This is a genomic window from Pedobacter sp. BS3 (assembly GCF_008274585.1).
Classification (GTDB): domain Bacteria; phylum Bacteroidota; class Bacteroidia; order Sphingobacteriales; family Sphingobacteriaceae; genus Hufsiella_A.
This window is the reverse complement of the sequence record NZ_VTRT01000005.1, coordinates 346,029-403,699: the sequence shown is the minus strand read 5'-3', so window position 1 is coordinate 403,699 and position 57,671 is coordinate 346,029. Positions and strand designations below refer to the sequence as shown.

36 protein-coding genes (2 of these 36 cut by a window edge) are annotated in these 57,671 nt (G+C 45.2%); 5 read left to right on the top strand and 31 right to left on the bottom strand.

The window, feature by feature from the left end; genetic code table 11:
* The 7 genes from FW774_RS15145 to FW774_RS15115 all read right to left on the bottom strand — a co-directional run.
* Positions 1–500 carry the 5' end (the start) of a FecR family protein gene (locus tag FW774_RS15145; RefSeq protein ID WP_149349040.1) on the bottom strand. It extends 664 nt beyond the left edge of the window, so the window shows 500 of its 1,164 coding nt (coding positions 1–500); its start codon is at positions 498–500; its stop codon lies off the left edge, out of view.
* 353 nt (positions 501–853) lie between these two features.
* On the bottom strand, positions 854–1,435 hold the full coding sequence (locus FW774_RS15140; RefSeq protein WP_149349039.1) for an RNA polymerase sigma factor: 582 nt from the start codon (positions 1,433–1,435) through the stop codon (positions 854–856).
* A gap of 228 nt (positions 1,436–1,663) precedes the next feature.
* On the bottom strand, positions 1,664–2,818 hold the full coding sequence (locus FW774_RS15135; RefSeq protein ID WP_149349038.1) for a metallophosphoesterase: 1,155 nt from the start codon (positions 2,816–2,818) through the stop codon (positions 1,664–1,666).
* 158 nt (positions 2,819–2,976) lie between these two features.
* Positions 2,977–6,021 (bottom strand): glycosyl hydrolase, encoded by a 3,045-nt coding sequence (locus FW774_RS15130; RefSeq protein ID WP_149349037.1) that lies wholly within the window; start codon positions 6,019–6,021, stop codon positions 2,977–2,979.
* 91 nt (positions 6,022–6,112) lie between these two features.
* Complete coding sequence (locus tag FW774_RS15125) at positions 6,113–7,591, bottom strand: glycosyl hydrolase family 39 (protein ID WP_149349036.1); 1,479 nt, start codon at positions 7,589–7,591, stop codon at positions 6,113–6,115.
* Between the two features lie 92 nt (positions 7,592–7,683).
* Complete coding sequence (rhaM, locus tag FW774_RS15120; RefSeq protein ID WP_149349035.1) at positions 7,684–7,998, bottom strand: L-rhamnose mutarotase; 315 nt, start codon at positions 7,996–7,998, stop codon at positions 7,684–7,686.
* Between the two features lie 108 nt (positions 7,999–8,106).
* On the bottom strand, positions 8,107–10,827 hold the full coding sequence (locus tag FW774_RS15115; protein WP_149349034.1) for a glycoside hydrolase family 78 protein: 2,721 nt from the start codon (positions 10,825–10,827) through the stop codon (positions 8,107–8,109).
* Between the two features lie 330 nt (positions 10,828–11,157).
* Between FW774_RS15115 and FW774_RS15110 the strand changes: the two genes are divergently transcribed.
* Both FW774_RS15110 and FW774_RS15105 read left to right on the top strand, forming a co-directional pair.
* Positions 11,158–11,367 (top strand): hypothetical protein, encoded by a 210-nt coding sequence (locus FW774_RS15110; protein WP_149349033.1) that lies wholly within the window; start codon positions 11,158–11,160, stop codon positions 11,365–11,367.
* Positions 11,368–11,622, top strand: coding sequence for a type II toxin-antitoxin system RelE family toxin (locus FW774_RS15105; RefSeq protein ID WP_149349032.1), 255 nt, complete (start codon positions 11,368–11,370; stop codon positions 11,620–11,622).
* A gap of 92 nt (positions 11,623–11,714) precedes the next feature.
* Here FW774_RS15105 and FW774_RS15100 read toward each other — a convergent pair whose 3' ends face one another.
* The 18 genes from FW774_RS15100 to FW774_RS15015 all read right to left on the bottom strand — a co-directional run bounded on the left by FW774_RS15100 (position 11,715) and on the right by FW774_RS15015 (position 41,467).
* The gene (locus FW774_RS15100; RefSeq protein WP_187774913.1) at positions 11,715–15,215 is read right to left on the bottom strand and encodes a glycosyl hydrolase; all 3,501 of its coding nucleotides are present in this window, start codon (positions 15,213–15,215) and stop codon (positions 11,715–11,717) included.
* A gap of 151 nt (positions 15,216–15,366) precedes the next feature.
* Positions 15,367–18,846, bottom strand: a complete 3,480-nt coding sequence (locus tag FW774_RS15095; protein ID WP_149349030.1) for a glycosyl hydrolase — start codon at positions 18,844–18,846, stop codon at positions 15,367–15,369.
* Between the two features lie 31 nt (positions 18,847–18,877).
* Positions 18,878–19,747, bottom strand: a complete 870-nt coding sequence (locus FW774_RS15090; protein WP_149349029.1) for a glycerophosphodiester phosphodiesterase family protein — start codon at positions 19,745–19,747, stop codon at positions 18,878–18,880.
* Between the two features lie 276 nt (positions 19,748–20,023).
* Positions 20,024–23,401, bottom strand: a complete 3,378-nt coding sequence (locus tag FW774_RS15085; RefSeq protein WP_197739870.1) for a glycosyl hydrolase — start codon at positions 23,399–23,401, stop codon at positions 20,024–20,026.
* Positions 23,402–23,495: 94 nt separating this feature from the next.
* Positions 23,496–24,620: a DUF4998 domain-containing protein gene (locus FW774_RS15080; RefSeq protein WP_149349028.1), complete on the bottom strand. Its 1,125-nt coding sequence runs from the start codon at positions 24,618–24,620 to the stop codon at positions 23,496–23,498.
* Positions 24,621–24,647: 27 nt separating this feature from the next.
* A complete protein-coding gene (locus tag FW774_RS15075) occupies positions 24,648–25,835 on the bottom strand; it encodes a DUF5000 domain-containing lipoprotein (protein WP_149349027.1) in 1,188 nt (395 codons plus the stop codon).
* 18 nt (positions 25,836–25,853) lie between these two features.
* Positions 25,854–27,743 carry a RagB/SusD family nutrient uptake outer membrane protein gene (locus FW774_RS15070; protein ID WP_149349026.1) on the bottom strand — a complete coding sequence of 630 codons (1,890 nt, stop codon included), beginning with the start codon at positions 27,741–27,743 and terminating at the stop codon, positions 25,854–25,856.
* A gap of 13 nt (positions 27,744–27,756) precedes the next feature.
* Positions 27,757–30,999 carry a SusC/RagA family TonB-linked outer membrane protein gene (locus FW774_RS15065; RefSeq protein WP_149349025.1) on the bottom strand — a complete coding sequence of 1,081 codons (3,243 nt, stop codon included), beginning with the start codon at positions 30,997–30,999 and terminating at the stop codon, positions 27,757–27,759.
* A gap of 517 nt (positions 31,000–31,516) precedes the next feature.
* Positions 31,517–33,034: a RagB/SusD family nutrient uptake outer membrane protein gene (locus tag FW774_RS15060; protein ID WP_149349024.1), complete on the bottom strand. Its 1,518-nt coding sequence runs from the start codon at positions 33,032–33,034 to the stop codon at positions 31,517–31,519.
* A gap of 29 nt (positions 33,035–33,063) precedes the next feature.
* Complete coding sequence (locus FW774_RS15055; protein ID WP_149349023.1) at positions 33,064–36,177, bottom strand: SusC/RagA family TonB-linked outer membrane protein; 3,114 nt, start codon at positions 36,175–36,177, stop codon at positions 33,064–33,066.
* 776 nt (positions 36,178–36,953) lie between these two features.
* Positions 36,954–38,243 carry an NAD(P)/FAD-dependent oxidoreductase gene (locus FW774_RS15050; protein WP_149349022.1) on the bottom strand — a complete coding sequence of 430 codons (1,290 nt, stop codon included), beginning with the start codon at positions 38,241–38,243 and terminating at the stop codon, positions 36,954–36,956.
* Between the two features lie 103 nt (positions 38,244–38,346).
* Positions 38,347–38,670, bottom strand: coding sequence for a 2Fe-2S iron-sulfur cluster-binding protein (locus FW774_RS15045; protein WP_149349021.1), 324 nt, complete (start codon positions 38,668–38,670; stop codon positions 38,347–38,349).
* 1 nt (position 38,671) lies between these two features.
* Positions 38,672–39,682, bottom strand: coding sequence for an NAD(P)/FAD-dependent oxidoreductase (locus tag FW774_RS15040; protein ID WP_149349020.1), 1,011 nt, complete (start codon positions 39,680–39,682; stop codon positions 38,672–38,674).
* Positions 39,679–40,119 (bottom strand): MarR family winged helix-turn-helix transcriptional regulator, encoded by a 441-nt coding sequence (locus FW774_RS15035; protein WP_149349019.1) that lies wholly within the window; start codon positions 40,117–40,119, stop codon positions 39,679–39,681. The genes FW774_RS15040 and FW774_RS15035 overlap by 4 nt, the downstream gene beginning before the upstream one ends.
* 381 nt (positions 40,120–40,500) lie before the next feature.
* Positions 40,501–40,662 (bottom strand): type II toxin-antitoxin system YoeB family toxin, encoded by a 162-nt coding sequence (locus tag FW774_RS15030; protein ID WP_242457846.1) that lies wholly within the window; start codon positions 40,660–40,662, stop codon positions 40,501–40,503.
* Positions 40,659–40,883 carry a prevent-host-death protein gene (locus tag FW774_RS15025; protein WP_149349018.1) on the bottom strand — a complete coding sequence of 75 codons (225 nt, stop codon included), beginning with the start codon at positions 40,881–40,883 and terminating at the stop codon, positions 40,659–40,661. The genes FW774_RS15030 and FW774_RS15025 overlap by 4 nt, the downstream gene beginning before the upstream one ends.
* A gap of 93 nt (positions 40,884–40,976) precedes the next feature.
* On the bottom strand, positions 40,977–41,246 hold the full coding sequence (locus FW774_RS15020; RefSeq protein ID WP_149349017.1) for a Txe/YoeB family addiction module toxin: 270 nt from the start codon (positions 41,244–41,246) through the stop codon (positions 40,977–40,979).
* Positions 41,243–41,467: a hypothetical protein gene (locus tag FW774_RS15015; RefSeq protein ID WP_149349016.1), complete on the bottom strand. Its 225-nt coding sequence runs from the start codon at positions 41,465–41,467 to the stop codon at positions 41,243–41,245. Before FW774_RS15015 ends, FW774_RS15020 begins: the two co-directional genes overlap by 4 nt.
* A gap of 339 nt (positions 41,468–41,806) precedes the next feature.
* Here FW774_RS15015 and FW774_RS15010 point away from each other — a divergent pair, with 339 nt between their 5' ends.
* The 3 genes from FW774_RS15010 to FW774_RS20925 all read left to right on the top strand — a co-directional run bounded on the left by FW774_RS15010 (position 41,807) and on the right by FW774_RS20925 (position 46,559).
* Positions 41,807–45,940 (top strand): hybrid sensor histidine kinase/response regulator transcription factor, encoded by a 4,134-nt coding sequence (locus tag FW774_RS15010; protein ID WP_149349015.1) that lies wholly within the window; start codon positions 41,807–41,809, stop codon positions 45,938–45,940.
* 42 nt (positions 45,941–45,982) lie between these two features.
* Positions 45,983–46,216 carry a DUF433 domain-containing protein gene (locus FW774_RS15005; RefSeq protein ID WP_149349014.1) on the top strand — a complete coding sequence of 78 codons (234 nt, stop codon included), beginning with the start codon at positions 45,983–45,985 and terminating at the stop codon, positions 46,214–46,216.
* A gap of 73 nt (positions 46,217–46,289) precedes the next feature.
* A complete protein-coding gene (locus FW774_RS20925; RefSeq protein ID WP_410522742.1) occupies positions 46,290–46,559 on the top strand; it encodes a DUF5615 family PIN-like protein in 270 nt (89 codons plus the stop codon).
* Between the two features lie 206 nt (positions 46,560–46,765).
* Here the strand turns inward: FW774_RS20925 and FW774_RS15000 are convergent, their stop codons facing one another.
* The 6 genes from FW774_RS15000 to FW774_RS14975 all read right to left on the bottom strand — a co-directional run.
* A complete protein-coding gene (locus FW774_RS15000) occupies positions 46,766–48,514 on the bottom strand; it encodes a DUF4998 domain-containing protein (protein WP_187774912.1) in 1,749 nt (582 codons plus the stop codon).
* A gap of 13 nt (positions 48,515–48,527) precedes the next feature.
* On the bottom strand, positions 48,528–50,318 hold the full coding sequence (locus FW774_RS14995) for a DUF4998 domain-containing protein (protein WP_149349012.1): 1,791 nt from the start codon (positions 50,316–50,318) through the stop codon (positions 48,528–48,530).
* 13 nt (positions 50,319–50,331) lie between these two features.
* Positions 50,332–51,720, bottom strand: a complete 1,389-nt coding sequence (locus FW774_RS14990) for a hypothetical protein (RefSeq protein ID WP_149349011.1) — start codon at positions 51,718–51,720, stop codon at positions 50,332–50,334.
* Between the two features lie 140 nt (positions 51,721–51,860).
* A complete protein-coding gene (locus FW774_RS14985; protein ID WP_149349010.1) occupies positions 51,861–53,324 on the bottom strand; it encodes a hypothetical protein in 1,464 nt (487 codons plus the stop codon).
* A gap of 104 nt (positions 53,325–53,428) precedes the next feature.
* The gene (locus FW774_RS14980) at positions 53,429–55,180 is read right to left on the bottom strand and encodes a RagB/SusD family nutrient uptake outer membrane protein (protein ID WP_197739869.1); all 1,752 of its coding nucleotides are present in this window, start codon (positions 55,178–55,180) and stop codon (positions 53,429–53,431) included.
* A gap of 14 nt (positions 55,181–55,194) precedes the next feature.
* Positions 55,195–57,671 carry the 3' portion of a SusC/RagA family TonB-linked outer membrane protein gene (locus FW774_RS14975; protein WP_149349009.1) on the bottom strand. Its footprint extends 592 nt past the window's final position, so 2,477 of the gene's 3,069 nt are visible here — the last part of the coding sequence; the start codon falls outside the window, past its right edge; it ends in the stop codon at positions 55,195–55,197.

Genomic DNA, 57,671 nt, shown 5'->3' with positions numbered 1-57,671 from the left:
AAAACCAACTGCCCGTTTTGCTTTACTACTTTCAGGTGCTTATTTTCCCTGACCTGCCCATCTTTTACCTGATCTAAGATGATCACAGAGCCATCTGCCAGTTCCAGGCGAGCCTTGTTTCCGCCTGGTGCAACATCACCAGATTTTGCTTTTTTTACAACGGAAGCTAATTGCGAAGGCTTGGTCAGCTGATAGATATATGCACCCAAACCTATCGTGAGAAACAGGATCACGGCGGCGGCAATACGCAACCAGGATTTCCGGTGACGTTTTGTATACTGTGCCTTTCCAATGATATCCTGATAAATAACATCCGCCTTATTACCCGGAATATCTTTCAGGTCACTTTTATCCAGCTCATCCCATACGTTATCCAGCAATTTAGCAATGTCATGCTGGTATTCCGGTCGCTTTAGCAGTGACTGTAATTCCCGTAATTCTTCACCGGTACATTTATCATCTAAGTATTGTTGGTACAGATATTTTAATCTTTTGTTCATAATTGACCTGGGCGCTGGCAAAAGAAACTGCGCACATCACCCCCTTTTCTTATAGAGACCCGGGGGAAGTAACATCGGAGTAATGGAGGGTAAAAAAAATTAAAAATTAAGGTAGAAGGTTGGAAGGTAGCTCATGGCTTATGGTTCATGGCTTATAGTCCGGAAGTCGGAGAAAAGTTGAGCGCAGCGAAATCCCGATTATTCGGGGTCAGAAAAGACCGGAAGCGGAAAAAGGCAGAAGGCAGAGGGTTGGGGGTAAGGACGAACAACCAACCAACTAAACAACCAACCATCTAACAACTAACAACTAACAACAATATAACAATTAAACAATCTTTAACTTTTACTTAACCTTACCTGTTTTTCAGAAAAATCTGCAATAAAGTGATAAAGAGTACAACATCACTATGCTTTGTTACGTAGCTACGGAGAAACCGCAGCGCATGCTGCATGTGGGTTTTTACCGTGAGCGGAGAAAGGGATAAACGTTCTGCTGCCTGTGCATATTTCAGGCCTTCGATGCGGCACAATTTGTACACCTGCTTTTGTTGGGGTGGTAATAACTCAATAGCCTGGTTAAGAATAAAAGCGGAGTCATGAAGAAAAATAATGTCCTCGGTTTGATTATGGGATTCTTCCCAATGATAGGCTAATACATCATCTGCTTTCATTTCCAGGCGGTTCCGGCGCAGCACCTTTAATGTGGTATTCCGTACAACTACTCTTAACCAGGCCTCCAGGTTTTCAATTCCGGCAGGATTCTCATGTTGCCATAATTTCAAAAACACGTCATGTAAAATCTCTTCGGCCTGCTCGCCTGACTTAATAATTTTAAGGGCATAACTGTAAACTCTTGTGCGGTATTTATCAAAAATAACACGGAATGCATACTCATCTCCCAATGAGATATTGTTCAGAAGTATAGTCTCGTTCATTTAAAACACCATTGAGCGTACATTATCTCAAATTTTTATTCAAAAATGAGATTTCCGAATAAAGCGAATATTATGATTATATTAAGTGTGTTATTGGTTTAGACCAATGTAGGTACAAAAAATGGCTTAGCTATCCTGTGCTGTCCTGCTTAGGCTAAACGAATCAAAAAGGCCCTGATTTACTGTAGCATAAATCAAGGCCTTTTGTACTTTTGGCAAAAATCTTCATTACTTAAACAACGGCTCGGTAAACTGGCTGTCCCCGTCTTCTTCTTTTATGACCATGCCGTTGGCTCGCGGGATAAATGTGGTTACGCTTAAAGTTTGTTTGGTTTTATTGATCTTCATCAGCCGCATGGTTCCGTTACCACCGTTACGGTCTTTTTCGCCGCTGTAAGGCGGGTTTTGCCGCGACTGATAATCTGTTAAATAGGATTTTATCACATGCCCGTTGTAATCATCTCTTCTAAAGCCTTCGCCGGAAATATGACCTCCCAGCATCAGGAAAACATTATTGTGATATTTAGCCATATTATAGATCACCTTGCCTTGTGCCGTAAACTCGGAAGGAACACTGTTATCTCCTTCGCCCGGCTTAATATTGCTTGTTGAACCTTTAGGCCGCTTTAATAAACCATGCGTTACCAATATGGCTTTGCGACTGTCATATACCGTTAAGATACTATCGGCCCAGTGCATAACCTGCTTTTCATAAGTGGCATTGTAAGTATCTTTCTTTGCCGGATCATTGTATGCGAAATAAACGGCAATGTAGTTATCGCCATTGGCAGAGAACAGGTCAAAATGATTATCGCTGTTGTCGTTATTACCCATAGCCCCGCCATACCAGGGCTTATCTTTAAAATGGCTTTTGCCGAAATATTTTGTATAGCTGGTATTAGGGCTGCCGTTGGCAGGCTTGCTGTTAGGCGTTTCATCGTGATTGCCTACAGCTAAACCGTACGGGATATTATCTTTCTCCAGCTTATATAATACGCTACTGGCATTCACCCATTCCTGCGGTTTGGCCTCGCCGTGGTCAGAAATATCGCCCAAATGAATAACATAAGCTATATTTTGCGCTTTCCGGTTATCACGTATCCATTGTATCTGCTGCTCGAACATTTCCATGGTTCCGCCATGTTTGGTAGCGGTGTAGTACTGCGTGTCCGGCAATACCGCAATGGAAAAATATTCATCGCCGGGCGATACGCCATACGTTGAAGTGGTAGTGTACGATTTGGTTTTACAGCCAAAGGATATCAATAACAGGCAAACGGTTACTGTCCATTTACCCAGCATAACGGATTTGTTGAAGTTCATTAGTTTCTCCCTAAATCCCTCTACCAGGGAGAGGGTTTTTTTTAATATTAATAAGCTCATTTTCTTAAATACTTACAATTTATCAATATAACTGGGTACAACCCTTATTATTTTCATATAAAGATTTCACAGGCTTAATTAATGGACGGTGAAGACACCGTCCAGGGCTTCCTGCCGCTGCTGGTGTCCCCACCAACCCTTCAGTACAACTTAAATTTTCATTTTTTAACAGACTCTAAACCCTGTATAGTTACCGGCCCGAGCAAGCCCGAAGGTAGTAATTTATCTTCTTTTTTAAATACGATATTGGTATTGGTCAAGCGCTTTTCTTTAGGCAGAGCGGCATCGCCAATCAGGCGGTTAGGCCAGAGATTGATCACCTCAATTTTCAGCTGATTGCCTTTTTCTTTCACTACATCCGAAATGTCTACCCGCCAGGGGGCTGTCCACACAATCCCCAGGTCTTTACCGTTTAACCATACCTGGCAAATGTCTTTAACCACACCTAAATCCAGCAGTAACGATTCATCCTGCGTTTTTTTCCGGTTTAAATCAAACGTGTTGTGATAAACAGCCTTGCCGGAATAATATTTAACCCGTTTATCCGGATGTTTGCTCCAATCCTGTAAGGTATTGAAGGTAATTGCTTCGGGGCCGCCCCATGCCGGATCAAACTTTACATTCCATGAGCCATCTATTTGCTGCCTGGCTGCAAGCTTCGAGGTATCCTGCCAAAGCCAGGCTTTACCCGTTTGCGCAGCGGCAACCTTTGGAAACACGATAAATAGGGACTGAAATTCGTGAAATTCTAATAGAATGCTTGTCTTGCCCCCGGCTACACGGAATTCCGGGTGAGCTACCTGCCCGGAAACGGCATCCCATAGCTCAGGTTTACGGTCTTTTACCCGGAACAGGCATTCGGTTTTAACGTACTGCTTATTCCGGTTGGTCAGGAAATAGATCTCCGCTTCGTCGGTTGTACGATGGATGTAATCGATCCAAATATCTTCGCCGGTATATTCAAAATCGGGCGATATGCCATCGCTTAACAATACGTTGCGAATACTCTCGCCGTTAACAATACGTCCCTTACCATAACTGCGGCGGGTTACTTTTTTATCGGCAACATCCCCCCATATTTCGGTGGCAAGCGTTTTAATTTCTTTATCGCATTGCGGATAATTTTTCAATCCGGAATCTGTTTTTGGCGCCGGCCCGATAACCGTGGCGCCGCTTTTTGCCAGTTGCCCGATTTTACGAACCACAGCAAGCGGCATTCGCTCCGTATCCGGAAGCACCAGTACCCGGTAACTCATCCCGTCGGGTAAACTAATACGGCCATTCTTTACATTCAGCCGGGTTAGCAGCACTTCTTCATTACATACATCATAATCGTAACCTTTGCCCAACGCCGGATCGGCATGTTTTTGTGTCACCAGGTTAGGCGCTGTATCGCCATTATAGTATAATACATCAGCTACAAATTTGCCGGCCCGAAGCAGGTATTGGCAGCGTGCCACATAGGTGAAAAACGCACCCGATTTCTCCCACCAGGTAACATTCGGGTTGAAATGTGTGCCTGCTCCATACTCATAGCCCGGCTTACCGTCCTTTGGCCGGGTGGCGGTTGACGTATGGATAACAATGCGGTTTATCCCTTCGCAATAAGCCCTGTCTAAAGCCTGTTTTAAGGAGCCGGGATAATCCAGCCAATGCCTGTAGGTTGTAAACGCTTCCGCAGATGCTGTTTGACGGCCATAGATATGGGCTGCCGACGCGACCATTTTGGTGACTTTGTTCTGCCCGGCATCCAGCCGCGATACACCGTAAGGCTGGTCAGGGGTTAGCGTGGAAGGATCGTCATGTTTGGTTCCTAACCAGAACTCTCCCATCGGGAAATCGCTGCGCCCCAGGTTTTTCAATCCGTCCATGCACATGGTTCCTGAACGACTGGGGCCTGCTGCCTCGTTCTGTACCTGTATGCCGTGCCTGTGACATAAATCTGCAAAGTGCTTATAATGTTCATCGGCCATACAATCGGCCAGCGTTTTGCGATAATCGTTCAGGAAGCGATCTGAAATTTCGGCGCTGCCAATTATATATCCCGAAAGTACGGGCAGATACGGTTTAGCATCATATCCCCGGTATTTCCTGAATTTTTCCAGGATTCCGGCCGTCCAGTTCGGAAAACCATCTTCAAAGCTGTCATCACAGAAATACGCCGGCTTAGCGCCTGCTTTGGCTGCTTCGTCCAGCAAGAGTTTACCGAGATTATCAAATTGCAGGTCAACGCCCTTATGATCAAACCAGTCGACAGATAAGCCATCGGCTTCGGGCTGGGCAATCATTAACCGCGAACCCGTCATGCGGTGGCCGGTACGGATAATCGTCCAGTTACCCGGCGGAACCTGCCAGTTCAAATGCCCGTCTTTCGACATGCGGGAGGTCAGATCAATTACGTTTGATAAGGGCACCGGCTTATCGCCCGGAGTATTTTTCCACGGGAACAGCGTAGGGCCCATAATATCGGTAGCCCGGGCAAAGTTGCTGGCATCTTTGCGATTCGCCTTAGCGGCCAGCACGTATTGCCGCTCGCCATTGATTCGATTTCTGGGTTTATCGGGCGTTAAGATGGCAACCACTGCCGTATCGTGATAATCCAGCTCGGCCAAGGGCAGATCAAGGTAACTTTTGTAACCGGGAGGATTAAATACATGGTTGTAACCATCATGACTGCCGGGCAGCGGTAGCTTGCCCGAAAACTTTTGCGGCCCTTTTACTGTAAGCTCCGATTGCAAATACCAGCGACCGGAATTTTCGGGTTTGATCCAGGGCCCGCCCATGCACCAGCCTGAGCTTAAATTAATACCCACCTCAATATTTAACCGTTTTGCTTCCTTCATGGCATGACGGTACAGCTCTTTCCATTCATCCGAAAGAAATTTTGCGCCTTGCGGAAACGGAACTCCGCCCAGTCCGCCGGAGGAGTTAACAAGCAGTACACCGCCCATTCCTTTGGCCCGGAACTCTTCCATATCGCGGGTTATGCCTTCTTTATCTACCAGTCCGTTAAACCACCACCAGTAGCACGACGATTTGCTGGTATCCGGCGGAGATATAAAATGTTTCAACAACTCGTCCTGCGAAATTGCTGAAACAGGCTCATCGGCCGGATTAAATAGTGCAGCATGCCCTGCCGCCGACAATAATGCCAGGTTAGCCGCTGTTACGGAACTGATCTGTATAAATTTTCGTCGATCCATTATGCTGTTATGTGTTGTCGGTTACAGGTTATGAGCATGATGATGTATCCTCTCAGAACACACAACTCATAACACGTAACTACTAAATATCTTACTTAAATTTAACCACACTCACCGCAAAAGGCTTCAAGGTAATGGTATTTCCGTTTAAACGACTTTCTGCAGCAGGGTTTTCGCCGGTAGATACATCTACGGTTTGCACTACGGCCCCTTCAGAACCGGCAGGAAGCTGGAGCTGTATCTCTTTATTGCGTTTGTTGATCAGCAGCAGCTTCTTACCGGATTTGGTAACAAATGCCTGTGCTGATACTTCGGGTGCTGCCGAACGGGTATTGACCAGCTTATCGCCGGGGCCGAAATTATCTTTGATCACTTTCAGCACCCAGAAACGGGCATTGGGCTTACCGTTTTTCCAGTTCATCATACTTACATCCGGGAACTGGGTGGGATAGCCTACCAATTGCGATTCGCCAGCGACATCAATACCCAATTTATTCAGCTCCAGGTAAATGTAGGCATACATAGCGCCCGACAGGTTCCAGTACTCGTTGGGAATAATGCCCTTATGGTCGTGGTTGGTTAAAATATTGCCAATTTCATTGATCATGGTAAACGTATGCGGGGCCAAACGTTTACGGATATTTTCAATATACCGAACGCGGTCTAAAAAGCCATCTGCCTGATCAAAAAAACCGTACTGATAGTAATCCAGCGGTTGCTCGCTAAATGCCGGGTGTCCGTAAAAATGATAGGAAATACCTTCTAAAGGCACACCGGGCTTATGGTTGGCCGGGTTTAAGAAATATTCAAACCATTCGGGATTGGTTTCGTGAGCGACCGAGATACCTACAAATCTGGTTTGTGGCGAGATCTTTTTCAGCGCCGTAACAATCGCGTCATACAATTTGGTGTACAACTGTGGCGACATCCTGTGCTCCAGATCGGGTTCATTCAGCACTTCCCAATAGGGGAATTTATAATGATAATTGGATTTATGGAATTTGCCCAGCTCATCGGTAAAACCGCCTTTGGTGTACCAGCTGAATAAGCGCACAAAATAATCGGCCACTTCCTTGCCTGTCGGGTCGCGAAGCTCAGTTCCCTGATTATACTTCCAGAAAGGTTCGTTCGGATCATCCGGGTATACCACAGGCTTGCTTGTTTTAAACATCCACACAGGGATGGTGCTGAAATTCATTACCGGCTTATGATCGCCGGCCGCATTCATAAAATCTTCTACAAGCGGGTCGGCATAGCTGAAATCCCAAAAGGTTTGATCTTTGGTTGGCGGCTTCAACTCGGCCACGGCCATTTTTACATACGGAAACCAGGGCACAAAACGTACATATTTTGCCTGCAGCTCCTTAAGCGCCCCGAAACTACCTTTATGAATAGGCGAATTCCGCAGCAGCATGGGATTTACCACGACCTGCAAGGTAGGCGTAGTTTTTGAAACGATACTGGTCTCATCCCATTTAATGGTAACCGGTTTTTCCTGCGCCCGAAGATCAGGCTGTGCAAATAACACCGATAATCCGGTGATGATTGCGAATACGTTGCGATAATTCATAGTTGGATTGTTTTATGGGTTACGTGTTGTGTGTTACGGGTTATGAGTACTGGTTACGGGTAACACGTAACTCATAACAGGCAACTGTCTATTTATTCCAGATAAAAAATTTCTGTCAGCGGCACTTGTACGGGCGAATTATCCGGGTTGGTTTCCATAATATCTACCAGATGATCCCACCATTTCTGCATCAGCGGATGCGTGCTTAAGTTTTTCAGTTTCTGCTTGTCTGCCGCTTGCAAAACGGCAAATACGCAATCTGTAGCTGCATCGAAAAAAATAGAATAATTACTCACCCTGGCATCCTTTAACAAATCCCGCAGTTCGGGCCATAAAGCGTTATGCCGTTTCCGGTATTCTGCTTCGCAATTTTTAAATAATTGCATTTTAAACGCTATACGATACACTTTTTATAAGTTAAAAGTTAAAAGTCAAAAGTTAAAAGTCAAAAACCTACTAAGCTCCCTTGGCGCCATATTTAAAAGTCAAAAGATTTGCAAGACTCATCATCGATCCTATTTCCCTGATAAAGTATATTCAAAATGATACGTTCCTGAACCTGCTGTAAGCGCTAAATCATTACCGCTCTTAATTACATCTTTTACCGATTTTACTTTGCTGATTGCCACTGACGATTCGGTAACGGCAGCACTTGCAGCGCCGGGCAGTACAATCTTCGCCGTGGTGTTGGCCGGAACAGTAATGTCGAGCGTGATTTTGCTGCCTTCTGTTTTCCAGGCTGATGCAACCTTTCCGTACATTGTTTCCAGTCCGGCTGCTGCTGTTGTAAAATTACCTCCCAGCTGAGGGGCAATGCGTATGGTTTTATACCCTGGTTCTGCGGCATTAATACCGGTAATTACTTTGTACATCCAATCGCCAATTGCGCCATACGAATAATGATTAAAGGAATTCATACTTTCGGCCTCGAACGTTCCATCGGTTTTAATGCCATCCCAGCGTTCCCAAATGGTGGTTGCACCCATTTTTACGGGGTACAACCATGAAGGGTAAGTTTCCTGTAATAGCAATTTGTAAGCAACATCGGTATAGCCGAAACGTGTTAATACATGGCAGATGTAGGGTGTTCCAAGAAAACCGGTAGTTATATGATTTTTATATGTCTTGATGTTATCCACCAATCGTTGTGCCGCCTGCTGACGCAGATTTTCGGGTAACATATCAAAATTCAGCGCCAGCACGTACGCGGTCTGTGAACCGGACACTAACCTACCCGACGGCGTAACATATTCGCGGTTAAATGCATCTTTAATATTTTTTAATAAAGCGGTGTATGTTGCCACGTCATCATTTTTCCCCAACACACTGGCTGCGTTGATCAGGTTCTGTGTTGATGCGGCATAAAATGTTTGTGCAATAAGGTATTTATCGGTTATCGCGGCTTTTCCGTCACGATCATCAGCCATGGTATAAAACAACCAATCGCCGTAATGCCCACCGCTGTTCCACAGATTATTTTTACTTATGCTGCGCACATATTCAACCCAGGCCTTCATGCTGGAGTACTGATGTTCAAGCAGTTGCTTATCGCCATACACGGTGTAAAAATTCCAGGGAATAATGGTAGATACGTCGGCCCATCCGGCAGAACCGTCATTGCCCCGCTTTTGCGTAGCCGGAATTACGACAGGAACTCTTCCGTTGGCATATTGATCGGCTTTAACATCCTGTAACCATTTGGTAAAAAACGACGCCACATTCATATTATAAGCCGCCGTATTGAAAAATACCTGGGCATCGCCGGTCCAGCCTAAGCGCTCGTCGCGTTGCGGACAATCGGTTGGAATATCCACAAAATTGCCTTTCTGTCCCCACTGGATATTGTGCTGCAACTGGTTCACCAGGCTGTTTGAGCTGGTGAATGTACCGGTTGGCTGCATATCCGAGTAAATGGCCACCGCGGTAAAATTGTCCTTATCGGGTTCGCCGTGTAAACCGGTAATTTTAATAAACCTGAACCCGTGAAAGGTAAAGTGCGGTTCCAGGAACTGGTCTGTACCATCCAGGATATAGCTATCTTCCTGTTGCGCTGTGCGTAAATTCCCGGTATAGAAATTACCTTCCTTATCCAGCACTTCGGCATGTTTAATTTTCAGGGTATCGCCCGCACGGCCTTTTATTTTTACCTGCACCCAGCCCACCAGGTTTTGACCAAAATCGATAACGGTTTCGCCTTTCGGCGTTTTAATAACTTTTAACGCCTTGAACTGCTCATGCCGGACTACCGGTGGCCCCTGCTGTGCTACCAGGTTATCTAACGAAGTATGAACTACCCGTACGCCTTTCCAGTTTTTTGCTACCGCTGCCGTAACCGGCTTATCTAAACGGGAATCGAATGTTTCGCCCATGTAGATATCGGATGTTTTGATCGGGCCGTCAAAAGATGATTTCCAGCCTTCATCGGATACTATAACCTGCTTTTTTCCATCTGCAAAAGTGATTTCCAATTGATATAACAATCCTGCTTCTTTGCCATACCAGTTACGTTTCCTTTGCCATTCCAGGAATCCGCGGTACCAGCCATCGCCCAACGTTACCGCAGCGACATTTCCACCCGATTTTAAGAACGAGGTTACATCATAGGTTTGATATTGCAGTCGTTTGTGATAGCTTGTCCAGCCCGGGGCCAGTAAATGATTGCTGATATTTTTACCGTTCAGCTTCGCTTCGTAAAGCCCGTGTGCAGTGATATATAACCGTGCTGATTTTACAGGAGCGCTTACATTGAATGACCTGAAAAATACCGGTGCCGGGCTTACCGCACCATTCGTTATTTCTGCCGCTTCTATCCACTTTGCCGACCAATCGGATGGATTTAATAAGCCGGTTTCCCAATATTTTATCCCGCTCCAGGGTGATGCGTTGCCGTGATTATCCCAAACCCGTACCCGCCAGTAATACCGTTGCCGGGATTTCAATTCAGGTCCGTTGTATAATACGTGTACAGATTGACCGGAATTAACCCGGCCAGTGTTCCAGCTTAGGTTTTTGCCGCTGCTGATGTCCGGCATAGTAGCTGCCACCTGTAATTCATAAGCGGTTTGCAGGGTGTTCCGTTCGGATGAAGACAACTTCCAGGCGAAGGCTGGTTTAACATTTCCTGTACCAACAGGATTATTATTGTAATCTGTTGTCAGGGCCGATACCGTTAATTTTTGTGCGTGTACTAAAAGTACCTGTACCAGGAATAAAATCAATAGTGAAGCTTTTTTCATGTAATATTGGTTTATATAAACGCTGTAATGTCGCCAATTGCCGGCAACCAATACATTGGTTTGCCTAAAATAAACGTTAGGGTTTAACCATCTGTCATGGACTATCCTGCCTGCGGAAATAAGGCAACTATTACTCAGACCGATATTTTTCATTACTGATATTTTGAGCCATTTCGTCAGCGGTACGAGCTACAATCTCGCACCAGCGAAGGCAGACAAATCCGATAAGATGTCGCACCGCCCACAGAAATAACCGTTATTTTGAATACTATTTTTACATCATAATACTATCAACAATATACTTTATCTTTGTGATGAAGTGAATTAATTATGTTTACCATACAGCCTCAATATATTACTGATAACACAGGCAAAAAAATATCTGTGGTGCTTCCTATAAAGGATTTTAAGGCCATTATAGCAGAATTGGAAGAACTGGAAGATATTCGCCTATATGATGAAGCTAAAAAATCCAATGAGCCTTCAATTCCAATTGATGAAGCGTTCAAAATGATTGAAGCAGAACGTAAATCAAAATAGATGACCTACCAGATTACCTTAAACAAAAAGGTCGTTCAGTCTCTTGGTAAAATCAATGAACCGTACTATTCTAAAATCAAAAAGGCTATTTATGACCTCGGTAATAATCCCCGCCCTCAAGGTTATAGAAAATTGAAAGGCAGAGATGGTTATCGTATCCGCGTAGCACATTATCGTATTATTTACGATATCTATGATAAGATCCTTGTAGTTGATGTTATCAACTTGGGACATAGAAAAGATATTTATGAGTAGTCTGTCATTGACCGGAAAATTGAATTTCATCATTATGATATTCTTCTCTATTTTGTCATAATCCAGCTAAAACGTCGTAAATAGCAAATCCATTATTTTTCAGCAAACAAGATATTTACAGGCCCAATCAATCCCGAAGGTTCTAAAGGCGAATCTTTCTCCACATATTTCCAGGTACTGAACGTTACCCGGTCTTTGCTTGGGCGTTGTTCGCCGTTCCATACCCACTTCGGTATCTCTATTAAATGGTAGCCTTTGTAATCATTACCGGCATACAGTGTTTTCTTTCCCCATTTCAAATCTTCGGGCAGTTGTTCATCGCCTACCATACGGTTCCACCAGGTATTGGTTACCTTAACGGTAAGCGTATTTTTACCGGGTTTTAGCAACGATGTAATATCAGCTTTAAAGGGCGGTTTCCACAACACACCGGCCGAAACATTGTTTACCAGCACCTCAGCCAGGTTCCTGACTTTACCCAGGTCAAGTATAACGTTTGATTGCAATTGCTTTTTGGCAAGCGTTATATCGGTTTGGTAAGCAGCCGTTCCCGAAAAATATTTGATGCCCGGATCTGCGTTTTCAGTAAGCGAGCCAGCGGCCAACCGGGCGGTTGCCGGGGCACCGTAACCAGCCGGAAAGCTTACATTCCATATACCGTTTAATGCCATTTGCGATTTTACTTTTTGCTCAGCATTGTACACCGGCAACGTTGCAGTTGCTTCTGATGCCGGCTTAAATACTACAAATACAGAGCCCATTGGCGGGAACGTGATGGAAACCTTTGTACGCCCGCCTTCTTCCGCCCATGTTTCCGGTTTATAGCGCTTACCGGTTTCAGCGTCCCAGAGTTCCGGAACTTTACCCTGCACCCGGAATACCATTTCGCTCTGGTTAGGTGTTGCTACCTGGCTGGATACAAAATAAACTTCGTTATTACCTATGCGGCGATGTATCCAGGCAATGGCATCTTCGCCCTGACGTGTACCGCGGGTAGTTTCTTCAAAACCACCCCAGGCCATTGCTTTTCCTCCGGCTTTTACTACTTCCACATCCGGCAGGCTTGTTGTTCTGAGCAGCTTCAAAAAATCTGCCGACCATTGGCTGGTAAAGGCGGGACGACCGTAAAACGCCTTATTCTCGGCACGTGTGTCACGGAAATACTGGCTCTCCGGCTCATCTGTATCGGTATAAATGGTATTTATCCAAACCAGCTTCCCTTTTCCTACCCGGTTTTCAAAAACGGTTTTTCCATCGGCTTTTCCCCACAGGGCGGCTGCCGCATGTTGTACGTCCTCATCGCATTTAGGATAACCGGACAATCCCGGCGCTCGCAAAGGCTTATCCTGGCACACAATGATACCGCCTTTCTGAGCCAGAACGGTTAGTTTCCTGATCAGGGCGACATCCATCATGCCATTGGTTTTTGGCAGGAAAAGCACACGGTATCTTGCCCCGGACGGAAGCACAAAATACCCGTCTTTCCAATCCATATCGTTCAGCAGACTTTCTTCGGCGAGCAGGTCATAGTCATATTTTTTATGTAAACCGCCCGGCATGGCATTTTCCCAGTTTAAGGTTGGCATTACACCGGCAACATCGGCAACATGAAGCCCCTGGCTTAACAGGTACTGACACCGCGAAAGATAATCGACCCAGGCCTTACCGGGTTCCAGCCATGTCTGGCCGGGAGCGAACATGGTTCCCCAGAACATCATGGGCATGCCGGGTTTTACGTCTGTACCCCAGGGTTGCAGCGCTGTACCGTGCAAATACATTTTATTCACTCCCTGGCAGAAAGCCAGGTCACCAACCCGCTTTATCCCATAAGGATCCATTTTCCAGTTTCCATCGTTCCACCTGCCGGTGAACGATTCTGCCGCTACGGTTTTACGCCCATACGTGTGCGCCGAGCTGCTGGCCCATTTCAACGTATTCATACAGTCGCCACTGGCCCAAAACTCGCCGGTAGGCACTTGTACTCTTCCGGCCATGCGGATAGGATCAAACGGCGCCATATAAGGTTCTGTCATAAAATCCATACCGTTGGCCGCAGCTTTATCGGCCAGGTGAGTAAAGAAATTTGCCGCAAACAAATCGGTTTGGGTAAGGTACATATCGTTTAAAAACCGTTTGGTTAATTCTTCACTACCTACTACCTGTTCAGTTTTAAACGCTAAAAGCCAGGGAATGGGATCATATCCACGCCGTTTGATAAACTCCTGCCTGAATTTCCAGGTCCACTCCGGGTTACCTACTTCCCAGCTATCAGCTTCGAAGCCTTTAATGGTTTTGCCTGCCAATTGCGGCGAGTCTTTTAAATAGCGGCCCACCATGCTTGAGAACATGGCGTCAACGGCATCCCCATCAAGCTTATCACATTCCAGACCTTTGCCCCCAATGGGCGCCGGACGGTTAAACGCCTGGGCATTGCGCATGGCATAACGCCGTATTTTCCAGCTCCCCGGAGGAACGTTCCAGGTAAGTTTACCATTATTGACCTTAGAAGTTAGTTCTATTATTTCACCGGGCTGCACTACCGCTTTATCCGGAAAGGCAACCAGGGCAATATCTGTGGTATAATATTGTCCGCCCGGCTGATTCAACACATACGTATTGTTGGCCTGCCTGCTGGCTGTACCGTTATAATTGTCTGTTATCGACTTTAGCGAATAACCATAATTTTCAATAGAGGACGAAGCCGTTACTTCGGCATTTTTAGCGATATTTTTACCGTTATCCAGCACCTCGATCTCTTTTAGCGACAGCGGATATAAGATACGTCCATCGCGTTTAAGCAGGTAATTTTTAAGGGTAGTTAAACGGATATACTGCCCGTTTGCTTTGCCTTTAAGCACAACCGGTTCTGAATTGGGTTGCGGATAATCTCCCGCGGTTTTGTAAAATACTTTCTTATCTGAAAAATCGGGCTTATTGGCTACTTCTACTATAAATTGCTTGGGAAACCCAAAATCGACGAGGGTTCCATTTAAGAACGGATACAGGATGATCTTGTCTATGTTTGCAGGCTTATCAAGTTTTATCTGTACCCAATGCGGTTTATCTTCTGTTATGAGGTTGGAATGATAGGCTTTCCCCAGATCCAGGCCATCTTTACCCAAAATAAATGTACCGTTTTTCAGCGGCCCCTGTATCGTTTCTGTTTCTGTAAATTCCAGGTGCTGTACCGCCTGATCCGGTTTTACCCAGGGGCCACCGCTATGACACCAGCCGGGTCCCAATTGTGTCACCATGGTTAAACCGAGACGGGCGGATTCTCCGGCAGCAAATTTCCACATTTCAAAAAACTCCGGTGTTTGCGAAATTACCGGGTTTGGCATATTATGTTTCTGCCAAAAAGGATAATTACCGGTTTCGCTGCCCACAAGCATGATCAGCGTACCCCGAAGCCCGAATTTCTTAAAGTGCTCCAGGTCTGAAGTAATTCCCTTTTTGGTTACCAAGTCATCCATCCAGTCCCAGAAAATTCCGGGCCTGTATTCATCGTCAGGTTCGGCAAATTTGCGGAGATCCTGGCCGTAGCCGGATATAACTGAGCTAATGAGCAGTGGTAGTAGTAATCTAAGTTTCATTATATCTGTGCTGTTTTTAATTGGCTGATCGCATGTATTTAATAACAACATGCAACAGGAAAGCCGAAATTAGCGGATATCCCTTGCACTGTAGCTATGCATTCTGATAGATTACGTGTGTATTCTGATATTATCTTCTTGTGAAAAATAATTATTCAGTGAATACCAGTTTTACAGGGCCGATTAAACCGGAAGGCACAAGCGGCGAATCTTTCTTCACATATTTCCAGGTGGTAAAGGTGATCCTGTCTTTTGACGGCCGTTGTTCGCCGGTCCAGACCCATTTGGGAATTTCCTTTAACTGGCTTCCTCTTGCATTTGCGCTGTACCACTTTAAATCTTCGGGTAGCTGTTCATCGCCTACCATCCGGTTCCACCAGGTATTGGTCACTTTAACTGTCAGTGTATTTTTACCGGGCTTTAACAACGATGTGATCTCAGTTTTGAACGGTGGTTTCCATAACACTCCTGCCTGGATATTATTAACCAGTACTTCGGCTAGGTTGCGTACCATACCCAGATCTAAAACGATAGTTGATCTCAACTGCTTTTTGGTAACGGATACCGTAGTAGTGTAGCTTGCCGTACCGGAAAAATATTTGATACCCGGATCCGCATTTTCTGTCCACGAACCGGCCGTTAATGTCGCTGTGGCAGGAGCGTCATAACCTTCCGGGAAACTCACCTGCCAGTTACCGGTTACAGGAATTTCAGAGCTGATTTTTTGTACTGCATGATATACCGGCAGGCCGGCAGATGCAGCATGTACCGGCTTAAATACCACAAATACAGCGCCCATTGGTGTAAAGGGAATGGTTAGCTTTATCCTGTCGCCCTGCATGCTCCACTGCGCCGGCCGGTAAACTTTCCCGGTTTCTGCATCCCACAATTCGGGAGTTTTATCTTTCACCCTGAACAGCAGCTCGCTTTCATTATCGGTAGCAACCTGGCTGGATACAAAATAAATATCGGTATCCCCCGCCCTGCGATGCGTCCAGGCAATGGCTTCTTCGCCGTTCCGGCTGCCTGTTGTTGTTTCATCAAAACCTCCCCAAACCATCGCTTTGCCCCCGGCTTTCACTACTTCCACATCGGGCGTTGCAAAAGAATGTAATAGTTCCAGGAACTCCGGAGACCAGTGGTTGGTCAGGGCGCCACTGTAACCACCTCGTGTTTTTACCAGGTATGTATTTTCAATATCGGGAACATCTTCCCATATTTTGTTCATCCAGATCAACCTGCCTTTGCCCAGCTCATGCCTGAATACGGTTTTTCCGTCGCATGCACCCCACAATTCAGCGGCGAGCTGCTCTACTTCTTTATCGCATTCCGGATAATTGGTCAGGCCCGGTGCGGTCTTTGGCCTGTCCTGGCACACTACTGTACCGCCTTTTTTTACCAGCCCGGTCAGTTTCCGGATAATGTTTGCATCCATTGCACCGTTGGTTTCAGGCAGGAACAATACCCGGTACCTGGCTCCCGAAGGGAGTGTAAAGTATCCATCTTTCCAATCCATATCCCGCAGCAGCGTTTCTTCTGATACCAGGTCATAATTGTACTGCTTATGCAAGCCTTTGGGCATCACGTTCAGCCAATTCAGGGTAGGCATTAACCCAACTACATCGGCTACATTCACGCCCTGGCTCAGCATGTACTGGCACCGGGATAAATAATCGATCCAAACTTTTCCAGGCTCCATCCACGTCTGCCCGGGAGCGAACATGGTTCCCCAGAAAAACATCGGCATACCGGGCTTAACATCTGTTCCCCACGGCTGTAACGCGGTTCCGTGTAAGATCATTTTGTTGGTACCGTTACACAAAGCCAGATCGCCTTCACGCTTTAAACCATAGGGATCCATTTTCCAGTTCCCATCATCCCAGCGACCGGTAAAGGCTTCGGTTGCTACCCTGGTTTTTCCGTAGGTATGCGCAGAGCTGGCCGCCCACCTAACCGAATGCTGGTAATGCCCTGCTGCCCAGAACTCGCCTGTTGGCACCTGTACTCTTCCGCCCATCCTTATCGGATCAAAAGGCCCAAGATAGGGTTCGGTGTAAAAATCCATATTTAATGACGCGGCTTTATTGCTTAAATGTGAGAAAAAATTTTCTGCAAAAAGATCGGTCTGGGTGAGGTACATATCGTTCAGAAAACGGCGGGTAAGGGCTGCATCGCCTACCACCTGGGACGTATGATAAGTAATCAGCCAGGGCGTAGGGTCGTATCCACGGCGCTGAATAAATTCCTGTTTGAACTTTGCCGACCATTCGGGATTGCCTACTTCCCAGCTATCAGCCTCAAACGCCTTGATGGTTGTGCCAACCAGTTGCGGAGAATCTTTTAAATACCGGCCTACCATGCCTTCAAACATTGCATCCACCGCATCCTTATCTAATTTATCGCACTCCAAACCTTTACCACCAACGGGTGCCGGATGGTTAAAGGCCAGGGCATTGCGCATGGCATAACGCCGTATTTTCCAGGTTCCGGCAGGCACAGTCCAGTCTAACCGGCCATTCTTAAACAGGGAAGTAAGATCAATGATCTCCCCGGGTTTTATTACTGCTTTATCCGGGTAAGCCAGCACGGCAATATCAGCTGTAAAATACTGGTCGCCGGGCTGCTCTAAGGCGAAACTGTTATCTGCATCGGCAAAAATAGTTTTACTGCAATTATCGGTTAAGGCTTTGGCCGAATATTCATTTCGCTCAAGCGATGTGGAGGCTGTTACCTCTGCATTTGAAGCTATATTCCGGTAGCCTTCCATCACTTCTATTTCTGCCAGCGACAGCAGGTATTGCTTTGAACTGCTACGATAGTTTTTGAGCGTGGTAAGTCGGATATACCGGCCGTGTCCTTTCCCCTTTATAACCAGAGCCGTTGTCCGTGGAGCCGGAATGTCGGATGTAGTTTTGTAAAATGTACGACAATCGGAAAAATCAGCCTTATCGGCTGTTTCTATCATGAATTGTACCGGGAAGCCATAGCCCAGGATATCGCCATTATTAAACGGATGAAGAATAACCCGGTCAATACTGCTGTTTTCAGGCAGTGTTAGTTGTACCCATTGCGGTTTATCCTGCGAGCCGGGACTTGAATGATAGGCCATACCTAAATTAACCGGGCCTTCGGTGAGCAGAAGTTTAATACGCTTACCCGGACCGGTAATTACTTCGGTTTCGGTATAGGCAATATGCTGCACCGACTGCTCTGGTTTAACCCACGGCCCTGCACTGTGACACCAGCCCGGACCAAGCTGTGTACACATGCTTAAACCCAGACGACTGGCCTCCCCGGCAGCGAATTTCCACATGCTAAAAAATTCCGGTGTTTGTGAAACAACCGGATTGGGCATGTTGTGCTTCTCCCATAACAGGTAAGCGCCGCCTCCGTTTGAGAAACGTGATTCATCACCAATCAGCATGATCAGCGTTCCGCGGATGCCGTATCTTTTAAAATGTTCCAGGTCTGATGTAATTCCTTTTTTGGTTATCAGGTCGTTCATCCAATCCCAGAATATCCAGGGACGATACTCATCTGCGGGATTGGAAAACTTTTGCAACTCCTGGCTATAACCGGAAAAACGCAAACAGGTAAGAAAAAGCAGGGCAATTATATAGTTTGACTTCATGGCTAATGTTGTTTGTTATAAATCAAGGATACTACAATAGGTTGGGATAATCGGAAATGATACCGTCAACTCCGAGCTTTTTTAACTGGTCAATTTCCTCTTTGGTATTCACTGTCCAGGGAATTACTTTTATTTTCTTTTCATGACAGGCTTCCACCAATTGCCGATTGACAAGCTTATAGTATGGGCTATAGATCTCCGGTTTAAACGAAAGCCTTTTCAGGGCTGCTTCCAGGTTCTTACGCGAAGCGCCAACCAGGTACGAAATTTTTATCTTACCGGGATAATCGCGATGTACGGTTTCGAGCATCCCCAGATCAAACGCCTGGAACATCGACCGTTTTTCAATTTTCCTGGAAAGAATGATATCCATCATCCGTTTTACAAAATCTGTCCTAAAGGAATCGGAAATAGTATAAGCCGGGCCAGGCTGTATATTGTAACGGGCTTTAACATGCTTTGATTTTGCATAGGCCTCTACCGAATCTACCAGTTCTGAAAATAAGGGAATGACTGCCTTCATCTTTTTCTGTTCCGGAAATTCCGGATGCAGCTTCGTACCAATATCATATTTCCTGATCTGGCTATAGGTAAGATCTTTCAGCATCAGGCGCTTTTCATCGGCTTTTGTCAATATCTTTCCATTGGTATCCAGTCCGAAAACAGATGAGATGTTGGGCTCATGCGACACGACCAACTGGCTGTCTTTCGTTATGTAAAGATCCATTTCTAAGGTACAGCCCCAGTCGATGGCATTTTTCATGGCTGCTATGGTATTTTCCGGCATCAATCCGCGGCCTCCGCGATGCGCCTGTTTGTCAAATTTATGCTGTGCATGAGCAGCTACCGGAAGCAAAAGCACCCATAGCCGGAAAATTGTATGATATGTTATATACTTCATTTTTATCAGGGATATTATTGACTTTTTAAGCTTCGGGAAGATACATCCAGGTTAAGGTTCAAACAAAGGTTAAGAGTCTATTTACAGGTTTAATAAGAACATGCTTAAATTTTATAGGTTCTAAATGGACGGTGAAGACACCGGTCCATGGCTTCAGAGTTAAGAGTCTATTTATAGGTTATAAGATGCACTTATAAACTTATAAACCCTATAAACCTATAAACCTATAAACCTATAAACCTATAAACCTATAAACTTTAGCAACATATTCCTTCATTAATAACTAAGCTGCACTATATTAACCGGCCCCAATAAACCTGCCGGCAATAATGGCCTGCCTTTCATCTCTACCGGCGATTTAACCGTCCAGGTTATACGCTTATTTTCCGGCAATTCCGCATCTCCGGTTAAGCGGTTGGCCCAGGTATTGGTTACTTCTATTTTTATTTCATTCGTACCCGGTTTTAATGCTTTACTGATATTTACCCGGTAAGGAGCCGTCCAGGCAACGCCGCAGTTGATGCCATTCACATATACTTCGGCCAGGTTGGCCACTTTGCCAACGTCCAGCCATATATTATCAGATCCCTTGCTATTTTTCCAGTTAAATTGCTGCGTATACGTGGCTGTACCGGAATAATATTTCACCGCGGTGTCCGTACTGTTACGCCAGTCATCAAGCGTATTAAAGGTTTGCTGCTTTGACGGGCCACCGTATTCAGGATTAAACATCACCTTCCAGGGTTTATCTAATTTCATTACCGAAGTTATTTCAGGCCAGTTTGCACTTTTACCCGCAACACCGTTATCGCCATGCTTCATTACGATAAATATGGAACCGTTGGCTTCCAGCTTTAACGGCAGCACCGTTCTCCCTGCTTCCTGCTTCCAGCTCGAAGCATATCGTGTTTCCGCGGTCAGCGGATCCCATAACTGCGGCGCTCCGCCCGATGCCCGCGTAGAAACGGTCAGCATACGGGATCCGTTCCGTTGGTTAGCTATAAAATAGATATCGAAACCGGCACCTGCCCGGTGTGTCCATACCATATCCGGGGCTATATGACCATGCTCATCCGTACAAATAAAATCTCTTGGAATGTTCAGCCTGTCAAATGTGCTATCCCGGTATACTCCCGGATATACGTTCAGTCCAGACATGGCATTTAACTGCGAGAGTGCCTGGTTCAATTGCTCTGCATTATCATTCATACCGGCCAATTTTGCGGAAGGCTGATTGATGATAATGGAGGCTCCTGCCCTGGCCAGTTCAAGCAGCTTCCGGGCAACGTTTACAGACATCACGCCATCAGGCGATAGGGATTGTATGCCAGGTATTACCAGGGCGCCATAGCTCATGCCATTTGCAAATTCTACCCTGCCATTTTTTACTTTGGCTAACCGCAGCAACGCATCGGGATTGAACGAATCATACGCGTATCCCCGCAAGGGATCTATCCATTTTTCTGGATACGGCAGATTGGCTGACGCAGGTACGCCTTCGGTAACGATACGCATGGGAATTCCTTTATTTTCAAGACGCTGCTTTTCCTGGTTAACCCGTTCCTGCCCTACAACACCGGGAAGTATATCTACCAGCTTTTCCGGCAATACGGCCCGTCTTGGGATCTCCTCGCCGGTAAATACGGCAATATCAGCGACAGGTTTGCCTTGCTGCAACATATACTGGCAGCGCTTTATGTAGTCAATCCAGGCTCTTCCCGGCTTCCACCAGGTTTGATCCCGCTGGAAATACAGGCCAATGCCATCCAGCGTCATACCGGGCTTACGGTCTATCCAGGGATTATGGGCATTCACATGCAGCGCATACCGGTTAATACCGATGGCAAAGCTTCGGTCTGTTAATGTTTTCAGCATAGCGGGATGCTCATCCCACATCAGCCGAAGCTCAGTAAAGGCTTCAGACTGAATAATATTTTTCCCGTAAATGTGCCCGCCGGAAACGGCATCCAGAACATCGTTAGGCTTATCATGTGTGGGACTGCGATACCAGAATTCACCCATCGGGATATCTACCTTACTAAAATGCAGCATGCCATCGCCGGTCATGGTTGGGGCTGTCGCCTCGGCGCTGAAGCTGCAACCTTTTTCATGCGCCAGCTTGCTTAACGTACCAAAGAAATTGTCTGTTGTCAGTTCGGCTATGGTCTGGCGCAGATCATTCAATACCCGTTCTGATACGTCTGCACTCTGCACCGGCACTCCGGCAACGACCGGTAAATAATCCAGGATGTCATATCCCCGCCGTTTTTTGAACCCGGCAGCAAATACCGGCGACCAGTTCTGGCTGCCGCACTCCCAGCTATCTACATGGAACATGCTGATGATCTGCTTTACCTGGGCCAGGCTGTTTTGCTTTAAGGCTTCGGCAAACCAGCCGTTGAATTGTGCCCTGGCCGCTTCAGGATTAAATTTATCACATTCAAGCCCACGAGCTCCACCCGCCGCCGCATTCTGATGTCCGGTTGAGGTGTAGCCCATACGCAATATGTTCCATTTTCCGGGAGGAACTTTCCAGCGAAGACGCCCGTCGGCAGTTACATATTTTGAAATGTTGATTATACGGTTTAGCGGTATACAAACGCTATCGGGCAATTGCTGTGCTGTTGAACGCTTACTTACACGCCAGGTTGCGGCACTTTTCCCTTCGAACTGATGGATCTTCGGTTCGGCAGAAAAGACAATTTCCTGCACGCTTAGTTCCGGCGCCCATTTAGCGTAGTCAAGCTCTTCTGAACCCGGTTCTGAGCCCGTTGCATCATAAACCAGGCGAAAATAACGGGCCTTTACCTCACCAAGGCTATGGGTTACCGGCTCATCCATATCCTGCCACCCGTGACGCGGGGCCTCCAGCCTGCCTATTGATCTAAAGTTCTGACCATCATCGCTTACTTCCAGCATCAGCCGCATGGCCTGGTAATTCTTATTGGCCCTGATCACCAATGACCGGGCACAGAATGGCCGCTCAAATTCAAACCGGAGCCAGCAGTTATTTTTACTGGTAAAACTTTTTTTGTTTCCAGCCTTCGCCAGGTACTGCACATTCCCGCCTGTGCTGCTTGTAACTTTAGGGATTGCTGCGATTTCTTTTACCGGTACAGGATAGGCGTATACGGCAATATCCTGGTAATAGTTTTTGTATGCCCGGGGCCTGGACAGAACGGTATCTATTTCCCCCTGCCCGACCTTGGTTTTTGTCCATACCACGTGCTGCATAGATAACTCGGGAGTGATCCACGGCCCCCCGGCAAGCGCCCAGCCATCGCAGGGTGTCATGGCGATCTTAATGCCATTTCTACCGGCTTCGGCAAGAGCAAAGCGTACCATCTCCCACCATTCCGGCGAAAGCGGTACAACCGGCGGATCAATATAGGGCGGATCGTTTGTACCCCGCACTGTCATTAAATAGGCTCCGCCAATGCCTGCTTCTTTCATGGCTTCCAGATCTGCTGTAATGCCTGCACGGGTTACGGCAGAACGCATCCAATACCAGTATACCCAGGGCCTGGCCTCTTCCGGCGGATGCATGAATCCACCTTTCAAATCGGGGAAAGAGCTGGTTTGCGCATGAACAGGTAACAGGCTGGCCAAGCAGCTTACTAATAAGCTAAAAATTATTGCATGTAGTTTAATCATCTCTCCTGATTCCGGATTATGCTATTTAGCCGGCAACCTAATAAGGTTGACCGGCTAAATAGTTTTTTAAATTAACCGGAGGTTTTACCCACCATTATTCCTCATAGCCGTATACCGTAAACTCGGCTAAATTAGCATAAGCATTCGGCCCTTTGGTTGCATATATCCTGATATGCCGCATCAGGGGAATGTCTGAAAGCGTAAAGCTTTGAGTAGGATCTTTCTGAATTAAGGTAAACGAATTATAACCTGACCAATTGGTACCATCCATACTACCCTGTATGGTAAACTCTGTAAAGGTGTTGGTTACACCGGGCCTGCACGTTAGCTCTACCCGTGTTATCCGGTAGGTTTTGGCCAGATCTACTGCCAGCCAGTGAGGAAATCCGGGAACGGGGGCCGGTGTGTGATGGGTATGCCAGAACGTACTGATATCATCATCAAAGGCAAACTGAGGCGGGCCACCCTTGGGGAGCTGCGAAGTTTTAGCATACGAGTCTGTAGTAACAGCCAGGCCAGCCTTGGGTATCTTAAATGCCACATGCTCTGTCCTGTAGGCTGTATAGAACGTATCTAAACTAATGCCGGTGGGCACATATAACGTTCTGTGCTCATAGGTTGTACCGGGCTTATAATCATTGATGGCCGATAGCGTTTCGGTTGCCAGGATCCTTTTAACCTTAACCTGGCCGTCAGTAGCAGTATAACGCATCTCTGTGGCATACGCCCCGCCGCTGACATTGGCATTAGCCCACGTAATATTCAGTATGCCATCCTGATCTGTCTCGCTTCTTGACGGAGGCCGTGTAACCAGCAACGATTCATACTTCGTGCCGAAACTTTCTCCCAGAAGCTCAACAGGAACTGATGAATGGCCCTTATCATCGTAAGTAGTGGCAATAAATGAATAGCGTTTCTCATCCAGGTTATTGATAATGACGCTAATGGTATCGCCTGTAGCCGGTATGGATACGATAACAGAATCCTGGTTATTATTCCAGGTTATCTTTGCCCGGGTTACATTTGGATCTGTTCCTCTCAGCCAGGCGATCTTGATCCGGTTACGTCCGGCATATACAACCGGTGAGGTAACTTTACCAGTATAGGTTATCCCTCCGGGGATAACGAACTGCTTATAAGTGCTGTCCATTTTTTTACAGGAGATGGATCCGCCTGTTACTATAAGCAGCAATGACACATATATAATTACTCTTTTCATGCCTTTATTCTAATTATTCATCGAAATTTAATCCTGTATCTCACCAAATAAAGTAAGCTCACCAATCACCACCTGGCCGGTACTACTATAGGTTTCTAAGGTTTTAAACCGGATAAACCGATAAGCAGCGGGCTGGTCGGTAAATTCAAAATCCTCGCCCAGGAAATTGCCATAGTTTTTATCTTCTGCCGTGGTTTGTCCTAATGGTAAACCCGATGGCTTATACGATTCAAATGTTCCCAGAAGCACCCAATTATCAAAACTTCCGTCTGATGCGGGATTATTTGATCCCCACAGCTCAAAGCGCTTCACCGCCGAGCCGATATACAAATGCGAGGTAGGGGCCTGGTGCTCTTTAAAGCGGCTTATCTGGACTTTATGTCCCAGGTCAATGGTAAACCATTGAGGGATAGGCGAGCCATTAGGTGACGCAAAGCAGTTAGATCCAAGCACATCCCATTTTCCATCCCATAATTTTGTTTTGTAATAAGTGGTCAGGTTAGGGATATCGGTTTTCAGATTGGCATCTTTCCAATCATTCTTAGGAATTTCTATTTCAAACTTAGGCGTCAGATTTTTAATCAACGTGTCTGATTTATTATTCCACCGGTCGCGAACCAATACGGCAAACCGCTTTTCTACAGACTGCATTCCTCTTACCGAAAATTTTCCGTTTGGCGCTGCCGTATAATATGTGTTTAATGACGACCAGGTATTTTTACCGGTAGTATCAACCATTAATTCAACGGCGATATTCGCCCTGGTTGTATTGGTAAAAGACACCGTTACTCCGCCAAAGGCGGATATTATTTCCACTGTTTTAAATATCGATACCACGGGTGGCGTTAACGGCTTTACCGTAATACTAACCGGGTCTGAGGCTTTTTCATTTTTACCTACGCTGAATAATTTTACCTCATGTGTCAGCGTGTCTCCAAAGCCAACCAGCGCTAAGGTATCTGAATAAACAGATGACCGTGCCTCGCGGGTAACTCCCGGCTGGATATCATAAATTGCTTTTACATAAGCCAGGTTAGGATCTTTTGGAATTTTATAGGTTATTATAGCCCCTCCTTCAGTGCCTTTGGTCTGTATATCTGTAATTTGTGCCGGTGCCGGTGCATTTTCGTCAATATGATCTAACCGGCCTTCTTTTGAACAGCTATATCCCATGATCATAATGGCGAATAGCGTAACGATAAGATAGCTTTTCATGTTCGTTTATTTTTTAGGTTACCATCCCAGGTTTTGAACCAGGTTTCTGTTAACTTCAATATTTGAATCTTTAATTGGCCAGAAATAATCCTTTGTGCCAAAGGTTTGATTAAATATGGTAACCGGCCGGTAATAATCGGGAGCAGTTGTTTGCTGCAGATCCCAGCCGGTAATTGGATTATTTAATTCTTTTTCGGCTTCTTTCCAGCGACGCAGATCCCAGAAGCGCTGCGATTCGAAAGCTAATTCTATGAGCCGTTCCCGGTGGATAATTTCACGCATACCGTCCCGGGTGGTGTATTTTGCGGGGTTAGTAGAGAAATTGCTCCAGGACGATTCTACTGATTCAAGCCCTGCCCGTTCGCGTACCTTGTTAATATACTCATACACTTCGGTTCCCGGGCCTTCAGACTCATTTAAGGCCTCTGAATAAAGCAGGTACAGATCGGCCAGACGGATCAATGACCACGGATAATTGGTTATCGAGTAATTGGTTCCTGTTCCGATAACGTTTTGAAAATGCACGTATTTTTTAATGTAATATCCCGTAACCGTACCAAAATTTAGTTTTCCGTAGCCGTTACGCTCCTTATATTTCGCTTCCAGGTAAAACAGATCTTGCGAATCATCGTATCTGCCCTGCCCGTAATAGATTCCTTCATCAAAACCCAGATCGGCATAAAACCGGGGTTCACGGTCAAAATTCAGTACGGCAGAAAGGGAATCCTCTTTTATTAATAGTTTTTCTGCACTGGTAGACCGGCGCAGACCATATCGGCCATTATAATCGTATGTTTTGTCTTCAGTAATTGGAACACCATTTTTTGAATAAAACATCTCTACGATTTTCAATGGCGGAGAGAATTCACCTCTAACAACAGTTCCATCCAATAAGGTCGGATCCCACCAGGTAGCAGCGAGCTTTTGCAGATTCGTAGTGGCAGCAATGGTTTGCGTATTTGCCCAGATAATTTCACTGTTCCACTTTTCGGTAAAACTGTTACGAATGCTCAGCTGCGTGGTAATGGTTTGAGATAAATTATACTGCGAATAACTGGGATTATACTTGTATAATTTCATACCTACCTGGTGACACAAGTCGATGGCTTTTTTGCAGGCTGCAGCGGCCGAATCCCATTTTACTTTTGAATACGTTTGATTAAACAGCTGCGTTCCGTCAGGATTTTTAAGGGTCGACTGATCTGTATTTCCGTTAAATAACGGGCTGGCAGCCGTTACCAATACCTTCGCTTTAAATGCCAGTGCAATGGCTTGGGTGATCCTGCCGGATTCACTCCCCGGATCGGTAATTGTTGGAGGCAAATTAGGTGTAGCTTCATTAACCAGCTGAACGATATAATTGAAACAACTGTCTACCGGGTCACGAAACACCTTTACTTCTTCTTTATCAGCATCAACAGGCAGGTTCTCCCTGATCAGCGGGATCGGGCCGTACATTCTGACCAGATAGAAATGATAGTACGCTTTCAGAAACTTCACTTCAGCGATCCAGCGCTCTCTTTCTGCTGGATCCAGGTCGGGAACCCGGCCGATATTTTCTAGGAAGATATTGCAATCGCGTAGCGCCCGGTAGTATTTTGTCCAACGGTCTCCCAACGGAGAGATTTTATTTTGCGTACCTTTTGCAATGCCAAAATAGGCTCCCTTGGTGGCTACGTCCCAAATTTCATCGCCTCCTAAAATACCCGGATCATCCGACAGATCTGATTCTACAGGCATATAGGAATAGCAGGTGAATAAATATTTCTGGGCCTGCGAACGCATGGTAAATGCATTATCGATGGTGGCTACGTTATCCGGCACTACATCCAGAAATTTCTTACAGGCGCCCAGGGCCAATACTGTAACGAGTATGATGGCTAATCTGATTCGATATAGAGTTTTCATGTTTTGCACTGTTTTAGTTAAAGGTTACATTCAAACCAAGGTTAAATACTCGTTGCAGCGGGTAGCCGAGTCCGTTACCGCCCATCTCTACATCCCACAGCTTGAATTTGCTGAAATTCAACAGGTTAGAAGCATTGACGTACACCCTGAACACCGAAGTGCTGATACGTTTCTGTAATTTTTTAGGTAAGGTATAACCCAGCTCTACACTTTTTAAGCGAAGAAAAGATCCGTCACGCATAAACCAGGTGCTTACCTGTGTATTATTGGCATTGTTTTGCGGGCTGAGCCGTGGCCATAAGGCATATACATCGCGTGAGTCTTCAGACCAGTGACTATCGGCGTAAGCTTTTAATAATTGATTATTCAATGTTCTTCCGGCCAGTATACCATCTTCAATTTCGCTGTCACTACGGTAGGATACAAACGGCGCTGTAGCCTCAGCATCTATCCAAAACGACTCGTTAGCCAATCCCTGGAAAAATCCGCTGAAATCAAAGTTTTTATATCCTACAGAAAAACCAAATCCGTAAACTATCTCTGGCAAGGTTGGATTCCCAATGGGCACCATATCGGCCTGCGTAATCTGTCCATCTCCATTTACATCGGTATACTTAATATCACCGCCCCTAACCGGGAAATTTCCTCCAAAGTTTTGCAGGGGCGAATTTGCCGCTTCGGCATCATCAACAAACAGTCGCTCTGCAACATAGCCGTAGCGCTGGTTAATGGAATATCCTACACGACTGCGATACCATTCGGCATATTCAGGTTCCTCATAAACCCGGTATTTACTGGTAGCGTATGTAAAGTTGCCTCTTGCTGAAAACCAGAAGTCTTTATTTAGTGATTGCTGATAATCAAGCGATATATCTGTTCCACGACCGGTTGCCTCACCAATGTTTGCACTAACCGTAGAAGAAAGGCCCATGGTTACCGGAATAGAGGCCCGGTCCATGAATATATTCTTACGCACTTCTGAATAGTACTCTGCATTGATGTTCAGCTTATTGAATAAGCCCAATTCCAGGGCAATATTCTTTTTATAAGCCCGTTCCCAGGTTATTTCGGGGTTTGAGTATCTTCTAACCGTTACCCCATTCACAGTGTACATGGCGCCAAGACCATTTCCAAAGGTGGCTGATTTGGCAGCATCGTTCATGTTCACATCCGACAGGTACAGAAAACGGTCTTCCGGATCAGCGATAGCTTCATTTCCGATTACCCCATAAGTAGCCCGCAGCCGTAAATTGTTTACAACGTGCTTCCATTTTTCAAAGAATTTTTCGTTGGATATGGACCAGGCTACACCGGCAGCCGGGAAAAAGCCGTAACGTTTATCTTCAGAAAAACGCTCTGAGCCGTTATAACCAAAGTTAAATTCGGCATAGTAACGGTTATCGTAGGAGTATGTTGCCCTTCCTGATAAGCCAACGTTTCTTACCGGAAGCGACAATTGCAGGCTGCCTGCGTTTGCAGCTACGTTATTACGCATCATATACACTAATAGCCCGCTTAATCCATGTTTGCCGAACTCACGGTTATAATTAAACATAGATTCGAGGTAAAACGTAGAATTGATCAGCTTATCACCTTCGCTATAGCCCAGGTATTCTGTACCTGTGGTTTCGTTCAGGTTGGTTATGGCATAGGTATTATTTAGCTGATCATAACCGGCAAGCGCATATAAGTAAGGATTATAGCTGCGGCTTACATCAAAATATGAATTCCGGTTGGTATTCACCATAGTTCTGAATGATAAACCTTTAGTGATTTTTGACAGATCCTGCTTCAACTCTACCTGGGCCAGCATCAATGACCGGGAATAATCTTTATATCCTTTGGTCATATCGGCATACGGATTCAGGTAGCTTCCATCTCCGTAATTACCATACATAATGTGCTTTACAAACTGATGCTGATCATCTATAGGGTAATAAGCCGGGAACAATGTAGGATTAGCCCGCATAATTTTGCGGTACATGCCTGAACCGCCGTCAATGGGTCCGGTATAATCATCAAAATTACCACTTAACCTGACAATCATATTAGTGGTTTTAGTTACGTCGATGGTAACGTTACTACGCAGGGTATAGCTTTTCAGGTCAATATTATTGTTGAAGTTATTGCGTGGGTCTACCCTAAGGATACCGTTATCTTTATTAGCAGAGCCGGACACGAAATATTTGGCTACACCGCCGCCGCCACTTATGTTCAGGTTTGCCCGCTGCGTGCTGGTATGTTTTTTAACCAGCATGTCCAACCAGTTATTGGCAGGATAAATAATTGAATTTTTGCCGCTGGCAGTATTCGCTATCTTATCATCCGAATAAATGGTACCCAGCAGCGGGTCTCGTGTCAGATTGGCTTCGTTAGCCAGTTTCATATACGTTATCGGGTCGGCAAATTCAATGTTTTGCGTGGGCGATGAAATGGAGTTCTCCAGGCGAAACGCCAGCTTGGCTTTGCCCACAGCACCCTGCTTGGTGGTTACCAGGATAACACCATTAGCGCCACGGGCGCCATATACCGCTGTCGATGTGGCGTCTTTTAATATCGAAAAGCTGGCGATATCATCCGGCTGCAACCTGGCCAGGTCGGTTGTGGTTAATTCCATACCATCAATCAGGATCAACGGTGATGTTTTATAACCAAACGTAGTAACGCCACGCACAAAGAAATCTGCATTATCCTGGCCCGGCTCGCCGCTGCGCTGGTATGCAATAATACCTGCTGCCTTGCCGGCTAAGGCCGTAGTAAGGTTGCTCGATGGAACTTTCAGATCCTTCACGCTCACCGATGTTACCGAGCCCACCATGTCGGTACGCTTTTGCTGGCCGAAAGCTACCACAACTACCTCTTCCAGATTATTGCCTACCGCTTTTAAGGTAACATTGATCACTTCCTTACCTTTAACCGGAATCTCCTGCGGGGTATATCCCACCATTGAAAATACCAGCACGGCATTATCATCCGGAACATCCAGGATGTATTTCCCGTTTAAATCTGTAGTGGTACCGTTGGTAGTGCCTTTTACCTTAACCGATACCCCCGGCAGCACATCTAATGAATCCCGCACTGTACCGCGGATTTCTTTTTTTAGCATTCCATCATTGGATTCTTTTTTATGCGATATGCCTGTTTCAGTGCTATTACTACTCAAAAACACTATTGTACTGTGCTTCTGAGCAGGGTAAGCAGTACCGCAAAAAAGAAATACCCACAAAAAAATGAATGGTAGTACCCTTTTTCTCATAATAAAAAAGTTTATAGATTATAGATTTATAAATAAATGATAGATGAACTCTCCCGTTTCTGTGAGTGTGATCTTCTGAAGCAGAGATGAAGGCTAAATAAAGCCTGTATTATTTTTATTTGGTATGTGACTGTTCAGAGCGAATACAAGATGCCGCAGAGGCCGGATGTTGTGATAACATCCTGTTCTCAAGTAAAATTTCCGGTTCATAACTTATGGTTTAAATAGTTAGTTAATAAACTGCGTAAGCAGTTTCGTGCTGTTAGTGTCATAAAATTAGATGAAGTGTGATCGGTATCTGTTATGTACTATCCTGCCTGCTAATTACCGGAGAGGCTATTAAATAAGCATTAAGTAACCATTATATTATTTCCACCAGGTTTATCATGAAATACAATACCGTGAGAGAAAATAAAAAGGCTCTCCCGATAGGCGGGAGAGCCCGATAAACTAATTATAACCAGGGTAGATGTTAAGAGAGAAAAACTTAAACCAGTCAGACAAAGCAATTTATTCTTTAAAAATATCCCGGATTTTGGGGGAGCAATTTAGGATTCACACCTATTTCAGCGTCTGGTACAGGGAACAGCAGATTGTGATTATCAATGGTTATTCCAAAAGCATTCATCACGCTGATTGCCCGGCCTGTTCTGAGCAGATCTTCCCACCGGTGATTTTCAAAGGCTAATTCAACCCTGCGCTCGTGGTAAATAATTTCGCGTAAAGCATTCGGGTCTGTTGTAGTGATGGGGCTCACTCCTGCTCCAAAGGCCCTGTCACGCACCATGTTTAAATACGTTAACGCTTGCGATGATTTGCCGGGCTGCTCATTCAGCGCTTCGGCCAAAAGCAGCAGTGCATCAGCATAACGGTAAATCGGAAAATCATCACTTGACCCGGTTGCGTTGGGCAATGGTGAATGTAAATACTTTTTAATGTAAGGCACACCGACCTTGCCGGGAGCCGGGGTATAATTAATAATACTTTTAACTGCCGAATAAGTAAAATAATCGCTGGCATTATATGTTCCCTCGGCTATACCGATAGAAGCATCCAAACGCTTGTCATTCGGTTCAAAATCATTGATCAGATTTTGAGTGGGGGTATTCCAGCCACCGGTGCTGGTGTTATTTACAGTAATACCGGTCAATAATTTGGTATCTGTACTTCTTGGAATAAAATGAAACGATAGCGGGTTTGGTGTTGAACCGGTTACCGTACCGCCCAAAAACTGGATCTCGAAAATGGATTCTTTACTGTTCTTATTGGCAGGATTAAATACATCGGCATAATTAGCATTTAAAGCATAGCCCATTGTCAGCAAATTCCTCAACAGTTGTTCTGCATCAGTCCATTTTTTTTGTGTAGCATACACTTCGGCCAGCAACATGGTTGCAGCGCCTTTGGTTGCAACGCCGGTTTGCGGGAACGCAGGTGCAGGCAGCTCATTAATTGCATCTTTCGCATCCGCAATGATCTGGGCATATACCTCGTCTACCGACGAACGGGGTATGAACGCATCATCGGCCCTGGTTACTTCGGTGGTGAATAACGGCAGGGGGCCAAACAAACGCACCAGCTTGAAATAATTTAATGCCCGTAAAAATTTAGCCTGTCCGTCAAGATTGGTCTTTGTGGCTTCGGGAATATCGGCCGCAGACAATTTACCGATTATAATATTACACCTGGAAATGCCCTTATAGCTATGCTCCCAGGTTGCTGCCGCATAAGCATTGGTGGACGTGTTAGTAAAATCAGAAATATTTTCCCGCTCAATGTAAGCGGTACCCCGGTTAGAAGGTATAGGCTGATAACCGGTATTATCCGAGTGCATTTCTGAAGTAAAATAATCATTTACCAGCACATCCCTGAGCGGTGCATACGCTGCAACAACAGCAGACTTGAACTGCTCTTCGGTTTTGTAAAATACCTCATCGGTATAAGAGTCCTTAGGTTTTAAATCAATAAAATCTTTATTACAGGATGTTGCCGCTGTTAGTGCCAACAAGGCAAACGCTATAACTGTCTTTTTCATAACTTTGATCATATAATTACTGTATATGCTTATTTAAGAGTTGTTGTAATACCCAGCGAGAATGTTCGCGGAATGGGATACGCATTTTCATCTACTCCCCAGCCAGATGTTGGGTCGGCTCCACCCACGTTAACTTCCGGGTTCATACCGCTATAACCGGTTATTACAAAGGCCTGCTGCACAGAGGCATATACTCTTATATTTTTAAACATCACGTTCTTTTTCAATGGTACGGTATATCCCAGCGAGATATTTTTAGCGGCAAGGTAAGAACCGTTCTCTATCCACTGAGAGTTAACTTCCCGGCCAAGGGCTGTTGTCCCGGTTTTGGTACGCGGATAAGCACCGGAGCCCGGATTTTCAGGCGAGCGCCAGTAATTATCCAGCACATCGGCCAGCAGCACGCGGGAGCCATCCATATTGGTTTGGTAGGCCCATTTTGCAGCATTTAACAGCTTGCCTCCTACCGAGAAGGTCATATCAATATTCAGGTCAAAATTTTTGTACCTGAAATTGTTAATCATCCCACCGGTAAAAGTTGGCGTTGGATCGCCAATAAACGTACGGTCGTTCACATCGTCAATTACACCATCACCATTAATATCCTTAACCTTGATCGTACCCACATCAGAGCTTCCGTTCGGGTTAGTTGCAGTAGGCAAATATTTGGCAGAATTAGCCAGATCTGCCGCATCTTTGTATAATCCTAAGAATACAAACCCGTAAAACTCTCCGAGGTGATGCCCTTCCTGCTGCCGATAGTAATCGGATGTTACCGTATTGTTGCGCCGGATATAGCCCGGAGAAACCAATGTTTTAATCAAATTCCTGTCGAAAGAAAGATTTAAGCTGGTATTCCATGTCAGCTTACCGGTTAAATTCCGGGATGATACCGTAAACTCATGCCCCCACATTTCCAGCTTGCCTACATTATCAAGTATGTCCGCAAATCCTGAAGATTTAGGCATCGGCCTGCTCATAATCAGGTCATCGGTAATTTTATGATAATAGTCGTATGTAAAGCTGATCCGGTTGCTCAATACCGCTATGTCCAGACCTATGTCAAACTGCTTATTACGCTCCCACCGCAAATCCTTATTAGGCAACCGGTTATTGATCGATCCCTGGGTAATCGTATTATTAAAATTGTAATAATAATTACCAATAGTTGCCTGGGCCTCATAATTTCTGGGGAAAGAATTATTACCGGTCAGACCATAGCCCGCCCGTATTTTTAACAGGTCGATCTGCCTGAATTTTGCCATGAACGGCTCATCGCTCACTATCCAGCCGGCAGATATAGAGGGAAAAACTCCATACTGTGAGTTTTCACCAAAACGGGAGGAGCCATCACGCCTGAAAGCGCCGGATAACAGGTATTTACCTTTGTAATTATAGTTTAAACGGGCAATGGTAGAGAGCATGGAATATGCCGTATAGCTACTGTTCCCGGTAACACTGGTAGCCGCTGTGAGGTATTCAATATCATCGCTGGCAAAGCCCAGCCCCGTCAGGGTATTACCGTTTTGAGAAAACTTTTGTGCCGAGTAGCCTACCAGGGCTTCTATGTGATGATCTTCAAAAAACGTCTTTTTGTACTCCAGGTTTGTTTCTACTGTCCATGAGCCGTTATCAACCGAAGAGCTGGTTCCGGTGGTCTGTCCCGGCGTAGAGGTTACCTGCCCCGACTGGAAATATTTACGGGTTTCGGCTCCTTTATCTACCGATACATTGGTTTTAATGCTTAGGCCCGGCAAAAATTCGTAATTAAGGTAGGTACTTGCTAAAATGCGGGTAGTATAATAATCATCGTTGGTAAGATTATAAATGGCCAGGGGGTTAATATAGCTTACCATACCCGGTGAATTTACAGCACGAATGTAGCTTCCGTCTTCATTGTATGGGCTGATCAACGGGCTGGCCTCAAAGAAACGTTCAAAAAGACCGCTAACCCCGTCTGTTCCCAAACGGTTATTATGATCTATACGATAGCTTGGCGCTATACTAAACCCTAATTTCAGCTTATTATTGCTTAATGTCAGATCCTGGTTGGCACGAAGCGAGAAAAGCTTTGTTCCATTATTGATAATTACTCCCTGCTGCTCCTGGTAGCCGGCAATAACGGTAGATGAGGAATGCTCGCGAGCCGATTGTATGCTCAGATCATAATTTTGAATAGGCGCCGTACGGGTTAGCAGTTTGTACCAGTTAGTACCTTCGCCATACCTTGATACATCGCCCTGGTACTCAGCAGGTATATTGGCCGGGTTAAAATTCTCATATTTTACTTTGTCTTCATAGCGTTCCTGCATAAACCGGGCAAACTGTTCTGCGTTCATCGGTTTAGGGACTCTTTCGGTTGGTATCTTCTGGGTACCGTAGTTACCGGAGAACTCTATTTTTGATTCGCCTGCCTTTGCATGCTTTGTGGTAATCAGCACTACACCGTTGGCTGCTCTTGAACCATATAACGACGTAGCCGAAGCATCTTTTAAGATACTGAAACTTTCTATTTCGCTTGGATTGATATTATTGATGCTACCTGTGATCGGGATACCATCGATCACAAAAAGCGGCTGGTTATCGGCATAGAACGAAGCGGCCCCCCGGATGCGAAAACTAACACCCTGCCCGGGTTTCCCACTCTGCTGTGAAACCTGCACACCGGCAACTTTGCCCTGTAACTGCTGTGCAAACTGGTTTACCGGCATATCCTGCATTCCTTTGGCTTCAACCACACCAATAGAACCGGTAACTTCACGTGCTCTCTGCTTACCATAGCTTACAACTACTTCCTGTAGCTGGTTATTGGTTACCAGGCTAAAATTGGTACTTGTTTCTGCACCGGCGGTCACTTTAACATCTTTAGCTATTGCCTTAGTGTAACCAATAAAAGATGCCACAACGGTATAAGTACCTTCGGGAACCCTGATCATATAATTTCCTTCTACATCGGCTACAGCACCGTACGATGTACCCGAAACCGATACAGAGGCGCCTGCCAGCGGCCCCGACTGATCGCTGACCTTTCCTTTTATTATACCATTTTGAGCCTGCGGGAACGCCTGAATACTGCTAAACAGAATAAGTAATAGCAGGTAACAGTACCGGCATCTGATTTCGAAATGTTGACTTTTTTCCATAATAATTTAGATTTAAATAGTTATTGCATGATGAGAGTAAATTGGTTTACATAAAGTTAGACCGGACAGCTACCATATCTGTTATGTACCATCCTGCTGTTTGAAATTATTTTTAACAGTTTTAAATACTATTAAATAAATAATAAACTATTTTAAAGAACAAAAAGAAAGATAAGATGCTGCTTTTGTAAACATTATGACAGCGTGTATCCGGCATCATGCTTATAACCACATGAAACATTTATGCCCTTTAATAAACTTTAGTTTAACCTGAGCCCGATTAATAATCCTGCTCAAAACGGGTTTAACAGAGGTTATTCATTAGTCTTTATGTTTCTCAATGGTATTCATGAGCTCGCCTTGCTCGGTTGCTTTCCCGAAATCTTTAGACGAAGATCCCGGCCTTCGCATTAGCGTTAAATTTTTGATTATTAATTAATTTATTTATTTTATATAGTTATGAGCAAAAAAACAACAAGCGAAATGGCGGCACAGACAGAGCTAAAAGGCCCTGAACCCCGTCACCCTGAGCTTGATTCTTAACTTGACGCCTATGCGAAGTCTCGGTAGAGGAGACCACGAAGTAGCTGCGAAGCAAAATCCCCGCGTTAATTATGGATGTTTTGGTATCATGAAAAGCCTGAATAGGCTGCAACCGGCTTTCTTAGGTGAATAGCTGGAAATATTCTGAATGGAATAAATGCGTGTATGGCCTGAAATGGTTAAATCAGATCAGGTCAGATCGTAATTCGCCAATCTAAAATTGTTTAACCGAATTATTTCTGCCGTGTATCTTCCGTCATTGACTGGCGGTTAAAAGGGCGAATGATCAGGCGGATACCACGGTCGTAGCTGAAATAGCTCCACACCCAGTTTACAAACGTAACCACCTTGTTCCTGAAACCTACTAAGGTCATCAGGTGAACGAACATCCACACAAACCAGGCAAAAAATCCACTGAAATGCAGCTTACCAATATCTACCACAGCTTTATTGCGCCCTACGGTAGCCATCGAACCTTTATCAAAGTACTTAAACGGCTCGGTAGGTTCTTTATTGATCAGGTGAATGATGTTTTTAGCCAGGTGTCTTCCCTGCTGCTGCGCTACTGGGGCAACACCGGGATGCCCGTTGGGATACTCATCGGTGCTCATAGAAGCTACATCGCCAATAGCGAAAATATTATCGAAACCGATCACACGGTTTATCTCATCTACCCGGATACGGTTTCCCCGCACCACGCTATCCTTCGGGATACCCGGAATAACTTCGCCTAATACTCCGGCAGACCAGATCACATTTTCTGAAATAATGCTTTGCCCGGATGATAAATTGAGATGGAGACCATCGTAATTTAAAACACGTACGCCGGTAAGCACATTCACTCCCATATCCAGCAAGAATTGATACGCGTTGCGATGCGACTTCTCTGACATTGGGCCCAATACCACGTCAGAACCTTCTACCAGGTACACGTGCATATTGTTGGGGTCTAACTCCGGGTAATCTTTATGCAGGATGTGCCGTTTCAGCTCGGAAATCGCCCCGGCCAGCTCCACACCGGTGGGCCCCGCTCCAACTATCACAAAATTGAGCAGTCCGGCTTTCTTTTCGGGGTCGGTTTCAATTAATGCTTCTTCGAGGTTTTGCAAAATCATGCTCCGCAGGTTAAGCGCCTCGGGTATGGTTTTCATGGGCATGGTATAATGCTCAAGCTCTTTGGAGCCAAAGAAATTGGTATCTGAACCGGTGGCAAGCACCAGGTAATCATAACCGATCTCTCCGATACTGGTATCTACCACGTTACGCTCGGGGAAGATCTGTTTTACTTCGGTATTTCTGAATGTAAAATTTTTCTGGCCTTTAAATATCTTTCGCAACGGAAATGCAATAGAATCGGGTTCAAGCCCACCGGTTGCAACCTGGTATAATAAGGGCTGAAATGTATGATAATTATGCCTGTCGAGCATTAATACGTGTACTTCCCTGCCCCGTAGTTTCTTGGCTAATTCTATCCCTCCAAATCCGCCGCCAACAATAACAACTTTAGGAAATTTGTGATCCATGTTAAAAAGTCAAAAGTTAAAACTCAAAAATAAAAAACTGCAAAATCAAAAGCCCTGCGATGTTAAAAGTCAAAATCAACCTTTGTATCATAACATCTACGGCTTATGAATGTTCATCGCCTTTAAGGCGAATTGTCAATCCATCCGGGATTTGATTATTCCAAAGCTGGCACGATAAGCGATCGCCGGATGCGGTATGCGGCAGTATATCCAGCATGTCCAGTTCTGCACCCGTGGGGCCGGGAAGCTGTTCTGCACCCTGCAGCACCTCTATCAAACAGGTGGCACATAGCGCTATTCCGCCACAGGTTGCCAGTATCCGATACCCGGCCTCCTTTAACGATTCCATTAAATTTTGCTTCGAATTTGCGGGAATTGTTAACGTTTTCCGCTCGCCATTGCGATCTTCTACAGTGATTGTTGCCATATTAAAAAGAATTTACACCGTATACGGTAGTATATTTAAACGTAAGCTTCTCATCGGGATAAACGTATTTGAATGCACTTTGAGCCATCAGGGCCGCTTCGTGAAAGCCACACAATATCAGCTTCAGCTTGCCCGGATAGGTATTGATATCGCCAATGGCATAAATGCCTGCTACATTGGTGCCAAAATCGGCTGTGTTTACGGTTATTGCCGATTTGTCGATATTCAATCCCCAGTTTGCTATCGGCCCCAATTTAGGGCTTAATCCAAACAACGGGATGAGATGGTCGGCAGCGATGACATTGCTTTCACCTTTGCGATTTTGTATAGTTACCTGCTGCAAATGCCCGGTTCCCTGTATGGTTGTGACATTGGATTGCAGTATCAACCGGATCCTGCCTGTTTCGGCCATGCTGAAAACTTTTTCAGCCGAATCGGGCGCCCCTCTGAATGTATCGCCGCGATGCACCAGTGTTACCTCCGAAGCAACATCCGACAGGAAAATTGTCCAGTCTAAAGCGGAATCGCCGCCCCCGGCAATAACAATTTTTTTATCCCTGAACAGCTCGGGATTCTTCACCATATAGGCTACACCTTTACCTTCAAATAATTCCAGGTTTCCAATATCCGGTTTGCGTGGCTCAAAGCATCCCAGCCCACCTGCTATAACTATTACTTTGCACTGCACGGTAGTATTTTCGTTGGTTGTTACTATAAACGAACCGTCGGGTTGCTTATCAATTATCTCAACACGTTCGCCCAGTGTGAATTGCGGATCAAAAGGGCTGATTTGCTCCAATAACCGGTCAACCAGATCCTGTGCTTTAATTTCCGGGTAACCGGGAATATCGTATATCGGCTTTTGCGGATAAATTTCTGAAAGCTGACCGCCCACCTGTGGCAGAGCATCAATTACATGACAACGCATTTTGAGCAGCCCGGCTTCAAATACTGCAAAAAGCCCGACCGGGCCGGCGCCTATAATACCTATATCCGTTTTAATAGCATTCATTCGTTCAGTTCGAGATTGTTGTAAATAGTATTCAATATTCGTTTCAGGGTTTCATAATCCCGTTCGGTAAGGTTTTTCCAGGCTTTCATTCGTATCCGGTTAACCCTGGGAGTCCATTGCGTAACAACGGCCATACCGGCTGCCGTAAGGTGAACCACAAAACACCGCCGGTCTGAAGCATGCTGCCTTCTTTCGGCATAACCTTTTTTGCACAGCAGATCTACTATTCGGGTCAAGGTAGGCTGATCTTTACCGGTAAGCTCTGCCAATTCGCTCTGGTTCAGATCATTGTGATTATTCAACGTTTTAAGCACCAGCCATTGGTCTACCGTGATATTAAACTGCTGCTCGGCAAAACACCGCTGGGCATATTGCTTTACACGCCGGGCCGTTCTGTCAAGCAGCAGGGAATATTGATGATACAATTCGTTTGCCATACAAATAATTAGTACAACAAATATCTGAAAAGTAATTGACTCAATTTTAATGTTGATTGAAATTTAACAATACGATTACAAGATGATTTTTCCCTAAGAATATGCTTAAATTTCATGGATATGGTCATTGTGGCTGGACGGTGAAGACACCGTCCATGACTTCAGCTGCTGCTAGTGTCTCCACCAGCCCCAATAAAAACATAATTCCATGAAATTTAAACATGTTCTAAATTCCGCCCTGCCGGAGAACCTCAGGGCTTTCAGGGGGCTTTTTTATTTATCGTCATAGTACCCCCAGGCAGACAATACCAGTACGGTAACAATCGATTCCTAAACCTGGTAGACCAACCTGTGTTTATCCAATATTCTTCTTGACCAGGTTTAATGTTTTAGCAGTTCCGGTTTACCTGTGCCGGAGGCAGGATGTATCGTCAGTTCTTCGAGTAAGTTATTCAACTTTTTAAAAAGTATTTTATTACCCGATTTCTTTATTTTCTGTATGTCATTTTTAGACTCTTCCGTAAAATCAAGAAAATAACTCATAAGTTATCTAAAAAAGACTTAAGTTCTGATTTATTTCGGATTGTAGTAACCCTGCCTTCCGCCGCCTGTTTGATAGACCTGTCAATTTTTGCGTAAAACTCCTCTTTAGTCATTTTGGTCTCGTCCTCTTTTATTTTAAGCTTTTTAGCCCCTAAAACTTTGAGGATGGTCCGGATCTTTGAAACCTCAGATTCTTCTATTTCAAATGAAAGCACTGCCATGTTTCTTAAATTTAGTATTCTTATATTTTACGGTTTACTTTCTTCAACCAAAATTTTTGCACCCCTGTACCGGCTTTATTTCTTCACTTATCGTCATAGTGCCCCCCAGGCAGACAATACCAGTACGGTAACGATCGATTCCTGAACCTGGTAAACCAGCCGGTGTTTATCCGATATTCTTCTTGACCAGGTTGGCAACGCGTAATGTTTTAGACGTTCCGGTTTACCTGTGCCGGAGGTAGGATGCTCTTCCAGTTCACCCAAAAGTGAAAGGAATTTTTTTAATGATTTTTTGTCGCCTGATTTCTCTAACTTTTTAATATCGTTTTCGGCATTATCCGTCAAAACTATTTCGTATCTCATAAAATACTTTTAAAAAGTTCCTTTTTCAGCTCAGGGGTGAGTTTCTGAACTTTTCCTTCCGCAGCTTGCTTGATAGATTCATCAATTTTTGCGTAAAACTCCTCTTTAGTCATTTTAGTCTCGTCCTCTTTTACTTTAAGCTTTTTAGCTCCTAATGCTTTGAGGATGGTCCGGATCTTTGAAACCTCAGATTCTTCTATTTCAAATGAAAGTACTGCCATGATTACCCAAATTTAATGTTTTACATTTTACGATTTACTTCTTCAACAAAATCTTTCAATACTAATCTTGCTTTTTCGATCATATTACAAAAATACATAAAAGCAATAAGCATACTACACTTCCTTGCAGTATAATAACTTCATAATTGACCCAGCTATTTACAGTTGAGAGAACATAACCGGTAATACCAATTTTATCATTTATATTATTGATTGACTATAATTATCAGTAACTTTAAAACAATCAATTAACCCTAATATTACCCCGTGCTGAATCTCGCAAAAAGCAGACCATCGATAAGTTTACGCAGGTATTTCATACTTTGCTGCAGTTGTTTCATGTTCCTTCCCGGAGCAAACGTTCATGCCCAGAATCATATTACATTTAAACGGCTTACCATTAACGAAGGCCTTTCTCAAAACACCGTTTTTACCATTATGCAGGATAAAACCGGCTTTATCTGGATAGGTACCGAAGACGGCCTGAATAAATACGACGGCTATGAGTTTACGATCTACAAGCATGACAACAATAATCCGCACAGCTTGAGCCACAGCCAGGTAAATGCCCTGTATGAAGATCCTAAAGGAAATTTCTGGGTAGGAACTTCCGACGGGCTTAACCTGTTTGACAGGAATACCGAAACGTTTACCCGTGTAAGCACCGGCATGAATAAAGACAGCGAGTCTAATGATTTTATTACTTCCTTTTTATACGACAGCTACGGAAACCTGTGGATTGGAACCTATAACGGGTTAAAACGATTTGATTATCCGTCTAAGAAAATAATCGCGTATGACCTAGGAGGCAATACAGGAAATACCGGTGGTGTACGGGTTCAGACCATATTTCAGGATACGCATAAACTACTCTGGATCGGGACCGGTAAAGATCTGAAATGTTTTGATCCTGCAAAAGGAAAGATCATCCCCTTGCCTGCCATACTTCAAAACAACCTGGAGCTGCGAAGAAGTAATGTACGAACAATAAAACAGCTTAAAAACGGCGAATACTGGTTTGGTACAGAAACTTCCGGGTTGTACCGTTATAACCCGCAAACCAATACCTGCGTGAATTACAAAAACAATCCGCAGGATAAAAACAGTCTGCCGGTGAGCATCGTCCGCACTATTTTCCCTTATTCTGATAACGAGTTATGGATTGGAACCCGTGATGGTCTCAGCATTTTGAATCTCACCAACAATCATTTTTACAACTATAAATACAATCACTACGACCCGACAACATTAAGCCACAATTCCATCCGGTACATTATGAAAGACCGTGCCGGTAACATGTGGATTGGCACTTATGCCGGCGGTTTAAATGTTTTTTCGCTGAGCAGCACCAACTTCTCTTACCTGGGCGAGCAGTTTGGTAAAGAACCAGGTCTTACGCATCGGGTTGTAAGCTCTATTCTTAAAGCAGACAACGGCGCTTTTTGGATAGGAACCGAAGGCGGCGGTTTAAATTATATCGACCGTAAAAATGCTGTTTTTAAAAGCTACGTGATAAACAGCAAGCAGCAAAATATTGTCAAATGCCTGGCTAAAGATGCCAAAGGTAACCTGTGGATTGGCACTTATGATGGCGTTAGTTATATGGATACCCAAACCGGCGCTATTACCAGCTATGAGATAAGTGAGCACGATGCCAAACCGGAGAATAAACAGGTATATGCACTGGCTATTGATAAAGACGGTATCTGGCTGGGAACCGACGGCCGGGGATTGAAATTCATGGACCGGCAGGGACATATAACCACCTATACACATAATATTAAAGATAAGAAAAGCATCAGCGGCAATATTATCCTGGCATTGCTAAAGGACAACAGCAATAACTTGTGGATCGGGACAGAAAGAGGTTTGAGCTATTACGATAAAAGCACTAATTCTTTCACAGAATACACCAATAACATCCGCAATCCGCACAGTATCAGCCGCAATACCATTTTATCACTATTTTTTGATTCAAAGCAACGGTTGTGGATTGGTACCGAAGGCGGCGGACTAAATATGTTTGACAAAGGCGCCGGCAGATTTTATACCATAACGGATAAAAACGGGCTGGCCAATACGGTTATTCATAACATCCGCGAAGACAGAATGCATAATTTATGGGTAAGTACCAATAAAGGCTTATCAAGAATAACGTTTAAAAACTTTAACCAGCCCTTTCTTAAAAATGCAGTTAGCATAATGAATTATACTGTCGCGGATGGTTTGCAAAGTAACCAGTTCGCATCGGGAGCGGCGGAAACCGGCGAAGATGGTGAATTACTTTTTGGCGGAATCAATGGAATTACCACATTTTTCCCCGAAAAAATTATCCGCAACACCTTTAAGCCCAAAGTAGTTATTACCGATTTCCTGATCAAAAACACCCCGGTAACTATCAATACCCAAAATTCGCCATTGAAAAAGGCCATTGAACAAACGAGAAAAGTTACGTTAACACATGATCAAGCCTTTTTTACATTCAAATTTGCAGCCCTGAATTATGTAAATCCCGACAAAAATCAATACGCTTACCGGTTGGAAGGATTTTATGATGATGACTGGCATTATGTAGGCAACCAGCGTATGGCTACGTATACTAATCTGGATGCCGGAAAATATACGTTCCAGGTAAAAGCCGCCAACAACGATGGCGTATGGAATGACGAAATAAAAAGCATTCGTATTACCGTTTTACCGCCCTGGTGGAAAACCTGGTGGGCATACCTGCTTTACGCAGCAATTATGAGCTCTTTGCTTTACCTGTTTTACTACTATTCTTTAAAAACGGTACGGTTAAAAAATGACCTGGAATTTGAGCACAGAAGCCATGAAAAGGATCAGGAACTGGCCCAGCGCAAGCTCAGCTTCTTTACCAACATCTCTCACGAGATTAAAACGCCGCTCACCCTGATACTGGCGCCTATTGATAAGCTGCTCAGTATGAACGAAGGCAACAATAAAATACAGAACCAGCTGATGCTGATGCAGCGTAACGGCGAGCGCCTGATACGCCTGATAAACCAGTTGCTTGATTTCAGAAAGTTTGAGTCGGGCAGCATGAAGCTACAGGCTGCCGAGGGTAATATCGTGCGGTTCATTAAAGAAATTGTCATGGCGTTTGAATCTTATGCCGCCCACCGTAAAATCAAAATCAAGCTTATTCCCGAAAATCCGCGGATCAGGCTCTGGTTTGACCGGGATAAACTGGAAAAAGTAATCTACAACCTGCTTTCCAACGCATTAAAGTTCACGCCAGAAGGTGGTCAGGTGACTATCCGCATCAAAACGTCATTGCCCGAGTCTGAGAAAGAATTGTTACTCATTGAAGTAGAAGACAACGGTATTGGCATTCCACCGCAGCATATCAGCAAAATATTTGAGCAGTTTAATCATTATGATGATAACGGAACCAATAGTAATGGCACAGGTATCGGGCTGGCCTTTTCAAAGGGGCTGATAGCCCTTCATCATGGCGATGTAACCGTAGAAAGCCGGGTAGCTACGCCGGAACATCATGGATACACCTGCTTCAAAATCACGCTTCCGTTAGGCAATGAACACCTGTCTGAAAATGAGATCATCTCCAACTACAAAGACAGCGAAAACATTGAAAGCTACCGCGAATCTGAGATAACAGGCACTGCCAAACAAGCCATAGAGAAAAGAAAGCAGCACGTATTAAGCACTGCCGGTAAAGATAAAATGATTATGCTGGTGGTTGAAGACAATGTTGAGGTGCAGCAGTTTGTCTCCTCGCATTTTGAGCAGGAGTTTGAGATACATACGGCATCAAACGGTTTACAGGGATTTGAAATTGCGCTGAATATCATTCCCGATATCATCATCAGCGATGTGATGATGCCTGAAATGAACGGTATCGCTTTATGTAGTAAACTGAAAGCAGATACACGTACCAGCCACGTTCCGGTTATTTTACTCACTGCCCGCACACCGCTCATCTTTAAAATCGAGGGGCTGGAAACCGGTGCTGATGATTATATTACCAAGCCGTTTAACCTAACCATGCTGGAAGCACGGGTATGGAACCTGCTGGATTCCAGACAGAAACTGCGTGAACGTTATCGTAAGGAAATCAGCCTGCAACCTACCAATATTGCCATTACTTCTCCCGATGAGAAATTTCTGGAAAAGGTGATGAATTTTATTGAAAAGAATATTACCGAGCCCACACTGAGCGTGGAAGAGCTGGGTAAAGAAGTAGGCATGAGCCGGGTTACGCTGTACCGTAAAATCAAAGCCTTAACCAACCAGACAGCCATTGAGTTTATCAGGAGTGTACGGCTTAAACGTGCGGCGCAACTGCTTGAACAAAATAAGCTGAATGTAAATGAAGTTGCTTATATGGTCGGGTTCCTGGATATTGATTATTTCCGTAGATGTTTTAAAGACCAGTTTGGACATACACCAAAAGAATACGCCAGTTTCAGTAATGAGAAACGGGATGTGTGAGGATATTTCGTTTTATATACACTATATTTGTATATTTAAGTCATGGATAACCTTTTGTCTCGTATAACCATTAACCCTGAGGTTGGACACGGAAAGCCAACTATCAGAAACACCAGGTATCTTGTGGAGTCAATGTTGGAATATCTCGCGGGTGGCGATAGTATCGATGAGCTTTTAAGCGAGTTCAAAGACTTACAACGTGAGGATATTCTTGCCTGTATTGCTTACGCATCGGCATCCATGAAACTTAAAGATATCGAAGTGCCGGCGGCATGAAATTTCTCATTGATGCACATTTACCAGCTTCGTTAGCATCTTTCTTTAACGGACATGAGTTGTTCACACATCGATGCTTGAAGCAGGAAATACTACCACTGATAGTAATACTAATATGCTATCTATTTTAGAGGAATATATATTAATCACTAAGGATTCTGACTTTTATTATTCTTACATAAGCTCAAGAAAACCACATAAGCTTGTTTTCGTAAAGTTGGGCAATATGCGATTAAAGGAACTAAAATCATATTTTGAACGTAACGCCTCGGCGATAATAAAATTATTAGAAGAATATTCCTTTTTAATTCTCGAGCCAGAGAGGATTAGGATATTGGAGTAATATCTACCAAAACTCTGGCTTAAGTTTCAGCTGGGTATTGAGCACTGGATAACTTAAGCCTTAGAATAGCAGAAAAGTTTTAAAACTTTCCTGAAAATACGGCGTTACAAACGCCAGATAAATATGCACCCGTTAGGAAACGGGCGCAAGCAAAAAGTATGCACCCGTTAATAACGAATGCATACAATTATTAATCAAACTTAGATTTATTTGTTCGCTATGGCATCAAATAACGCCCGTTGCACGCCATAATATGCCGGTTTTTTGTGGTAATTTTCATCATACAATAACGGCGCCTGTCCGTACATCCAGTTGGGGTCATTATTATCCCTTAATCCCCAAAGGGAGATTAAATTAACACCGCTTTTAAGCGCTGCCGTTACAACATCATAATAGTCTTTGCGTTGCTGATCTGCAAGCGCTTTAGTCCAGGGCTGCGGCTGCGAATTAACCTTGGCAGAAACGATGTCTAGTTCTGTAATATGAACATCAACTCCGGCGTCTTTAAATTTCTTTACGGTTTTCATGAAAGTATCATAACCGTTCGGGTATGACGCCCCAATGGTCATGTGGCCCTGAATACCTACAACATCTATCGGACGATTTGTCGCTTTTAAATGCTTTATTAATTGATAAAAGGCTTTGTACTTCGTATAATACCGGTCGCTCGGATCGCCGTTTTCCATACCGTAATCCCGAAGCTCTAACAGGGCATTTGTTTTTTCGCGGCAATATTGAAACGCTTTTCCGATAAACACCGGATGTTTCAGGTTAACCTGGTCGGTACCTTTTAATCCTGACGCATCATCTTCCCAGCCCATATCGTCCCACTTCATATCCCGGTAGGTGCCGTCGTTGTTAAACAATTCGTTTGCCACGTTCCACACATCAACCTTGGATTTATTATCATTGCTGTCCATGATCTCATTCACCAGCTTTTTCAGCATAGCATCCATCTCGGTTGGCGTAAACGTACCACCGGTAAACCATGCCGGCATATAATTATCCGGACCTGTGATCAACATGGCCGTTACCTTATCGTATTGTCCGCGGCTCCAGTTAATTACTGCGTTTACATCGTTAAAATCGGAAGGAGTATCTTTATTCCAGCGACCGGGGCCCCAGGTAGCTTGCCCGATATTGAATTCTTTTTTACATAGCTCAGTATAAATATGGTTAGGTGAACCGTCGTTGATCACACCATGTGACGCACCTCCCCCATAACTAATCAGGCTGCCAAAGAAAATACCTTTTGCCTTGGCCAGATCCTTCAGACTGCCGGTTATCACCGTATCGGTTTTGAACGCGGCGGCAATGGTATCGATAGCTGATAGCGGGCGGAAAAATGTGTGATGGGTAATGGTGGTGTACAGCGTTCCGGGTTTGATGTTTTCCAGCAGCGTAGAGTCTGCCGATGATGGAACATTCACCTTTTGCGCTGCACCGGAAGCATCTGTATAATTGACCTCCGTTAACACGGATTCTTCGTCTGCCGCTCCCCAGTACACAATGGCGGTTCCATTATCGTATAAAATATCCTTTACCGGACGGCTTTGCAGGGTTTGGGCGTACTGGCTCCCAAAGACCGTTCCGGTAATCTTTACAGGGATAGAGCTATTGCCTTTGGCATCGTAAGTGATGATCTCAAAGGTATATTCGCCTTCTTCCAGCGGTTCAATGATCGCTTTTATGGAATCCTGCTCAATGGGAACTTCCATCACATTTGCCCGGTTATTCCAATATATTTTGGCGGTTACCGCATCGGTTCCGGGTACGGCAAACTTTATTTCCACGCGGTTCTTTCCCGAAAGGGATTGTACGGAATCTGCTTTTTCGATATACAAACGGCTGCCGTCTTTAAACAGTTCCGTATCGTCTTTACAGCCTGTAATAGCGAAGAAGAGCAGGATAAATCCTGAAAGATAACAGAAGCAGTTAGCCTGAATGGTTTTCATGTACATCAGTTTATCAGGGGTTGATTTTCGCATCGAAAAATGCCCGTTGTACGCCGTAATATGCCGGCTTCTTGTTATAATTTTCATCAAACAGCAACGGACTCTGCCCTACCCGCCAACCCGGATCGTTATTATCCCGTAATCCCCAAAGGGAAATTAAGTTAACGCCAGCCTCAACAGCTGTTTTAACCACATTGTAATAATCTTTACGCTGCTGTTCGGCCAGCGTTTTTGTCCAGGGTTGCAGCTGTGAGCCTGGCATTAGTGATACAATATCCAACTCGGTTAAATAAACATCCAGTCCGGCATCTTTATATCTCTTTATCGCTTTTTTAAAGGTATCATAGCTGCCCGCCGGCACATCCGCTTTCATATTGGCAGCCGTACCCACAGCCGTACCTTTGCCGATCATCATGTGCGCCTGTATGCCCACCACATTAACCGGTCGGTTAGTAGCTTTCAGGTGTTTTACCAGCTGATAAAACGCTTTGTATTTATAATATGACGGCGATTTGGGATCATCATTCTCAATACCGTAATCCCGAAGCTCTAACAGGGCATTGGTTCTTTCTCGGCAGTATTGAAACGCCTTGCCAATAAATGCCGGGTGTTTCAGGTTAACCTGGTCGGTACCTTTTAATCCTGATGCATCATCTTCCCAGCCCATGTCGTTCCATTTCATATTACGATAGGTACCGTCTTCGTTAAACAGCTCATTGGCTACGCACCACACATCAACCTTGGATTTATTGTCATTGCTGTCCATAATTTCGTTCACCAGGTTTTTGAGCAGCACGTCCATTTCCTGCGGCGTGAACGTACCGTTATCAAACCAGTCGGGCATATAATTATTCGGGCCGGTGATCAGCATGGTTTCTACTTTATCATACTGGTTCCGGCTCCAGTTAATTACTGCATTTACATCGTTAAAATTAGATGGCGGAGTCATGCTCCAGCGGGTTGGCCCCCAGGTAGCTTGCCCAAGATTGAACTCGCTCCTGCACAATTTGGTGTAAATGCCATTGGGCGAGCCATCGTAAATAACGCCATGCGTTGTGCCTCCCCCATAGCTGATCAGGCTGCCAAACAAGATACCCTTTGCCTTGGCCAGATCCTTCAGACTGCCGGTTACCACCGTATCGGTTTTGAACGCGGCGGCAATGGTATCGATAGCTGATACCGGGCGGAAAAACGTGTGATGGGTAATGGTGGTGTACAGCGTTCCGGGTTTGATGTTTTCCAGCAGCGTAGAGTCTGCCGATGATGGAACGCTCACCTTTTTTGCCGTACCGGAAGCATCCGTATAACTGACTTCTGTTACTACCGATTCTGCGTCTGCCGCTCCCCAGTATACAATGGCGGTTCCGTTATCATACAGAATATCTTTCACAGCTCTGCTTTGCAGGGTTTGGGCGTACTGGCTGCCATAAGCTGTTCCTACAATCTTTACCGGAATGGAGCTGTTGCCTTTGGCATCGTAGGTGATGATCTCAAAGGTATATTCGCCTTCTTCCAGCGGTTCAATGATCGCTTTGATGGAATCTCCCTGTACCGGGACTTCAATAGCATTTGCCCGGTTGTTCCAGTATATTTTAGCGCTCACTGCATCGGTGCCGGGTACGGCAAACTTTATTTCCACGCGGTTCTTCCCCGAAAGGGATTGTACGGAATCTGCTTTTTCGATGTATAAGCGGCTGCCGTCCTGGAACAGGTCGGTATCATCTTTACAGCCTGATATTGCGAAGAAGAGCAGCAGGATGAATCCTGGAAGATAATAGAAACAATTGGTTTGAATAGTTTTCATAACATTGATCTGATTATAGGCCTACTGCACCTCTCCAGGTGGTGGCAATCCTGATACCGTCTATAGTAGCGCTTAAAACTCCGGTGTTCTGCCTGATGGCTACATCATTAAGCGTTGTCGGATTCGTTCCGGTTGATGATACGACAGTCGGCGTAGCCGGTTCGGTCACCGTAGGAACGCCGTCAACAATATACAGGCTGGACGCCTTGGCTGTAAAATCGTATTTAATAACCACCAGGTACGTGGTGTTATAGTTGTAAGTAGCTGTAGGATACTGTGCGGAAGAATTTTTGCCCACCCCGAACACCAGCTTACCGTTGCCGTCGTCTTTGGCATACAAACGGTTAAAGAAGCCGCCGGAATTATCCCGCAGGGAGAAGAAGAAATCACCGGTACCTGCAGCCGATAGCTTCATTAACGAAGCGACATACACCGTGCCTGTAGTTTGAGGCGTAAAGACACGGGCAATATCTTCACGTGAAAAATCGCCATGCTCAATGGTTACCGCCCCTCCGATACCTGAGCTGCCGTATAACGGGAAGGTCAGGCCCTGTGTAATATAAGTCACTGGTATCGATCCCGGAGCAGAATAAGCCACCCAGTCCGGCGAAAGCCGGGTCAGGAAATTTGACTCATTGCCGTACTCGAAGTTCTCGTTCAAAAGCGGAACTTCGGGCACATAAGGAACGTTGCCGCTTTCTGTTCCGCTTACCGAAATGATCACATTTTGCGCATCAGGCGTTGTATTGCTTATGGAACCTGTTATCGCCTGATTCTGGCCGGTTGACGGTGCAAATTTTACATATACCTTTGCCGGTGCGCTCAGCACATCGGTAGGAATAGTTAATGTTTTACTGTATTGTGTATCGTTTAACGATACCAGGAAATTGTCTGACGCCGTTACGGCAACCGGCCCCCTGAGATGAGTTCCTGAAATGGTGTAGAATTTTGACGCTGACTGGGCGCCTTTATTTACACTTCCAAAATCGTCCAGCGTGGTAACCGATGCCGTGATTTCGGGAATAAACCAATCGTTACCCCGCATGGTTACGGTGGCAGTACGGCTGTTCAGATCTCCCAGTATAGCGCCACCGGTTGTAGCTATAATTTTGAATACTACGGTTGGATTGCCATCAAAATTGTGGGCCGAAGTAATTGTAAAAGAAGCTGTATCTGCACCTTTATCCAGGTTCAGCACGATATCGCCCGATGTAGCTTCGGGGCTGGTAGTATATTGCGTACCGTCCGCCGAGCTGCTTTCGTCAATATGAATAGTTACCGTGCCGGCTTTCTCTAAAGGATGATCCAGGGTCAGGGTAATGGGTAAGCCTTCTGCCCTGTCTTTTTCCACAATAAATGTTTTGCTGCTGAAGGTAACCCGTGTCGGTATGATCAGTTCCATTTCCTCGATCTTATCATTACAGGAGCTGAAACTTATTCCAGCAAATAAAACGATCGCTGACAACGCCACAGCGTTAAAGCCTGATATTAAATTTTTTCTAAGATTCATCGTTCTTTTTATTTTAACGTATCTGTTGCCAATTATAACCCGATGACTTCTGACCACGAGGTAGCAACCCGGATTCCATCCAGTGTTACAGACAGGGGCACTGTTGTATTTTGCCTGATGATCACATCACCAACCTGAGCAGGGCCACTTCCCACATCTGTTGTAGCCGCAGGTTCCGGCTCTGTTTCCGGTGGGGCATCGGCAAAGACAAACAGGGATGATACCCCGGATGTAAAATCATATTTGGTGACAACCAGATAAGTAGTGCCATAGCTGCAGGCTACAGGCGCATAAGCGGTGGTTGCTGAACTTTTACCGAGCCCGAACGCTGCGCTGCCGCCATTATCCTTAACATATAAGCGGTTAATATATGCCGTACCATCCCGTAGTGAGGTAAAGAAATCGCCGCTTCCGGCAGCCGCAACATTGATCAGCTGGGCCACATAAATGGTTCCCGAATTTTGCGAAGCAAATGTTCTGAACATGTCCTCTCTGGACTCTTTTCCATTTTCGGAAGAAGCAGCACCGCCTGTACCTGAACCGGCATAGCCGCTAAAGGTCAGGCCGGTTGTAACATATTTTACAGGAACAGTAGATCCGGAGAATACGGCCCAGTTGCTGCCGGCCACATCTTTAAGATTGCCTGCCGATGCGCCATAATCAAAATCTTCATTCAAAAGAAGCGAGCCTCCCGCAACCACGTTACCGGTCTCACGGCCGCTTACCACTACATTCTTCTCAATAACGCCGGTCGAATAGTTAACAATAGTACCATTCAGCACCTTATTTTGCCCGCTGGCCGGTGCAAAGCGCACAAATACGGCCACAGGTGTGGTGCTTGCCGTATGGTAATCAATAGTTACCGTTTTACTGAATGTGGTATTATTTAATGATACCTCAAAGTTATCGGAAGCAACTACCAGGATATTTGAACTCAATGCCGACCCTCGTACCGTATATGATTTTGAGGCGGAAACTTCACCGTTTCTTACGCTGCCAAAATCTGCCAGGCTGTTAGCAGAGATAATTATTTCCGGGATGGTTGGGTTGTTACCCATCATGTTAATGGTGGCTACGGTACCGGCATTAGCCAGCTTGATACCGCCGGTAGCAGAGGCTATTTTAAAGATGAGGGTCTTATTCTCATCAAAATTACCCGATGAGGTAACCGTAAAGGATGCTTCTAAAGCTCCTTTTTCAAGATTCAGCGTGATAGCGCCCGAAGATATACCGGGATCTGTGGTAAAGTCTGCGCCGGTTGCCGTACTGGCATTATCTACATTAATAACCACGCTGCCGGCTTCTTCCAGGGGTAATGATAAAGGCAATGTAACTTTCAACGCCTCAACAGACCCTTTCTCAATGGTATACGATGCCTTATCGAATTTGACCGATGCAATATTAAGCGGTATTCCCGGATAATCTTTTTCGCAGGCATTAAACAATGCTCCGCAAAGCATTGCAATCAATAGCAGTGTAAATTTTTTTAATTTCATAACTCAGATTTTAAAAACCAGGTATTAAGCTGTTTCATTCCGTTATATGTTTATGGTGGTTAAATCCGGATGGGCCCTTTTTACAGCAGCCCATCCGGCAATGATCACCAACCAGGATTTTGCTGTAAGTCGGGCGATTTATTGATCTCATCCTGCGGTATTGGCCACAAATACCATTTTGGCGCTTCAAATACCGGCGTTCTTACATTCACCAGCTCATACGTATAGGTACTGCCGGTTTTAGTTATTTTCATTCCGTGCAAGGGTTTATTCGATACATTCTCGGCAATTTTCCAGCGACGAACATCCCAATAACGGTGCTCCTCGTAAGCCAGCTCCACACGGCGCTCATTCTGAATAACGGTACGCATAGCCTCCTGGCTCATTCCGGCTGTCAGGCCGTACAGGTTATCCGTTCCCGGGTTTATACCGGCACGTTTCCTGATCTGAACCAGCAGATCATACACTTCCTGCGGCGGAACATCGTTAGCTTCATTCAGCGCTTCGGCTTTGTTAAGTAAGATCTCCGCATACCGGATCAGAGGCAAGCAACGTTGTGTAGTAGGTGATGCACTACTGCTTTTGATGGTATTTTCATCCAGCATTTTGCGGATGTAATAACCGGTTTTGGTTTGCGAACCGTTTTGTGTGGTATATGCATCAACTCCCGAGCCCACATAGGTATACACCGGCGTAATGGTTTTGCTGGTGTTTAACCGAAGCCCTTCGTTATATAAAATGGAATAGGATAACCGCGGATCACGGTTGACATACGGATTGGCTGCATCATACCCGGTGGGATTGCTGCCTGATTTTACATCTTCGGTAATGGGCTTACCATTAATTGTACCAAAGGCATCTACCATTTCCTGGTACGGAAAAGCGCCGTTGGTACCGGTGCGTGAAGGCGGATCCCAGATGGATTCTAAGGTTCTGTTCGAGCCTTCCATAGCCTGTAGTATGTACTCTGAATTTACCCGCAGTGTAAATACTTTTTGAAAGCCGTGCCCGGCCGGGCTGGTTTCCTCATACAGGCTATATTGGCCTAAGCTGATCACATCCTGTGCCGCATCTGCCGCCTTTACCCAACGCTGCCTGTCGTATGTGGGATACCCCAATACACCGGCCAGGTTTTCGGGCTGGTTTGTACGCCCGTTGAATAAGGGACTTGCAGCATACAGTAACAGCCGTGAACGCAAAGCCAGGCAAGCGCCTTTGGTTATACGGCCGTAATCCAATCCGATACGTACCGGCGGAAGCAGGTCTGCCGCAGCCCGGCACTCGGATTCAATATAGTTTACACATTCCTCAAACGTGTTCCGTTTACCGGGGATCTCATCTGTTGGCCCGTACACATTATCGCCAACCAGGGGTATACCGCCGTAATGCTTTAACATAATAAAATAGTACCAGGCACGCAGAAACCGGGCTTCGCCTTCAACACGGGCTTTTAAAGCGGATGAAAGCGGCGTTGACGGCAGATGTAATAATAGCACATTGGCCCGGCGGATATCCGCATACGTGGTTGACCATGCGTCATCCGGTATCTGCAAGGCGCTGATGTTACCGGTCTGAAAACGGATGTTCCACTGATCGCCGCCCACGGCTGCCATTTCGGCTTCATCGCAGATGGAGTAAACACCGTTACTACTGCCAAAACGTTTGGGATTCACGCTAAAGCCTATATCCGAATAGATCCGTGTGAGGAACTGCATGGTGCGGGCACTATCGGCAAATACCGATTCCTCGTTCAGGTTTGTTGTTTCTGTTTTATCTAAAAAGTCTTCACCGCTCTTACAGGCGGCTATCATGCCAACAACCACTACCGTAAAGAATAAATATCGTTTCATCATCATGAGTTATATTATGATTAAAAGCCAACCTGTAAGCCCAGGTTATATACCTTTTGCACCGGGTAAGTTCCGGCGCTACCGCTCGATGTTATTTCAGGATCCTGCTGGTACAGGCTAAAGTTTGACCAGGTTGCCAGGTCATAACCGCTGAGATATAAGCGGGCGCTGCTGATACCTAAATGGTTAACCCATTTTTTAGGCAGCATATAACCGATATCTACCGATTTGAGCCGCAGGTATTTTGCATCGATCAGCCAGAAATTTGACGAGGTATTCGGGCTGCTTGGGCCTGAAAGTACAGCGCTTAACCGCGGATAAGTGGCTGTTGCTGCTGTTTCGGGCGTCCAGCGGCCTAAATGTACCGGCTGCAGGTTACCCTGAAACGGTATGATACCAGCCGACGCAATACGGAAACTGTAGTTAAAGCTGCCCTGCAACAGCACATTAATGCTGAATCCTTTATAACCTGCACCCAGCGAAGTACCCAATACCGTTTGGGGCAGGTTGGGTTTACCGATAGGAACCTGGTCTAACTGGTCTATCACCCCATCGCCATTTTTGTCTTCGTATTTCAAATCGCCGGGTTTGGCATTAGCCACATGGGCATAATTGTCAACTTCATCCTGGCTCTGGAAAAAGCCCAGCACATTGTAGCCCGTTGCCTGCCCGATGGGGCGTCCTGTTTCAGCTAACCAGGGATAACGGGCAGCGGCCTCATCAATATACAGGATCTTATTCTTCGCGAACGAGAATGTAAAGGCCGCGGAATATGTAAAATCGCCTTTGTTTTTATTATAGGCTATCTGTCCGTCCCAGCCTTTATTTTCTGTACGGCCCAGGTTAACCAATGGTAAGCCGATACCGATAATGTCTAAAACAGACCTGCGGGAAATTAACTGGTCATAGCGCAGGTCGTAGAAATAATCAATGCCAAATGATAGCTGCCCGTTAAATAACTGGGCATCCAGTCCGATGTCTGTTTTACGTGATTTTTCCCAGGTAATATCTAAGTTTCCTAAATCGCCTTCCTGTATGGTCGGGGCGTTATTATGACTTTCGCCAAATGAATAGTCAGTTGTTGATGAGCCTGTTTCGTAAACCTGCTCATACTTATAGGTATCGTTTGCAACCACGTCTGAACCAACCAGGCCAAATGAGCCTCTTAGCTTCAGCAGATCAACAAATTTAACTGCCTTTTTAAAGAAGGGCTCTTCGGAAATGTTCCAGCCTGCAGATACGGCCGGGAACCAACCGTAGCGGTTCTTGGAAACAAAACGGTCTGAGCCGTTATAGGCTCCGTCAAACTCTATTAAATAGCGTCGTTTATAATCATATCCAAAGCGGAAGGAGTATCCCCGAAAACTATTAGGAGCAACTTCTAATGATTTTTGCCCGGTGGTGTACTGGTTCCTGTTATACAAAACCAAGCCGTATACATGATGCGTATTATCAAACGTACGGTCATAATCCAGAATAGCCTGGGTATTTATCGTTTTAAGAGAAACGTTGTCTGCTGCTCCTCCTGATAAAGTAAGGGGCTCCAGCGTATACAGCTGGTTAGAGTGTTGTGTGTAAGTATTATTTACCGGGTCATAATAAAAGGCCGGTATATGCCCTTCTGCCCGCGATAAGCTGCGAACATAACGTACATCGCTGGCAAAAGCTACCCGTCCTTTTATTGACAGACCTTTGGTGATAAAATCAAGCTTGTGCGTACCACCTAACAGGATATTAAATTCATTGCGATAGGTACGGTCATATCCCTGCAGGGCCAGACGGCCAACCAGGCTGGGCTCCAGGTAGCGTGAACGGAACGCATACGGATAGCTGCCGTCGGGATTTATTAAGGGCATGGCGTACGGCGGTAAACGTTGATAACTGTTCACCGTACTTAACGGCGCAGTGGTAATATGGGGTTCTGTAGTTGTTCCCAGCCTTCCGGTTACATCCAGGCGCAGGCTCAGATCTTTGGTAGCCTGCATATCCAGATTTGAGCGGAAGTTGTAACGCTGGTAGGCATAGTTATTATCGGGCTGACCGGTACCTTTGCTAAAGTTATGCAGCATACCGTTCTGGAACACATAACCTGCCGATACAAAATATTTTACCCGCTCGCTTCCGCCGGAAAGGTCAATGTTATTGCGGGTTTGGTAGGCCCGGTTTTTAAAGATCACGTTGTACCAGTCTACATCCGGGTGCCCATACGGGTCGTCGCCTTTGCGCCAGTGTTCCAGATCTTCGTATGTAAAAGGTAGGGCCGCATCCGGATTATCATTATAGTTGGCTTCATTGTACAGAGAAGCTACCTGGAAGGCGTTCAGATAATGGTATTTCTTGAACGGCTCCTGTAAACCGGATTCGGTAACAAAATTGATCTTGGGCTTACCCAGCTTACCCCGCCGGGTAGTAATGATGAGTACGCCATTTGCGCCTTTTACCCCATAAACCGCTGTAGATGAGGCGTCTTTTAATACGGTAAAGGTCTCTATCTCAT

What these genes read in the sequence shown, in the direction of transcription:
- FW774_RS14985 (WP_149349010.1), bottom strand. Translation starts at nt 53,324, where the DNA reads ATGAAATTAAAAAAATTTACACTGCTATTGATTGCAATGCTTTGCGGA.
- FW774_RS20925 (WP_410522742.1), top strand. Translation starts at nt 46,290, where the DNA reads ATGCTTGAAGCAGGAAATACTACCACTGATAGTAATACTAATATGCTA.
- FW774_RS15105 (WP_149349032.1), top strand. Translation starts at nt 11,368, where the DNA reads ATGACCTACCAGATTACCTTAAACAAAAAGGTCGTTCAGTCTCTTGGT.
- FW774_RS15110 (WP_149349033.1), top strand. Translation starts at nt 11,158, where the DNA reads ATGTTTACCATACAGCCTCAATATATTACTGATAACACAGGCAAAAAA.
- FW774_RS15095 (WP_149349030.1), bottom strand. Translation starts at nt 18,846, where the DNA reads ATGAAGTCAAACTATATAATTGCCCTGCTTTTTCTTACCTGTTTGCGT.
- FW774_RS15040 (WP_149349020.1), bottom strand. Translation starts at nt 39,682, where the DNA reads ATGAATGCTATTAAAACGGATATAGGTATTATAGGCGCCGGCCCGGTC.
- FW774_RS15065 (WP_149349025.1), bottom strand. Translation starts at nt 30,999, where the DNA reads ATGAGAAAAAGGGTACTACCATTCATTTTTTTGTGGGTATTTCTTTTT.
- FW774_RS15010 (WP_149349015.1), top strand. Translation starts at nt 41,807, where the DNA reads ATGTTCCTTCCCGGAGCAAACGTTCATGCCCAGAATCATATTACATTT.
- FW774_RS15135 (WP_149349038.1), bottom strand. Translation starts at nt 2,818, where the DNA reads ATGAGCTTATTAATATTAAAAAAAACCCTCTCCCTGGTAGAGGGATTT.
- FW774_RS15090 (WP_149349029.1), bottom strand. Translation starts at nt 19,747, where the DNA reads ATGAAGTATATAACATATCATACAATTTTCCGGCTATGGGTGCTTTTG.
- FW774_RS15005 (WP_149349014.1), top strand. Translation starts at nt 45,983, where the DNA reads ATGGATAACCTTTTGTCTCGTATAACCATTAACCCTGAGGTTGGACAC.
- FW774_RS15130 (WP_149349037.1), bottom strand. Translation starts at nt 6,021, where the DNA reads ATGGATCGACGAAAATTTATACAGATCAGTTCCGTAACAGCGGCTAAC.
- FW774_RS15055 (WP_149349023.1), bottom strand. Translation starts at nt 36,177, where the DNA reads ATGGAAAAAAGTCAACATTTCGAAATCAGATGCCGGTACTGTTACCTG.
- FW774_RS14980 (WP_197739869.1), bottom strand. Translation starts at nt 55,180, where the DNA reads ATGATGATGAAACGATATTTATTCTTTACGGTAGTGGTTGTTGGCATG.
- FW774_RS15060 (WP_149349024.1), bottom strand. Translation starts at nt 33,034, where the DNA reads ATGAAAAAGACAGTTATAGCGTTTGCCTTGTTGGCACTAACAGCGGCA.
- FW774_RS15075 (WP_149349027.1), bottom strand. Translation starts at nt 25,835, where the DNA reads ATGAAAAGCTATCTTATCGTTACGCTATTCGCCATTATGATCATGGGA.
- FW774_RS15050 (WP_149349022.1), bottom strand. Translation starts at nt 38,243, where the DNA reads ATGGATCACAAATTTCCTAAAGTTGTTATTGTTGGCGGCGGATTTGGA.
- FW774_RS15000 (WP_187774912.1), bottom strand. Translation starts at nt 48,514, where the DNA reads ATGAAAACCATTCAGGCTAACTGCTTCTGTTATCTTTCAGGATTTATC.
- FW774_RS14995 (WP_149349012.1), bottom strand. Translation starts at nt 50,318, where the DNA reads ATGAAAACTATTCAAACCAATTGTTTCTATTATCTTCCAGGATTCATC.
- FW774_RS15035 (WP_149349019.1), bottom strand. Translation starts at nt 40,119, where the DNA reads ATGGCAAACGAATTGTATCATCAATATTCCCTGCTGCTTGACAGAACG.
- FW774_RS15030 (WP_242457846.1), bottom strand. Translation starts at nt 40,662, where the DNA reads ATGAGTTATTTTCTTGATTTTACGGAAGAGTCTAAAAATGACATACAG.
- FW774_RS15100 (WP_187774913.1), bottom strand. Translation starts at nt 15,215, where the DNA reads ATGAAACTTAGATTACTACTACCACTGCTCATTAGCTCAGTTATATCC.
- FW774_RS15115 (WP_149349034.1), bottom strand. Translation starts at nt 10,827, where the DNA reads ATGAAAAAAGCTTCACTATTGATTTTATTCCTGGTACAGGTACTTTTA.
- FW774_RS14990 (WP_149349011.1), bottom strand. Translation starts at nt 51,720, where the DNA reads ATGGAACTGATCATACCGACACGGGTTACCTTCAGCAGCAAAACATTT.
- FW774_RS15140 (WP_149349039.1), bottom strand. Translation starts at nt 1,435, where the DNA reads ATGAACGAGACTATACTTCTGAACAATATCTCATTGGGAGATGAGTAT.
- FW774_RS15080 (WP_149349028.1), bottom strand. Translation starts at nt 24,620, where the DNA reads ATGAAAAGAGTAATTATATATGTGTCATTGCTGCTTATAGTAACAGGC.
- FW774_RS15085 (WP_197739870.1), bottom strand. Translation starts at nt 23,401, where the DNA reads ATGATTAAACTACATGCAATAATTTTTAGCTTATTAGTAAGCTGCTTG.
- FW774_RS15025 (WP_149349018.1), bottom strand. Translation starts at nt 40,883, where the DNA reads ATGGCAGTGCTTTCATTTGAAATAGAAGAATCTGAGGTTTCAAAGATC.
- FW774_RS15125 (WP_149349036.1), bottom strand. Translation starts at nt 7,591, where the DNA reads ATGAATTATCGCAACGTATTCGCAATCATCACCGGATTATCGGTGTTA.
- FW774_RS15045 (WP_149349021.1), bottom strand. Translation starts at nt 38,670, where the DNA reads ATGGCAACAATCACTGTAGAAGATCGCAATGGCGAGCGGAAAACGTTA.
- FW774_RS15015 (WP_149349016.1), bottom strand. Translation starts at nt 41,467, where the DNA reads ATGGCAGTACTTTCATTTGAAATAGAAGAATCTGAGGTTTCAAAGATC.
- FW774_RS15020 (WP_149349017.1), bottom strand. Translation starts at nt 41,246, where the DNA reads ATGAGATACGAAATAGTTTTGACGGATAATGCCGAAAACGATATTAAA.
- FW774_RS15070 (WP_149349026.1), bottom strand. Translation starts at nt 27,743, where the DNA reads ATGAAAACTCTATATCGAATCAGATTAGCCATCATACTCGTTACAGTA.